General features: G+C 39.8%; 48 protein-coding genes (2 of these 48 only partly in view). 34 read left to right on the top strand and 14 right to left on the bottom strand.

Translation table 11 applies throughout. The features are described from left to right. Positions 1-83, top strand: the 3' end of a protein-coding gene (locus tag JG479_RS13045; protein ID WP_200219459.1) for an efflux RND transporter permease subunit. Its footprint begins 3055 nt before the window's first position; the window shows 83 of its 3138 coding nt (coding positions 3056-3138); the start codon falls outside the window, past its left edge; it ends in the stop codon at positions 81-83. 77 nt (positions 84-160) lie between these two features. Here the strand turns inward: JG479_RS13045 and JG479_RS13040 are convergent, their stop codons facing one another. Next, a complete protein-coding gene (locus JG479_RS13040; RefSeq protein WP_200219458.1) occupies positions 161-1396 on the bottom strand; it encodes a TMEM143 family protein in 1236 nt (411 codons plus the stop codon). Between the two features lie 194 nt (positions 1397-1590). On the opposite strand from JG479_RS13040, the gene JG479_RS13035 reads away from it, so the two are divergent. The 4 genes from JG479_RS13035 to JG479_RS13020 all read left to right on the top strand — a co-directional run bounded on the left by JG479_RS13035 (position 1591) and on the right by JG479_RS13020 (position 7475). Next, entirely contained in the window at positions 1591-2175 is a 585-nt protein-coding gene (locus JG479_RS13035; protein WP_149603152.1) for a YqaA family protein, read from the top strand. Positions 2176-2272: 97 nt separating this feature from the next. Continuing rightward, entirely contained in the window at positions 2273-3178 is a 906-nt protein-coding gene (locus JG479_RS13030) for a GGDEF domain-containing protein (protein WP_193225935.1), read from the top strand. 163 nt (positions 3179-3341) lie between these two features. Continuing rightward, on the top strand, positions 3342-4703 hold the full coding sequence (locus JG479_RS13025) for a hypothetical protein (protein ID WP_182737247.1): 1362 nt from the start codon (positions 3342-3344) through the stop codon (positions 4701-4703). Between the two features lie 126 nt (positions 4704-4829). Beyond that, positions 4830-7475, top strand: a complete 2646-nt coding sequence (locus JG479_RS13020; RefSeq protein WP_200219457.1) for a DUF2339 domain-containing protein — start codon at positions 4830-4832, stop codon at positions 7473-7475. Between the two features lie 117 nt (positions 7476-7592). Here the strand turns inward: JG479_RS13020 and JG479_RS13015 are convergent, their stop codons facing one another. Beyond that, positions 7593-11033, bottom strand: coding sequence for a PAS domain-containing hybrid sensor histidine kinase/response regulator (locus tag JG479_RS13015; RefSeq protein WP_200219456.1), 3441 nt, complete (start codon positions 11031-11033; stop codon positions 7593-7595). Positions 11034-11447: 414 nt separating this feature from the next. Between JG479_RS13015 and JG479_RS13010 the strand changes: the two genes are divergently transcribed. The 12 genes from JG479_RS13010 (at position 11448) to JG479_RS12955 (ending at position 25549) form a co-directional block, all read left to right on the top strand. Then, positions 11448-11711 carry a DUF4212 domain-containing protein gene (locus JG479_RS13010; RefSeq protein ID WP_002961535.1) on the top strand — a complete coding sequence of 88 codons (264 nt, stop codon included), beginning with the start codon at positions 11448-11450 and terminating at the stop codon, positions 11709-11711. Positions 11712-11721: 10 nt separating this feature from the next. Beyond that, positions 11722-13446, top strand: coding sequence for a sodium:solute symporter family protein (locus tag JG479_RS13005; RefSeq protein WP_002961534.1), 1725 nt, complete (start codon positions 11722-11724; stop codon positions 13444-13446). Between the two features lie 123 nt (positions 13447-13569). Continuing rightward, the gene (locus JG479_RS13000; protein WP_200219455.1) at positions 13570-15408 is read left to right on the top strand and encodes a DUF294 nucleotidyltransferase-like domain-containing protein; all 1839 of its coding nucleotides are present in this window, start codon (positions 13570-13572) and stop codon (positions 15406-15408) included. Between the two features lie 15 nt (positions 15409-15423). Continuing rightward, positions 15424-16047: a 3'-5' exonuclease gene (locus tag JG479_RS12995; protein ID WP_200219454.1), complete on the top strand. Its 624-nt coding sequence runs from the start codon at positions 15424-15426 to the stop codon at positions 16045-16047. 138 nt (positions 16048-16185) lie between these two features. Further along, positions 16186-16920, top strand: a complete 735-nt coding sequence (locus tag JG479_RS12990) for an SIMPL domain-containing protein (protein ID WP_200219453.1) — start codon at positions 16186-16188, stop codon at positions 16918-16920. Between the two features lie 79 nt (positions 16921-16999). Beyond that, complete coding sequence (locus JG479_RS12985) at positions 17000-17662, top strand: peroxiredoxin-like family protein (protein ID WP_200219452.1); 663 nt, start codon at positions 17000-17002, stop codon at positions 17660-17662. A gap of 178 nt (positions 17663-17840) precedes the next feature. Continuing rightward, positions 17841-18857, top strand: a complete 1017-nt coding sequence (gene epd / locus JG479_RS12980; protein WP_200219451.1) for an erythrose-4-phosphate dehydrogenase — start codon at positions 17841-17843, stop codon at positions 18855-18857. Between the two features lie 64 nt (positions 18858-18921). Further along, entirely contained in the window at positions 18922-20097 is a 1176-nt protein-coding gene (locus JG479_RS12975; protein WP_002961525.1) for a phosphoglycerate kinase, read from the top strand. A gap of 201 nt (positions 20098-20298) precedes the next feature. After that, positions 20299-21363 (top strand): class II fructose-bisphosphate aldolase, encoded by a 1065-nt coding sequence (gene fba, locus JG479_RS12970; protein ID WP_002961523.1) that lies wholly within the window; start codon positions 20299-20301, stop codon positions 21361-21363. Positions 21364-22402: 1039 nt separating this feature from the next. Then, a complete protein-coding gene (phoB, locus tag JG479_RS12965; protein WP_006791869.1) occupies positions 22403-23092 on the top strand; it encodes a phosphate regulon transcriptional regulator PhoB in 690 nt (229 codons plus the stop codon). Positions 23093-23157: 65 nt separating this feature from the next. Further along, on the top strand, positions 23158-24465 hold the full coding sequence (gene phoR, locus JG479_RS12960; RefSeq protein ID WP_138489571.1) for a phosphate regulon sensor histidine kinase PhoR: 1308 nt from the start codon (positions 23158-23160) through the stop codon (positions 24463-24465). Between the two features lie 115 nt (positions 24466-24580). Further along, positions 24581-25549 (top strand): PstS family phosphate ABC transporter substrate-binding protein, encoded by a 969-nt coding sequence (locus tag JG479_RS12955; protein WP_002962686.1) that lies wholly within the window; start codon positions 24581-24583, stop codon positions 25547-25549. A 232-nt stretch (positions 25550-25781) separates the two neighbouring features. Here JG479_RS12955 and JG479_RS12950 read toward each other — a convergent pair whose 3' ends face one another. From JG479_RS12950 to sfsA, 8 genes are all read right to left on the bottom strand, one after another. Next, positions 25782-26018, bottom strand: a complete 237-nt coding sequence (locus JG479_RS12950; protein WP_002962684.1) for a hypothetical protein — start codon at positions 26016-26018, stop codon at positions 25782-25784. 33 nt (positions 26019-26051) lie between these two features. After that, positions 26052-26900, bottom strand: coding sequence for a pantoate--beta-alanine ligase (gene panC, locus JG479_RS12945; RefSeq protein WP_024597167.1), 849 nt, complete (start codon positions 26898-26900; stop codon positions 26052-26054). After that, positions 26900-27694, bottom strand: coding sequence for a 3-methyl-2-oxobutanoate hydroxymethyltransferase (gene panB, locus JG479_RS12940; RefSeq protein WP_002962679.1), 795 nt, complete (start codon positions 27692-27694; stop codon positions 26900-26902). Before panB ends, panC begins: the two co-directional genes overlap by 1 nt. Before the next feature lie 30 nt (positions 27695-27724). Continuing rightward, a complete protein-coding gene (folK, locus tag JG479_RS12935) occupies positions 27725-28210 on the bottom strand; it encodes a 2-amino-4-hydroxy-6-hydroxymethyldihydropteridine diphosphokinase (RefSeq protein ID WP_002962677.1) in 486 nt (161 codons plus the stop codon). 4 nt (positions 28211-28214) lie between these two features. Further along, on the bottom strand, positions 28215-29696 hold the full coding sequence (gene pcnB, locus JG479_RS12930) for a polynucleotide adenylyltransferase PcnB (RefSeq protein WP_002962675.1): 1482 nt from the start codon (positions 29694-29696) through the stop codon (positions 28215-28217). A 78-nt stretch (positions 29697-29774) separates the two neighbouring features. Continuing rightward, positions 29775-30719 (bottom strand): tRNA glutamyl-Q(34) synthetase GluQRS, encoded by a 945-nt coding sequence (gene gluQRS / locus JG479_RS12925; protein ID WP_138489569.1) that lies wholly within the window; start codon positions 30717-30719, stop codon positions 29775-29777. A gap of 20 nt (positions 30720-30739) precedes the next feature. After that, entirely contained in the window at positions 30740-31183 is a 444-nt protein-coding gene (gene dksA, locus JG479_RS12920; RefSeq protein ID WP_002962671.1) for an RNA polymerase-binding protein DksA, read from the bottom strand. A 307-nt stretch (positions 31184-31490) separates the two neighbouring features. Beyond that, positions 31491-32210, bottom strand: coding sequence for a DNA/RNA nuclease SfsA (gene sfsA, locus JG479_RS12915; RefSeq protein ID WP_149603140.1), 720 nt, complete (start codon positions 32208-32210; stop codon positions 31491-31493). A gap of 123 nt (positions 32211-32333) precedes the next feature. On the opposite strand from sfsA, the gene pepB reads away from it, so the two are divergent. Together pepB and JG479_RS12905 are read left to right on the top strand one after the other, a co-directional pair. Then, a complete protein-coding gene (pepB, locus tag JG479_RS12910) occupies positions 32334-33629 on the top strand; it encodes an aminopeptidase PepB (RefSeq protein ID WP_002962668.1) in 1296 nt (431 codons plus the stop codon). 183 nt (positions 33630-33812) lie between these two features. Then, entirely contained in the window at positions 33813-34379 is a 567-nt protein-coding gene (locus tag JG479_RS12905) for a phosphoribosyltransferase (RefSeq protein WP_002962666.1), read from the top strand. A 65-nt stretch (positions 34380-34444) separates the two neighbouring features. Here JG479_RS12905 and JG479_RS12900 read toward each other — a convergent pair whose 3' ends face one another. Then, on the bottom strand, positions 34445-35101 hold the full coding sequence (locus tag JG479_RS12900; protein ID WP_002962665.1) for a Crp/Fnr family transcriptional regulator: 657 nt from the start codon (positions 35099-35101) through the stop codon (positions 34445-34447). Positions 35102-35388: 287 nt separating this feature from the next. Between JG479_RS12900 and JG479_RS12895 the strand changes: the two genes are divergently transcribed. Continuing rightward, positions 35389-35625 (top strand): YgjV family protein, encoded by a 237-nt coding sequence (locus JG479_RS12895; protein ID WP_002962663.1) that lies wholly within the window; start codon positions 35389-35391, stop codon positions 35623-35625. Positions 35626-35980: 355 nt separating this feature from the next. Here JG479_RS12895 and rdgC read toward each other — a convergent pair whose 3' ends face one another. Together rdgC and JG479_RS12885 are read right to left on the bottom strand one after the other, a co-directional pair. After that, positions 35981-36898, bottom strand: coding sequence for a recombination-associated protein RdgC (gene rdgC, locus JG479_RS12890; protein ID WP_002962662.1), 918 nt, complete (start codon positions 36896-36898; stop codon positions 35981-35983). A gap of 462 nt (positions 36899-37360) precedes the next feature. After that, positions 37361-39130 carry a sensor histidine kinase gene (locus tag JG479_RS12885; protein WP_039490417.1) on the bottom strand — a complete coding sequence of 590 codons (1770 nt, stop codon included), beginning with the start codon at positions 39128-39130 and terminating at the stop codon, positions 37361-37363. A 355-nt stretch (positions 39131-39485) separates the two neighbouring features. Between JG479_RS12885 and JG479_RS12880 the strand changes: the two genes are divergently transcribed. The 14 genes from JG479_RS12880 (at position 39486) to JG479_RS12815 (ending at position 55813) form a co-directional block, all read left to right on the top strand. Then, positions 39486-39854 (top strand): response regulator, encoded by a 369-nt coding sequence (locus JG479_RS12880; protein WP_024596295.1) that lies wholly within the window; start codon positions 39486-39488, stop codon positions 39852-39854. Between the two features lie 228 nt (positions 39855-40082). Beyond that, complete coding sequence (gene thrA / locus JG479_RS12875; RefSeq protein ID WP_138489567.1) at positions 40083-42500, top strand: bifunctional aspartate kinase/homoserine dehydrogenase I; 2418 nt, start codon at positions 40083-40085, stop codon at positions 42498-42500. 9 nt (positions 42501-42509) lie between these two features. After that, positions 42510-43445: a homoserine kinase gene (thrB, locus tag JG479_RS12870; RefSeq protein ID WP_138489566.1), complete on the top strand. Its 936-nt coding sequence runs from the start codon at positions 42510-42512 to the stop codon at positions 43443-43445. Positions 43446-43456: 11 nt separating this feature from the next. Then, positions 43457-44740: a threonine synthase gene (thrC, locus tag JG479_RS12865; RefSeq protein WP_197121361.1), complete on the top strand. Its 1284-nt coding sequence runs from the start codon at positions 43457-43459 to the stop codon at positions 44738-44740. A gap of 269 nt (positions 44741-45009) precedes the next feature. Then, complete coding sequence (gene glyA, locus JG479_RS12860) at positions 45010-46266, top strand: serine hydroxymethyltransferase (RefSeq protein WP_002961763.1); 1257 nt, start codon at positions 45010-45012, stop codon at positions 46264-46266. 367 nt (positions 46267-46633) lie between these two features. Then, the gene (gene nrdR / locus JG479_RS12855) at positions 46634-47083 is read left to right on the top strand and encodes a transcriptional regulator NrdR (protein WP_002961761.1); all 450 of its coding nucleotides are present in this window, start codon (positions 46634-46636) and stop codon (positions 47081-47083) included. A 166-nt stretch (positions 47084-47249) separates the two neighbouring features. Beyond that, positions 47250-48383, top strand: a complete 1134-nt coding sequence (gene ribD, locus JG479_RS12850) for a bifunctional diaminohydroxyphosphoribosylaminopyrimidine deaminase/5-amino-6-(5-phosphoribosylamino)uracil reductase RibD (RefSeq protein ID WP_200219450.1) — start codon at positions 47250-47252, stop codon at positions 48381-48383. A gap of 16 nt (positions 48384-48399) precedes the next feature. After that, positions 48400-49053 carry a riboflavin synthase gene (locus tag JG479_RS12845; RefSeq protein ID WP_002961757.1) on the top strand — a complete coding sequence of 218 codons (654 nt, stop codon included), beginning with the start codon at positions 48400-48402 and terminating at the stop codon, positions 49051-49053. A gap of 29 nt (positions 49054-49082) precedes the next feature. Next, entirely contained in the window at positions 49083-50195 is a 1113-nt protein-coding gene (gene ribBA, locus JG479_RS12840; protein ID WP_200219449.1) for a bifunctional 3,4-dihydroxy-2-butanone-4-phosphate synthase/GTP cyclohydrolase II, read from the top strand. A gap of 100 nt (positions 50196-50295) precedes the next feature. Then, a complete protein-coding gene (ribH, locus tag JG479_RS12835; RefSeq protein ID WP_200219448.1) occupies positions 50296-50760 on the top strand; it encodes a 6,7-dimethyl-8-ribityllumazine synthase in 465 nt (154 codons plus the stop codon). A gap of 15 nt (positions 50761-50775) precedes the next feature. Beyond that, the gene (nusB, locus tag JG479_RS12830; RefSeq protein ID WP_002961751.1) at positions 50776-51186 is read left to right on the top strand and encodes a transcription antitermination factor NusB; all 411 of its coding nucleotides are present in this window, start codon (positions 50776-50778) and stop codon (positions 51184-51186) included. 46 nt (positions 51187-51232) lie between these two features. Continuing rightward, a complete protein-coding gene (gene thiL / locus JG479_RS12825) occupies positions 51233-52207 on the top strand; it encodes a thiamine-phosphate kinase (RefSeq protein ID WP_039490428.1) in 975 nt (324 codons plus the stop codon). After that, the gene (locus JG479_RS12820; protein ID WP_002961747.1) at positions 52204-52689 is read left to right on the top strand and encodes a phosphatidylglycerophosphatase A family protein; all 486 of its coding nucleotides are present in this window, start codon (positions 52204-52206) and stop codon (positions 52687-52689) included. Before thiL ends, JG479_RS12820 begins: the two co-directional genes overlap by 4 nt. Positions 52690-52726: 37 nt before the next feature. Continuing rightward, complete coding sequence (locus tag JG479_RS12815) at positions 52727-55813, top strand: ligand-binding sensor domain-containing diguanylate cyclase (RefSeq protein WP_002961745.1); 3087 nt, start codon at positions 52727-52729, stop codon at positions 55811-55813. Between the two features lie 74 nt (positions 55814-55887). On the opposite strand, the gene dxs is transcribed toward JG479_RS12815, so the two are convergent. Next, positions 55888-57671, bottom strand: partial view of a 1-deoxy-D-xylulose-5-phosphate synthase gene (gene dxs / locus JG479_RS12810; protein ID WP_200219447.1) — the 3' portion only. 79 nt of this gene lie beyond the right edge of the window; 1784 of the gene's 1863 nt are visible here — the last part of the coding sequence; the start codon falls outside the window, past its right edge — the gene reads right to left on this strand; its stop codon occupies positions 55888-55890.

Below are 57671 nucleotides of genomic sequence, written 5' to 3'. Positions count from 1 at the left end.
CATCAACCTTACTTACGCTATTAATATTACCGGCACTTTATAAATTAGTGCATACAAAGTTTAATAGGCATCAAGCAGCTTAGCCAGTTGAAGTTCAATACATAACGTAAAAAGCAGCTGAAATTTCAGCTGCTTTTTGTTGTTAAGTAAACTTTGCAGGTTAATTATATTGAAACAAGTTATCCCAGCGCTCATCCAAAATAGTTTTTGCGTGTTCCAAATTTATTGCGCTATACACATCATTAGTGCACGTTACTAAACGCATCCGGGTGAGCTTTTCAAGCGCATCGCTAATTTCAAAGTCGAGTTCGCATTTATACTTTGTTTTAAACCACGCCTCTATTTGCTCATCAAGCATTTGTGCGCTTAAGCCATTTTTAGATTTTAGTAAAAACGTATAGGCCAGTAGGGCTTCTTTTATATCTTCTTCTTCGGCGGCGTCTATAAGGGTATGAAAAACACCCGCGTTGTTATCAAGGTTTTTAAAGTAAAGGTTATCGCTTAGCGCTTTCATAAATTTAATTTTACGGTTTTTAAATTTACTCCATTCTTTAAAAATAAAACTGCCAAAAACCCCCATGCCAATAGCAAAGGTAATAAAGTGTTGTTGCGTCATTTCGACAGCTTCACTTCTAAAGCCACCCCAAAAAGCAAACAGAGCAAGCAATAATAAAATTGATGCACCAAGCTTAGTTATAAGTACCACCGCACCGCCAATTAAAGCCGATGAGCCAATAATTGCTTTATCAATAGGGCGCATGCGTACTTCACTGTTAGGAAATAGCATTTCGAGATCTGCTTTTGGCACATTTTGAAACAGCTTAACTATGGTCGAACTTGGCTCAAACCCTAAAGGCATTTTATTTTTAGCTTTAAAATAAGCGCTGTCTTTAAAGCGAATAAACACGGCTACTCGGTCGTAATTAGTAAAGTGCAGCGGCTTTTTACGAAGGCCCCAAAAGCTGGTTATGGTTTCGGTCAGTTGCGACTCGCCACGGCGATAAAAAACCACTTCTTCAAAGTCATCAAATTCAACTTCAAGGCGCACTTTAAATAGTGACTCTTCATTTAATGCATCTTGTAAGTCTTCATTGGTGATCACTTCAAAGTTAGCTGCATTAAGTACCTTAGCAAAATCTTTAGCAAAATCTCGTTGGCACTGCGCTTTTTGATCCTCCGATACTGGAGCTAATGATCGCGTGTCACTATTGGGATCAAAGGGGGCGTAGTTGTTTTTAAGTGATTCAAGTGTTGAGTGGTAATCGTAATGAATAAGGCTTGCTAGTAAATCACAAAATTGTTTAAACGATGTTTTTTGTGTACTGCTTTTAAGCTCTTCGCTACACATATCGACAATATCTTGTTTTCTAAAAGGAATAAAACGCGCACTTTGCATAAGTTTTTAACTGCTTTGGTAGGTATTTAACTGCATTGACACATAATAAAATATTCTTATGGATATTACTAATTTGTTAATGCAGTAGGACCTGATAAATTTACTACACTGTTTTCAGCGTGTATTAACCTAAATATGTAATTATTAGCTCATTGAATAATCTTGTTCTTACTGATAAGTGAAAAGGATTTACTATGGCCATTCAAAAAAAGCTAAAAGAAAAAACGCGTAATTTTATTGACTCTAAGCATATGCTTAGCGGTATTACAGTGGCGTCGTTTTTAGAGTCAACCATAGTTCCTATTCCACTTGAAGCAGTGCTTGTGCCTCTTATGCAGGCTCGTCGAGAAAAGCTATGGCTTATAGCATTAATGGCGACCTTGGGCTGCATAGTGGGTGCATTGTTTGGTTATGCATTGGGTTACTATTTATTTGATGCGGTAGGCGATTGGATTATTAATACACTTTCGAGCCCTGAGCAATTTGAAAACGTTAAACAAAAAATGCAAGATCAAGGTTTTTGGTTTGTAATAACACTGGGCATTGTGCCCATTCCGTTTCAAATAGCGATGCTCGCAGCGGGCGCGACTAAGTACTCTATTTGGCTATTTTTATTGGCCTCAGGTATTGCGCGTTCTATTCGTTACTTTGGCCTGGCTATTATTGTTTATTATGCCGGTAATGAAGCTGAGCGAATTATTAGTAAACATAAAACGAAGGCAATGGTTGGTTTAACTATTTTAGTGTTGGGATTGTGGGGACTTAGTACCGTAGTTTAAGTTTAAATTTGGGGGGATTACGGTTTTCATCTTCGTGATGGTTTTTATTATTGTGCTATAGTTTTCAAATGAAGTACTGAAAAACCTAGCAATTAATATGATTGAAACAGTAAAACTTACCGTTAAACTTTCTAACTTTTATAAAATGCCTTTGATCAATAAAGTTTTAAGTTTAGCTTTATTGATCTATATTGCTATTTTTTCAGCCTACTCCCTAACTAACTTTCCTCCCTTACAAGTTCAAAACAATGTGTACGGTTTTACTACCGATTTTATTAATTTAATTGTCATTATATTTCTGTTTTGGATGGTTCAATGCTCTGAGCTATCTAAAAAAGCATATATTTTTTCTAGTTTTGGTTTATTACTATGGAGCATTGGCACCACGGCAGATGTGCTTGATGAGTTAGTTGTGCAACCTTATTGGATAAGTATTTATTTTGAGGACTTATGCAGAACCAGCGGCATGCTTTTAACTTCCTATGGTTTATTTAAAACTATGCGCTTTGTACAAAGTATTAATAACCGATTAGCGCGTGAGCTCATTATTGACGATTTAACCAAGGTACATAATAGACGTTATTTTTATCAGCACGCTAAAGATGCTCAGCACTCACCTTACGTTATTTTAATTATCGATATAGACCACTTTAAAGCAATTAATGATGAGTTTGGTCATGATGTTGGTGATGTAATGCTTAAAGAACTAGCAACTAAATACGACAATGCTTTTACGCACCAAAACAAATTTGCTCGCCTCGGTGGTGAAGAATTTGGTGGCTACTTGCCTACAAATAATATGACGCAAGCGTGTGATTTTTCGCAGCAATTAATTGACCTTGCGCACACCATAAATATTCAAAACTCTCGTCACCTAACAGTAAGTATAGGTGTTGCAATGCAAACGCCTAATGAGCCTTTAGATAAAGTAATGAAGCGCGCTGATCAAGCTTTATATTTAGCTAAGAAGAGTGGCCGAGATCGTTTTGAAATTGCCCCGTAAGCGTTTTAATTATATAAAAACACGTCCTTATTGTTTGCACATTTACTACACTTTTTAACGTTTTCGTAAGGAAATGTCAGTGAGGGTAATGCTTTGTAAATCATGAAATTAAAATAGAATGTTTGGGTCATAATGGAGATATTAATAATAAGGAATAACCTTAATGACCAACTCCCTTTTAAAAGCTGCATTACCCTTAAGTCTAATTACTATTTTGTCGGGCTGTGGCTCTGACGATAGCTCAAGCTCTACAGGTTACATCCAATTGTATAACGGCTCTTACAATAGCCCATACACACGTTTGTTTGTTGAAGAAACAGAGCGCTCAGGCGCTGATTTTGCTGATGTAACTACTCGCCATAACTACAGCACAGACACTTATGATGTAAGTTTTGAGTATCTAGATGCTAACGACAGCTATATAACAATTAGCGATCAAGAAATTTCTATTAAGGGTGACAAAACACAGTTAGTAGTAATGAGTGGTAACTTTGATGAGCCTACATTTACAGAGCTTAGCGTACCTATCTCAAGCGATACGGGTGAGTTTAACTTAGGGTTTTACAATATTGCAGGGGAGGATACTAACTACGATATTTACTTAGCAACTGATGATGGTGTATTTGAAAGCGCGACACTTTTTTCATCGGCTCAATATTTAAGTGAGTTAGATCTGCAAAGCGTTGATGAAGGTTATTACACTATTTACATAACAGAAGCGGGCAGCAGTGATGTTGTGTACGAGTCGTCATCTGTTTATTTATACGATGAAGCAAGTTATGTAGCAATGATCCGCCCAAGTTATGCAACAGAAGAAGGCGGTATTACGCTTGATGTAGTAACCGATAATAACTACGTTACTGAGCTTAAACACCAATCTGCCCTAGGGCAATTACGTTTTATAAATACGGTTGATGACTACTCGCCAGTAAGCTTTTCTGCTACACGCGGTACAACTGTAAATACAACAAATACAGTCGCTAGTGACTCTTATACCGATTATGTTGAACTTTCGCCTAATAGTTACAGCGTAGCGATGTACGATGAAGAAGGTACAAAACTAGCTGATAACTTTTTAATGACGCTAGAGCGCGAGCAAAGTGCGGTGGGTATTTTCTATAACGACGTTGATAACGGTTTACGTATGATGAGCGTTGAAGAAAATCTAACACCAAGCAGTTACAGCCACACGGTATCGGTTGTAAACCTAATTGAAAGCTACGCAGGGCAGTCGGTTTCAGATGTAGATGTGTACTTTACACTTAACGGCGAAACGGTAGACGACACCAGTAACGTAGTCGATGGCCTAGATAAGTATGACCAAGAAGAGCAGGTTGTAGATAACGAAATTTACACGGTTTATGTTGTTTACGAAGACAACGGCCAGCAAATTGTGCTTATTCAACAAAGCGATATGGACTTTACACAAGAGGGTAACTACATATTGATTTTAGAGCATGATGAAACAACAAGCTCAGGTTATAAAATGACCCTAGAGCGCACTATTACCGATAGTGTTGAATAAATCTAAACATATTAAGTAGCATAAAGCCTAAGCACTTTAAGTACTTAGGCTTTTTTATTGAACAAAATTTACCTACTCATTAATAATTAGGTACACTCAGGGCATAATAATTAATAAGAGTGTGCCATGGATGATTTAGTTGGGTTAGCCGTCATAGTAATACTGGTTGTAGTTGCCGGTGCTATTTGCGGCTTAATAGCGCTAGTGCAGTTAAATGGATTAAAACAAGAAGTTGCTGTTTTAAGGGCCAAAATAACACATCTACAAACACATAAATCGATATCGCAAAGTGAACCTCAAAGTGAAGCATCTACGGCTCAGGCAGCGCTTTCAAGATCAGAGCCAATTGCTCATAAAGCACAGCCAAACTTAACGTCCCAAAACGCGTCGCCACCTGTAATAAATCAGCTATCAGCGCCTCCTAAAAAAGCCAAACCAGCTGCAGCATCAGCCACAGAATTACTATTTAATAAATTACGCGCAGGGTTTGAAGAGAACTGGATGACCTGGATAGGCGCAATAGCGCTTGCGTTTGGGGGCATATTTTTAGCTAAATACAGCCTAGAAGCGGGATTACTATCACCTGTAATGAGGCTGAGTTTAGGTGGCTTATTTGGGCTTAGCTTAATTGCAGCCGCAGCTTATTTACACCATAAACGCATTGTATTTGAAGGCTTTAATAATTACATACCCGCAGCGCTTGCAAGTGGTGGGTTTATTACTTGTTTTGCTTTAACGCTTTTAGCTTACAGTAGCTACGATATGCTTAGCCCTACCGTGGCATTTTTTGCACTGGCAGTTATTGCAATTAGCGCAAGTGCTATGGCGCTTAGGTTAGGCCCATTATTGGCTGTATTGGGTATTATTGGCGCTTATAGCGTACCAATATGGGTTAATACAGGCAGCGGTAACTTGTTTGCGTTATTTATGTATGTTGGTTTTGTAAGTTTGTCGGCTGCGTTAGTTGCACATAAAGTGCAGCGAGCTTGGTTGTGGTATTTACTATGGGCTGGGCACATTGGCTGGTATTTAGTTGGTTTTACGCTACTTAAAGTTGATACCGTTTGGTTAATGGGGGCATTTGCTTTACTTAGTATTGTAGGGTTAATTGCTATACCGCGCTTAGGTCTAAAACTGAATGTTATTGAACATCGCCCGCACAGTTTAAAACGCTTAATTAAAGTGCTTCCAGATCATGCATTATTACTCGCTTTTATAGCGCCCTTAATATTTACCATGTTAATAAGTCACTTTGATATGCAGTGGCAAACAATCGGCGTGTTAAGTATTGTATTGGTGTTGTTTTTAGTCCTTAAAAATAGCCGTTGGGATATTTGGCAGGGCGTAACGTTAGTTATTTCAACGCTATTAGTATTAGGCGCTCAGCGCACGCATCTTTCGCCAAATCTATTTGATGACGCACTCTTTATATTCAAAAATGAATACGGTTTGGGTTTATTACTCGGATTGTTACTTACCGCTTTTGGGCTTTATTACGGTAAAAAACAGATTAAGCGTTTAGCGTTTCATATTACGGGAGCATTTAGTGTATTTGTAATGATAGCTACTTTATATACGCTTATTCCTAATTCTGCGTTAAGTACAGCGTATCCGCTTTGGGCCGTTGTATTGTTTATAGTGGCAGCTATTTTAATAAAGCTCGCGCAGCATAATACAACGCTATTTCAGCGTTTTACTTATTGGGTAGGCGCTAATGCCAATATTACGTTAGCAATTACCATGCTACTAAGTGACAGCGGCCTAACCATTGCTCTTGCTGTACAAGTATTACTTATAAGCGTACTTATTAAACGTTATAGCGTGCCTATGCCGCATTGGCCTATAAAAGCCTTGGTTGCTGCGTTATTACTGCGCTTAACGCTTGCGCCTTGGACACCAAGCTACGATGCGTTAACGGTATTTGGCTTGCATTGGAGTATTGTGGTTTATCCGATATGTATTACGTTATTTTTTGCCGCAGCTAAGTGCTTTGACTCATCAAAACTTAAAATATGGCTCGAAGGTGCAGCTCTTCATTGTTTAGCGCTTTTTATTACTACCGAAACAAGTTATCAGTTAGTAGGGCATTATCCGCAATTTGATTCACTTAACTTTTACGAACAAATACTCCTTACCTGTAACTGGCTGGCATTAGGGTGTGTGTATTTACACAGAGCAAAACTTGCCGGTACTTTAGCTAAGTTATATAAAGTGGCGGGTTTTTCACTTGCGGGGTTAGCAGGGCTTTTTGCTATTAAAACACTACTTGACGATAACCCATTATTTGAATCACTTTACATAGGTGAGCTGCCAATATTTAACTGGTTATTACTATTGTGGTTAGTACCTGCAGGATTAACGCTTTGGCTGGCCAAGCTTGTAAAACCAATAAATGCTAAAGCTACGCCATTTATATTGGCCGTTGCGGGTGGCTTTATATTATTGGCAATAAACAGCTTTATTCGCCAATACTGGCAAGGTCCTTACATATACTTATCAAAAGGCGCAAGTAATGCAGAGCTTTATAGCTACTCTGTTATTTGGTTAGTATTGGGTGCGGGTACTGTTATTTTTGGTCATTTAAAAAATCAATTATTAATACAAAAAATAGGCTTAGGCTTACTAGCTGCCGTTATTGTTAAAGTGTTTTTAATTGATATGGCTAACTTGGAAGGCTTACTTAAAGCGCTTTCGTTTATTGGATTAGGGCTTTCGTTGGTCGGGTTAAGTTGGTTGTTCCAAAAGCTTAGAAGCCGAGTAAATCAAGTTTAACTTTATGAATACTTTATAAAGCAAAGCCCAGTGAAGATACTGGGCTTTTTGTTTTACGCTATTACTTGATAGCTTTTAACTAGAATACTTTTAACTAGATAACTTTTAACTAGATCACTATGTACTGTGATTAAGCAGTGCCTTTAGTTTGCCCGGTTTAATTGGCTTACTTAAATAATGAATATTAGCGGCTTTGGTTTCTTGTTTAAGCTCGGTGTCGCGCACGGCGGTAATTAAAATAGCAGGGACTTGGCTTTGCCAAATTTCGCGCAGGGTTTTAATTAGCGTTATGCCATCGCAGTCGCTACCTAATTGATAGTCCATTAAAATAACATCGGGTGCACCGTTTTCTTTAGCATGCGCCAGTACATTATCTACGTTATCAAAAAGGGTGTAATTAGCTTGCCACTTTTTAAGTAAGCTTGCCATTGCTGCTAAATTTTCAGGGTCGTCGTCTACGGCAACAATATTAATTGCGGCACGGTTTTCTATTAAGCTGTTTGTAGTACTTTTTTGTTGTACAAATTGCTCTTCGCCATAAGGTACTTCAATGCTAAAGCGGCTACCTTTATTTGGCTCAGAATGCACATCAAGCGGCAAACTTAATAAGTCAGCCATACGTTTTACCACACCTAGGCCTAAGCCTACGCCTTTGTTATCGCCCGACTCAACACGGTAAAAGTCGTTAAATATTTTAGCTTGCTCTACTTCGCTAATACCTGGGCCTGTATCCCATACTTCTATTCGTAAATTGTGCTTTCGGTTCCTACAGGCAATTAATACACGGCCATTATCGGTGTATTTAACTGCATTAGAGACCAAGTTTTGAATAATTCGGCGCAAATAGGTTATATCGCTGTGCACAATTTGTTGGCTAGAACGCACACTAAGCTTAAGGCCTTTATCACTTGATAAAATAGCGTATTCACTTTGCAATGGCGCTAAAATATCTTCAATATAAAAGTGGCGAGGGGTTGGGGTCATAGCGCCTTGTTCTAGCTTGGCTATTTCAAGTAGCGCCGACATTAAATGCACGGTTGAATCGAGACTGTCGCCTAGTTTTTCAAAGCTGTTTTGGTTAGTGCTGTCGAGCTGTTTTTCGTCAATGGCGGCAAGGTATAAACGTGCTGCATTTAACGGCTGTAAAATGTCGTGGCTTGCCAGCGCTAAAAAACGCGTTTTACTGTCGTTGGCTTGCTCTGCTTCTCGTTTAGCTAAAGTAAGTGCTTGCTCGGTTTGTACACGGCTATCTATTTGAGCTTGTAAGTCTTTATTAATAGTTTGCACTTCTTGAGTACGTGCCTCTATGCGGTTTTCAAGATCCATGTTTACTTCTTCAAGCGCATTTTGCGTACTTATGTGGTTTGTAATATCCGAAAAGCTGGTAACAAATCCGCCATCGGGCAGCGGATTACCAATCATTTCGTATACTTGGCCATTACGACGGTGGCGAATAAAATGATGCGAGCTGCCATATTTTAAATGCTGTACACGTTTTTCTACTTGGCGTTCTATTTCACCGGGGCCACATTCACCACGGTTAGCGTTGTATCTAATAATGTCTTCTATGGGTTGGCCTACTTCTAAAAAGCCTTCAGGGTAGCCAAACATTTCATTGTAGCGTTTGTTCCATGCAACGAGTTTTAAATCTTTATCAACAACTGAAATACCGTGGCTCAAATTTTCGAGTGAGGTAAATAACAGATTTTGATTAAATTGCAGCGCTTGTGTGGTTTCGTCAAAAAAGTTTACTACTTCTTCAAACGCCATACGCTTACCTGACGATACCGTATGTATTAACGCTTGCGCTGATGATGCGCCAAGCACGCCTGTTAACGCGCGTTCGCAGTAGGCTATAAATTCAGGCTCTGGGTGTGCGTTGTTATCGCTTAAATGATGGGCGAGTGCGTAATGGGCCAGTACTTGTTGACTGCGCTGAATACCTAGAAATGTTTGCAGTAGTATTTTAAAGTCGTAAACGGTGGCTTTTACGTCTTTATTTAAGCGCCTTGATAAAATAGCCTGATCTTTAGGGTTAACAAAAGCAGCGGCCTGTATTTTATCAATTAAGCGCTCCTCAGCCCCAAGTGAAAAACTAATATAACAACCAATATTGGCAAACAAAGCTATCAAGGTTCCACGCGTTATAAGCGTTTGTTGCAGCTCGCTATCAAGGGTTGTGCCGGCATCGAGTATTGGCAGCATTAAAAATAGTATCCAACAAATAAAGCCTGCTACCAAACCCGCATACACCCCATAAGCATGACCTTTTCGCCAATATAAACCACCCACAATAGAGGGCAGCAATTGGGTAACAAGTGAAAACGCCACCAAGCCCATACTGGCCAGTGCGCTACTATGGCCAAACCATTGCTGATAGAAATAGGCCAAAATTAATATGCCTGCAATAGCAAAGCGCCTTACAAGTAATATACGAGACTTATAACTGCTGGTAATTAAGTTACGTTTAAACTTTCTACGCAGCATTAACGGCAGTACCACATCGTTTGAAATCATCGTGCTTAATGTAAGCGTTGCTACCACTATCATTGCGGTGGCGGCCGATAGTCCACCTATAAATACAAAGGTGGTTAAAAAAGCGTTGTCGTTAATTAGCGGTAGGGCAAGTACAAAGCTGTCGGGTGAATAGCCGCTGCCAATTTCAGGATGAATGGCCGCAGTCGCAATAGGTAAAATCATTGCGGCTGTTAGTAGTAAATACAGCGGGAAAGCCCAGCGAGCGGTAAGTAAGTGGCGTTTGTTTTGGTTGTCGACCACGGTTACATGAAACTGGCGAGGCAAACATATAATAGCCGCTGCAGCCATTAAAGACTGGCCAATAAAGTTAAAGCTAAAAAAGTTAAAATCGCTCCAGTGACCCCAAATAGACTCAGTTACTTTGTTCGTGGTGGCTTCGGGTAAATTAAAAAGTGTAAATACTGCAAGCCCCGCAACGGCAATAAGAGCAATAAGTTTGATCATAGATTCAAATGCAACAGCGAGCATTAAGCCAGAGCGATATTCAGTTACATCAACTTTGCGAGTACCAAAAAATATAGCAAATAACGCCATAATTAGTGTGGCAGAAAGCGCGAGCATATCGCCGGATATTTTATTACTGTTTTGCAAAAGTAAAAAGCTTGTACTAAGCGCTTTTAATTGCAGTGCAATGTAGGGAATGGTTGCCAGTAATGCGATTACAGTAACCATTATTGCTGTAGTTTGACGTTTGCCGTAACGAGCTGAAATAAAGTCAGCAATAGTCGTTATATTTTGTTTTTTACTTACCAGTACCAGCTTACGTAAAAATCCTTGGCCAAATAAAAACAGCAACGCAGGGCCTAATAATATTGGCAAGTAACTCCAACTGCTGGTGGCGGCTGTTCCCACCGAACCGTAATAAGTCCAAGAGGTACAGTAAATCCCGAGTGAGAGTGAATACACAAATGGGTGATGGCTAATACGCTTTGCCAAAGGGGTTGTTTTATCGCCCCAATTGGCAAGCCAAAACAGCACACCTATATAACTTAAAGCAACAATAATGAGTACGGCAGTCATGTTGTTATTAAACCTTATTATTTTAAATAGTCCCTCATCCCTATGAGGGATTAACACAATACCAGAACTGGGGTTAAGTGTGAGGGTTGAATTTAAAATAAAACTTTTATTTTATTTATATCTTATTGAATATTAACAGTAAAAATAAAACACCCTTGAGCATTAGACTAATGTCGCATTAATGACCAACTTATCAATTTAATCATAAAGCCAGCTTACAAAAACAGCCTAAGCAATTGAAATAATATAAAAATATATAAAACACGCTTGAATGATAAATACAGTTTACGTAAACGTTAACAGGCTGTTACGACTATGGTCTCAATTCAATATGTAACCAGCGTTGCTAAATTGGTAAGCGAAGATAAAAAACCACTCATCGCGATATTGCGGTGCTTAAAGGGGAAAACAAAAATGGCTTTTAAAGATGAAGAACAAGCAAAAGCTTATTGGGCAGAAAACATTTCGCTGTTATTTAAACTGTTAGCAGTGTGGTTTGTCGTGTCTTTTGGCTTTGGCATATTACTGGTTGATGTACTTAATGAAGTACGTTTTTTTGGGTTTAAACTTGGCTTCTGGTTCGCCCAGCAAGGCGCGATTTATACCTTTGTTGCTTTGATTTTTGTGTACGTTTTCAAAATGAATACGTTAGATAAAAAATACGGCGTAGACGAATAGGAGCTAAGCAATGGATGTTCAAACACTCACGTTTTTAATTGTTGGTTTAAGCTTTGCGCTTTATATCGGCATAGCAATATGGGCCCGAGCGGGTTCAACCAAAGAGTTTTATGTAGCGGGCGGCGGCGTACCTCCTCTTGCTAATGGTATGGCAACAGCTGCCGATTGGATGAGCGCCGCGTCGTTTATTTCAATGGCGGGTATTATTTCGTTTGCAGGTTACGATGGCAGTGTTTACTTAATGGGGTGGACAGGTGGTTATGTACTATTAGCCATGTGTTTAGCGCCTTACTTACGTAAATTCGGCAAGTTTACTGTGCCAGACTTTATTGGCGACCGTTACTATTCACGTACCGCGCGTTTAGTTGCTATTTTTTGTGCCATATTCATTTGTTTCACTTATATAGCAGGGCAAATGCGTGGCGTAGGCGTGGTATTTTCACGCTTTTTAGAAGTAGAAATTGAAACCGGTGTTTACATTGGTATGGTGATTGTATTCTTTTATGCGGTACTTGGCGGCATGAAAGGCATTACCTACACACAAGTAGCGCAGTATTGTGTACTTGTATTTGCCTACCTTGTACCAGCCATTTTTATCTCGATGATGATGACGGGTCATTTCTTCCCGCAAACCGGTTTTGGTGCCACATTAATTGGCAGCGATGGCGTGTACGTACTTGATAAACTAGATGGCTTAAGTGCTGAACTTGGTTTTGCGCAATATACCGAAGGCTCTAAGAGCATGATTGACGTGTTCGCTATTACTGGTGCGTTAATGGTAGGTACTGCTGGTTTACCACATGTAATTGTACGCTTTTTCACTGTACCTCGCGTAAAAGACACGCGTATTTCTGCAGCATGGACACTTGTGTTCATCGCCATTGTTTATACTACAGCACCTGCGGTTGCAGCCTTTGCTCGCGTAAACATGGTTGATACTATTAATGGTAAAGACGGTAGCGGTACAGCTTACGCAGAAGCACCAGGATGGATTAAAAACTGGGAACGCACAGGTTTAATTACATTTGATGATAAAAACGGCGATGGCAAAATGTTCTACACGGCGGGTAAAATCACCGATCCGAACAGTGCTAACGAAGTAAATGTAGACCGCGACATTATGGTATTAGCAAATCCAGAAATTGCTAATTTACCAGCATGGGTAATCGCACTTGTAGCTGCCGGTGGTATTGCCGCTGCACTGTCTACAACAGCAGGTTTACTACTGGTTATTTCGACCTCCGTTTCGCACGATTTACTCAAGCGAACCCTCAAGCCCGATATTACCGACAAGCAAGAGTTACTTGCAGCGAGGTTGGCAGCCATGGTCGCTATTGTTATCTCCGCGTACTTTGGTATTAACCCGCCTGGATTTGTGGCATCGGTAGTGGCATTTGCCTTCGGCTTGGCGGCAGCGAGTTTCTTCCCAGCAATTATTATGGGTATATTCTCTAAAACAATGAACCGAGAGGGCGCAATTGCAGGCATGGTAACGGGTATTGGCTTTACCGCTGCGTATATCATCTTCTTCAAGTTTGTAAGCCCAGAGCTAAACAATCCTGAACATTGGTTTTTAGGTATTTCGCCTGAAGGTATTGGCTTAATTGGTATGATTATTAACTTTGTAGTAGCCGCAGTTGTTCTTAAATTTACTCAAGCTACACCTATTGAAATTCAAGAAATGGTAGAAGGTATTCGTAACCCTAAAGGGTCAGCTGAAGCGCACGATCACTAGGCAACATTTACAGATATAGTAAAAAAACATAAAGCACCCAAAGCCCGACTTTAGTCGGGCTTTTTATTTGTTTAATAAATAAGTACATTAGATTGGTACATCACCATTTAAAGAGCGAATACAATGAGTGTAGAACAACAAGAAATAGCCCAATACGTTTGTTTGCAAGCGCCTTTTAGTATGCTTGATAGCAGCGCATACGAATATTTTGTAAATCATCTTGATATTATTTACCTTACCCGCGAAAACCAAACTCAGTGGTTACAAAGTGAAAACCCTAAACTATTTTTAATTCGCTCTGGTTTGTACGACCTAGTTGATGGCAAGGGCGATGTTGTTACGCGCTTAGCGCAAGGTGACTATTTTGGTTTTCCGTCGCTGTTAACCGGTGAGGCAATTCAAAATAGGTTAGAAGTACAAAAAGAGGGCATAGTGTATATGCTCTCTCAAACGCATTTTGATTTTTTACGCAGAGAATATAAATCGTTTGAGCAATACTTTGTACGCGCTCATGCTAACCGGTTGTTGTCATCGCATTATAAAAGTAAAAACGATAGCTGGTCGGAACGTAAAATATCAGAGCTGATGACGCGCACAGCAATTACGCTTACGCCCGATGCAAGTATTAGGCAAAGCGCTAAAAAAATGAAAGAGCATGGCGTCTCGTCAATAATGATAACGCAGCACGCGCACTTAGTAGGGGTTGTGACCGACCGCGATTTACGCAACCGAGTACTTGCCGACGAGGTAGATCCACAAGACGCAGTAAGCAGTATTATGACCGCCAAACCTAAGTTTATATTTGAAAATAACCGGGTGTTTTCAGCGCTGCACTTAATGCTTAAATACAATATTCACCATTTGCCTGTGCTTGACGAAAACCATAACCCGATAGGGATGATAACCAGCACCGATTTACTGCGCCAACAAAAAAGTGACCCCGTACAGCTTATAGGGCGCATATATAAAGCGCACACTGTTACTGATTTAAAACGCTACGCTAAAGAAATTCCCGAACTTTTGCGTAGTTTTTCGTACAACATTGACGACATATCGTTAATTGGTAAATTACTCAGTGGTTTAACCGATGCGCTTACATCGCGCCTGATTCACTTATTTCAAGAAGAGCATGGCGCAGCGCCAACCAGCTTTAGTTTTATTTGCTTTGGTTCGCAAGCGCGCGAAGAACAAACCCTGCATTCAGATCAAGACAACGGCTTATTACTCCCTAACGACTTAACCACCGAACAACACGCTTACTTTAAAAGTATGGGGGAGTTTGTATGCGAGAATTTAGTTGAGTGCGGCATTAGGCGTTGCCCAGGTAATATTATGGCAAGCAGTGATGAGTGCCGTATGAGCGTAAACGACTGGAGCGAGCGCTTTTTTAAATGGATAAAAAGCCCCACACCCAATGCAATGCTTAACTGTAAGATATTTTTTGACCTGCGATTTATTGAAGGTTCAAACGCTTTATACACGGCTTTTTGCGAGCAACTAATTCGTATATCGCGTAACGACTTATTCTATGCCGCAATGGCAACCGACATAAGCAGCAACAGCGTGCCAATTGGTTTATTTAATAAATTTAAAACCGAAAAAACAGATCAAAATAATAAATACATAGATTTAAAAAAACGCGGTGTTGTAATTATAAATGACATAGTGCGGTTATACGCTTTAAAAGCGGGTATTAGGCGCGCCAACACGCAAGAACGATTAGACGCACTATTAAAACATAAACTGATCAGCAAAGAAGATATATACAACCTAAAAGACTGTTGGCGGTTCTTAACGCAGCTTCGCTTGAGTACACAAATAAACGAAGAAGGCTTACCGAGTAATTGTATTAATCCTAATAAATTAAACTCACTAGAGCGCCATCAGCTAAAAGAAGCGTTTTACCTTGTTAAACAAGCGCAGCAAGCCGCCGCGTTTAAGTTTGCTCGTGGCAGTTTATAATGATGGATTACTAACATGGTAAAAAAGTTGCTCACTCGGTATTTAAAGCGCCGTAAATTACTAGGCAAAAATGCCTTACAACAACGTTATTTGGTGATTGATTTAGAGCTCACTGGCCTTGATGCAAAACAGCACGAAATTGTATCGGTAGCGTGGGTGATAATAGATAACCAATGTATAAAAATGAGCGAGTCGCAGCACCTTATAAATAAAGACGTAAAAAGCCTTGAGCAAAGTCCTGTTTTTCATGGGATTAGCGACGATGCTATAGCAAAGGGGCTAAGCCTAAACAGTATATTAATACAATTAAGTAACCATTTTAGCGACTGTATTTTAGTGTTTCATAACGCCATGCTCGATTGGGGCTTTTTAAAAATAGCCTTAAAAAATGCCAATATAACAACGCGGCCTAAACTGATACTCGATACCCTTCACATCGAGAAAAAGCGCTTACTCCATCATTCAACTGAAATAAAACAAGATGATTTAACCCTTAGTGCTTGCCGCACACGTTATGAGTTACCAAGCTATCATTGCCATCACGCACTGACCGATGCACAAGCCACTGCCGAGTTACTGCTAGCCCAGTACCATCAAATAAGCCGTGGCAAAGAGTTAAAAGTAGGCGAGTTGATGTAGGTTGGCTGTAGGCGGGGCTTTATGCCGCGCGAGATAAACTCCCGCCTACAATAAAGAGCAGTTTACTTTTATTGTTATCCGTATAACTATAGGTACAGTTACGTAATCATTATCTAACTAATCACTTCAAGGACGATCATGAAACTCATCACTACTATTTTCTTAACCTTATTCCCACTCATCACTTTTGCTAATTCAAGCTTACCTGCTAATCGTCATATTGCAGTGCAGGGTATTGCAGAGGTATTAGCAAAGCCCGATATGGCTAAGATTTCTTTTGAAGTAATAAGCTTTAAAGACAAATCACTTGATGCTAAACGTGATGTTGATGATCGAGTAAATTTGTTACTTAAAGGATTAAGCAAGTACGGTGTTAAGGAGACGGATGTTTCTGCTACAAGCCTGTTAACTCATAATGATGACGATATGTTTAATGTCGAGAGCGGTACAGCAATTAATGCAGGATATGTAGCAACAAGAACACTTAAAGTAACATTAAGAAATATTGAAAAATTGAATGATTTTATCGATTTTGCACTAAGTGTAAAAATTAATGAAGTGACGAATATTGAGCTTATGTCTTCAAAAGCCGCGCAGTTAGAAGCTGAAGCAACACAAGGCGCAATAGATAACGCTATAGTTAAAGGGGGTAAGCTTGCTAAAGCATTTGGCGCAGAGCTTGGAAAAATTTACAGCATTAATTCAAATTCTAACCGTTCAAGTTATGGTTATGGCGCAGATAATTTTGAGAGAATAGTTGTAACCGGTTCTAAAGTTACTAGAAATCTATTTGAGCAAGGTAGATACCTGCAAGAAACTATTACATTTAAATCATCAATAAACGTGGTGTTTGATTTAGAAGTAAATGATTAAGTTGAAATTTTCATTTCAAATACATTTTCATAATGTAAGCTGGCTTTAAGTTTTTGATTAATTTGAAGGTAGCCATATTATGAGCGATGAAAATAACACGTTAAAAGCACAAACTGAGGCAAAAATAGCAGCAGGGCGTAAAGGTAATCCTGATTTTATGAAAGGTGTTGATGAAACGATTGCACAAGCAAAAGCGTTTCAAGAGGGTGCAAATGCACTTAATTTAGCTCAAAGTGCCCCACGCTTTGAGCTGCCGAATCAACATGGTCAATCGGTGCAGTTAACTGAGTTACTTGCTAAAGGGCCTGTGGTTGTTACTTTTTATCGTGGAAGTTGGTGTCCGTACTGTAATTTACAGCTCAAAGCGCTTCAAGCACGTTTACCTGAAATTCACGCATTAGGCGCACAATTGGTGGCTATTAGCCCGCAAGTACCCGATGGCTCAATGAGCGAAAGCGATATAAGTAAAATGGATTTTTTAGTGCTGTCGGACCAAAATGCCGATGTAGCAGCAAGCTACGGAGTAGCATGGCAAGTACCCACATTTTTACTAGAGCATATGCGAGTAGACCGAGGCCTAGATTTAGAGTCGGTTAACAATGGCAATAGTAGTGTTTTACCGATCCCTGCCACCTTTGTTTTAGATAAACAAGGTAAAGTGACCTGGCGGTATGTTGATGTTGATTATCGTACTCGTTCTGAGCCAGAAGATATAATTAACGCTTTGAAAAATTTAGTATAAAAAACTTAATTTTAAAAGTCAGAGCCATCGAAGAGCTTGCAATGCCTAAGCTCTTCAACGTTAATTTAAAGTTTCTAATGCTTCCCTCTTATAATCAGATGCAAGGTCGATTACAATACAGACACCTAAAAGGCGTATTGCCTTTATCTGCACGCTAAAAGAGTGGATTTTATATTTCATGGCAATCAAACTTGCAATTAATGGTTTTGGTCGTATTGGTCGAAATATTGTCCGCGCGTTATACGAGTCTGGTTTGAGCGACGATATAAAAATTGTTGCGATTAACGAACTTGCTGATCCTGAAGCTATTGCTCATTTATTAAAATACGACACATCCCACGGTCGTTTTTCTTTTCCTGTAAAACTTGGTGAAGACACCATTAGTATTGCAGGCGATACCATTGCACTTTTTTGTGAAGAAAACCCAATTGAATTACCTTGGCAAACGCTCGATGTAGACGTTGTACTTGAATGTACGGGTGTTTATCACTCGCGTGAACATGCGCAGTTACATATTACCGCAGGCGCTAAAAAGGTGTTGTTTTCGCATCCGGCCGATAACGATGTTGATGCTACGATTGTGTATGGCATTAACGACGATGAGCTTAAAAGCGAGCACACAATTGTCTCTAACGGCTCGTGTACAACTAACTGTGTTGTGCCAGTTATTAAAGTATTAGATGATGCATTTGGTATTGAGTCGGGCGCTATTACAACGATTCATGCGTCGATGAACGATCAACAAGTGATTGATGGTTATCATCATGATTTACGCCGTACTCGCGCTGCAAGCCAATCAATTATTCCAGTTGATACAAAGCTCGCCCGTGGTATAGACCGTATTTTACCTAAATTTAAAGGCCGTTTTGAAGCCATAGCCGTACGTGTACCGACTATAAATGTCACGGCAATGGATTTAAGTGTAACGGTTAATACCGATGTAGATTTAAATGCAGTAAATAATGCACTTAAAGCACAAGCAAAAGACCGCTTAGAAGGTATTTTAAGTTATACCGAAGAGCCGCTTGTGTCGGTTGATTTTAATCACGACCCACATTCTTGTATTATTGATGGCACACAAACACGTGTTAGTCACAAACGACTGATAAAGTTATTAGTATGGTGTGATAACGAATGGGGTTTTGCTAATCGTATGCTCGACACAGCGCGTGCTATGATGGCAGTGAATAAGTAATTTATTAATATAATAATTTTAAACGTATTTTTCAGGTTCAGTATCGTTAACTAAGGAGATGTTCATGTCGGTCATAAAAATGGCAGATTTAGATTTAAACGGCAAACGCGTATTAATTCGTGAAGATTTAAATGTACCAGTTAAAGCAGGTAAAGTGACGTCAGATGCGCGTATTCGTGCAGCACTACCTACTATTAAACTAGCCCTTGAGAAAGGCGCTAAAGTAATGGTTATGTCACACCTTGGCCGTCCTACGGAAGGGGAATACGATGAAGCGTTTTCGCTTGCACCTGTAGCTGATTACTTAAACGATGCCCTAGAGCAAACTGTACGTTTAGAAAAAGATTACTTAAACGGTGTTGATATTGCTGATAACGAAGTGGTTGTTTTTGAAAATGTGCGCTTTAACAAAGGCGAGAAGAAAAACGACGAAGCGCTATCTAAGCAACTAGCAGCACTGTGTGATGTATATGTAATGGATGCATTTGGTACGGCTCACCGTGCACAAGCGTCTACCCATGGCGTTGGCTTATTTGCTGATGTGGCATGTGCAGGTCCATTGTTATCGGCTGAGCTTGAAGCGTTAGGAAAAGCACTTGATAATCCAGCGCGTCCATTAGTCGCGATTGTTGGTGGTTCTAAAGTATCTACTAAGCTAACCGTTTTAGATTCACTTTCTAAAATTGTTGACCAATTAGTTACCGGCGGCGGTATTGCAAATACCTTTATTGCTGCATCAGGTAGCCCAGTTGGTAAGTCGCTTTACGAACCTGATTTAATGGATGAAGCGAATCGTTTATGTGCAGCAGCGATTGCTAATAATGGTGAAATTCCGGTACCGACTGACGTAGTGGTTGGTAATGAGTTTTCTGAATCTGCTGTAGCTACGCTTAAAGATGTAAGCGAAGTAACAAGCAATGATATGATTTTTGATATTGGCCCTGATACAGCGAGCAAGCTTGCAAAAATTATTGCAAATGCAGGCACTGTTGTATGGAATGGCCCTGTTGGCGTGTTCGAGTTTGACCAGTTTGGTAATGGTACTCGTGCTATTGCACAAGCAATTGCTAACTCAAATGCGTTTTCAATCGCCGGTGGTGGTGATACCTTAGCCGCAATTGATAAATACGGCATTGCCGATAAAGTTTCTTATATTTCTACTGGTGGTGGTGCGTTCTTAGAGTTTTTAGAAGGCAAAAAACTTCCAGCAGTTGAAATGCTAGAGTCGCGCGCTAAGTAATTTTAGTAGCGTAAGGTGAGGGGGTAATAGCCCTCACCGACAATTAATTATTAAATACCTCTCACCCTAATTTAATAGTTAATTTAGACGGAATATTACTGCAAAGCAGTGGTTTTTCGTGGCGTTGTAGTAACGCCAAACTAACACATCCGTTCAAACTAGATGGTAGGGAACTACTGTCGATAAATTGGAGAATACCCAATGGCTTTAATCAGTATGCGACAACTATTAGATCATGCAGCAGAGCATGGTTACGGCGTACCTGCTTTTAACGTTAATAACCAAGAGCAAATGCGCGCAATAATGGAAGCGGCTGACAAAACAAACAGCCCAGTAATTGTTCAAGGATCAGCTGGCGCTCGTGCTTACGCTGGTGCTCCATTTATTCGTCATATGATTTTAGCAGCCGTTGAAGAATGGCCACATATCCCAGTTGTAATGCACCAAGATCACGGCACATCGCCAGGTGTATGTCAGCGTTCAATTCAGCTTGGTTTTTCATCAGTAATGATGGATGGCTCATTAATGAGCGACGGCAAAACCCCTTCAAGCTACGAATACAATGTAGAAGTAACGCGCGAAACAGTTGCTATGGCGCATGCCTGTGGTGTATCTGTTGAAGGCGAGCTAGGTGTACTTGGTTCACTTGAAACAGGTGAAGCTGGCGAAGAAGATGGCGTTGGTGCAGAAGGGTTATTAACAACTGATCAAATGCTAACAGACCCTGAAGAAGCGGCTGATTTTGTAAATAAAACACACGTTGATGCACTTGCAATTGCTTGCGGTACTTCACACGGTGCTTATAAATTTACTCGCCCACCAACAGATGACATTTTAGCGATTGATCGCATTAAAGCGATTCATGCTCGTATTCCTAACACGCACTTAGTGATGCATGGTTCATCTTCAGTTCCACAAGAGTGGTTAGAAATTATTAATCAGTACGGTGGCGAAATTCCAGAAACTTATGGTGTGCCAGTTGAGCAGATTGTTGAAGGCATTAAGTTTGGTGTTCGTAAGGTAAATATTGATACCGATTTACGTTTAGCATCTACCGGTGCAATTCGTCGTCATATGGCGCTTAACCCATCTAACTTCGATCCACGTAAATACCTAGCTGAAGCTACAAAAGCAATGACAGAGATTTGCGTTGCACGCTATAACTCGTTTGGTACTTCTGGTCAGGCTAGTAAAATTAAGCCAATTTCACTCGATGAAATGCACCTTAAATACTTAAGCGGCGAGCTAGACCCTAAAATTAGATAATAGATCAATTTATAATTGATCATTATTAGGGCCTGTTTATCTTTCGAGGTTGAATTTGCAGCAGTATGTTTGGTATTTAGGCAAGGCAGAGCCTATGCAGTGTGGTTATTTCCCATAAATAGGCGATAACGTGGAATAAATGCCAAACATGCGCTGCCCGAAGGGTTCTGCCTAGGGGCAATTTACTCTTTGTTGCCTACATGGATGTAGGTAAGGGGCGTGAGCAGGACGCGGAAGCTTTGCTCGGTTTTTACTTAGCCCGCTAGGTTACAAACCTCACGCCGCGATTAAATCGCCCCTAGATTGAACAAATTTTAATCCTGAAAGGTCAACAGGCCCTAAGCCAGTAACTTTGTTGCTGGCTTTTTTAATGTCAGCTCTTTTTATATTACAGATTACGGTTTTTTGATCAGATCACTGCATTACCAACGCGGAATTTTGGGATCACGCATTTACTAACACAGCCTTTTTCGGATCATTACTTTACTAAGCCAAATACACTTTAATGCTATTTTGGGCTCTGAGATAATTTGATCGTTATTTATTTGTACAAACAATCAACAACTTATTGCTTTGACTAGGTACAACTCTGATCTGAGGGGGGATCGGCTTGGTAAAAATCTGATCCTTTATTTGGGGCTTAGTAAAATTTAGATCTATTTTTGAACGTATTGTTTGTTACACAGACGGGTTTGTTGATTTTAAAAGGGCTTTAAAGCTACTTTTAAACGATCGATCTGTAAAAATGTCTTGGTTAGTAAAACAATGATCCCAGCTAGTTTAATATTGTTTAGTGGTTTAAATAGCGATACAAAAAAGATAATTTCAAAAAGTTAGCTATTACATAAATTTATCGTAAATCTCTTTTTATTACGTTAAATATTAAAAAGGTTTTAAAAATATGACGTTAATGAGGTTTTTTGTCACTAATTTGTGTTTTTTTTACCACCATTTTAATTTACACGTTACACTTTCATAAAAATGTCATACTTAGTCATAATAATGAAAACTAATTCGATAGCGTAAGAGATAAATTGGAATGTCACGTAAAGTACTAGTCGTAGATGACGAAGCTCCTATCAGGGAGATGTTGGTTTTTGTTTTAGAGCAAAATGGATTTCAAGCAATTGAAGCAGAAGATTACGACTCTGCTATTGCAGCTATGGTTGAACCTTACCCAGATATGGTTTTACTTGATTGGATGTTACCTGGTGGAAGCGGTATTCAAATTGCTAAAAAGTTTAAGCAAAACGAACACACCCGCCAAATCCCAATTATTATGCTTACAGCTCGCGGCGAAGAAGAAGACAAAGTACGCGGCCTTGAAGTAGGTGCAGATGATTACGTCACCAAGCCGTTTTCTCCTAAAGAGCTTATGGCACGTATTAAAGCGGTTATTCGCCGTGTATCGCCAACCTCATTAGAAGAAGCTATTGAAGTACATGGCCTGCGTTTAGACCCTATTTCGCATCGTGTTACCTCAGAAGGTAACGAGCTTGATATGGGGCCAACCGAATTTAGATTACTGCACTTTTTTATGACTCACCCAGAGCGTGTTTATAGCCGTGAACAACTGCTTGATCATGTGTGGGGAACTAACGTTTACGTAGAAGATCGCACGGTTGATGTGCACATTCGTCGCCTGCGTAAAGCAATTGGCCCACTTGGACATGACCGTTTGGTGCAAACAGTACGTGGCGCTGGGTATCGTTTTTCAAGTAAGCTGTGATCAGCTTAAAGCTTAGCTAATGTGTAAAATACGCATGTATTACTACTCTAAGGTAAAGTGAGTGTATGTATCGAGTTGTTAATAAACAGGCGTTAGTTAAACGCCTGTTTATCTATTTTTTACCCTTACTATTAATTGGTGTGCTGGTTGGCGCGCCATTTTTGCTTTTATTTTTAGGATCTTTTTCTCTCCTTATTTGGCACTACCATCAACTTTATCGTTTGAGCGATTGGCTACTTAATCAACGCAGCTTTAATCCGCCAGAGGGTGAGGGGGCATGGGAGCAAGTGTTTGAAGGTATTTATCATCTCCAGCACCGTAATCGTAAAAAACGTAATGAGCTTGCAGATTTAATTCGTCGCTTTCGCGATGGGGCTGAAGCGGTACCTGATGCGGTAGTGGTATTACAAAACGATTTAAGTATTGTGTGGTGTAATCAATTAGCCCTTAAAGTGCTTGGTTTGCAGTGGCCTACGGATCATGGTCAGCGCCTTGATAATTTAATTCGCGAACCTAAGTTTGCTAAATACATGCACAAAGGCGAATTTGACGATGCGCTTGAGCTGGATAACGGTCACAGTATTGAGCAGGTGCTTGAGTTTAGGGTAATGCCATATGCAAGTACGCAACTTATGGTTGTGGTACGTGATGTAACGCGCTTAAAACAGCTAGAACAGATGCGTAAAGACTTTGTAGCCAATGTGTCGCATGAACTACGTACACCGCTTACAGTGGTTACAGGGTATCTTGAGATGATGGATGGCGACATGATGCCGCCGCCAGCAATGTGGAACAAAGCGCAAAATACTATGCTTGAACAATGCAAGCGCATGGATAGCTTAGTCAGCCAATTACTATCGCTTTCGCGTATTGAAGGTGCTCGTCGCCAAGACAATGATAAAGCTATAAATGTACCGCAATTACTTGGTTATATTCACACTGAAGCAAACTCAATTAATCAAGACAAAGGCCACGAACTTATTTTTGATATTGATAAAACCCTTGATATTAAAGGCTCTGAGGATGAACTGCGTAGTGCGTTTTCTAATTTAGTATTCAACGCGATTCATTACACAAAACCAGGCGGTAAAGTAGAAGTATGCTGGCAGCGCAAAAACAATAAAGCGTGTTTTAGTGTTACCGATAATGGTGATGGTATTGCGCCTGAGCATATTAACCGATTAACTGAACGTTTTTATCGTGTTGATAAAGCTCGCAGTAGAACAACAGGTGGCTCAGGCTTAGGGCTCGCTATAACAAAACATGTGTTAACTCGCCATGATAGTAAATTAAATATTCGTAGTGAAGTTAACAAAGGATCGTGTTTTTCTTTTGATTTTTCAATAGATAAGATAGTTTCGCTGACTAAATAATTAAGTTAATAGGTCAAGTCATAAAAGTGTCATTTAAGAGTAATGTAACTGTCATGTACTCACTTTAGAGTGGGCAGCAGTTAGAAAATGGAACGAACAAACCGGAGAACTCTACATGAAATTTAAAAACTTAGTTGCCGCAATGGGTGTGGCTGTTACAACTTTCGTATCTGCACAAGCAGTTGCTCTAGATCAAAATATTCCTGAGTATCAAAAAATTAGTGGTGTTTCAGGCAACTTTTCATCAGTAGGTTCTGACACTTTAGCCAACATGATGACGTTTTGGGCTGAAGAGTACAAACGTATTTACCCAAATGTAAATATTCAGATTCAAGCAGCAGGTTCTTCTACTGCTCCACCGGCACTTACCGAAGGTACAGCTAACCTAGGTCCAATGAGCCGTAAAATGAAATCTAAAGAAATCGAAGCGTTCGAAAAACGTTACGGTTACAAGCCAACAGAAGTTCGCGTTGCTATTGATGCACTTGCTGTATTTGTACATAAAGATAACCCAATTGAAGGTCTTCGTATTGACCAAGTAGATGCTATATTTTCATCTACTCGTAAATGTGGCGCACCAGAGCAAGTTAACCGTTGGAGCGATGTTGGTCTAACAGGTGATTGGGCAGCTAAAGATGTGCAACTTTACGGACGCAACTCAGTATCAGGTACGTATGGTTACTTTAAAAAGAAAGCACTTTGTAAAGGTGATTTCCGTAATAACGTAAATGAGCAACCGGGTTCTGCATCAGTAGTACAGTCAATTTCATCTTCATTAAATGCAATTGGTTACTCAGGTATAGGTTATAAAACATCGGGCGTACGTACAGTACCGTTAGCTAAAAAAGGCGATAACTTTGTTGATGCAACACTTGATAACGTTGCACAAGGCAAATATCCATTATCTCGCTTTTTATACCTTTATGTGAATAAGCACCCAAACAAGCCGTTGTCTCCAATGGAAGCGCAATTCTTAAAAATGGTACTTTCAAAAGATGGTCAGCAAATTGTAGAAAAAGATGGTTATGTACCACTTTCTGCAAAGCTAGTAGAAACAGAACTTAAGAAGCTTGGTTTGAACTAATACCAATTGCATTAAATTAGTGAGTTATTATAGCGATAAGAAAATAGCGCAATAACAAGGCTAAAATTATGATACATAGTTGTTCTATATAAATAATTTTTAACGTAGTTAGTGAGTTATTTAATACGCTAGAATGGTCATGTTTTTAATAAAATTGGTATGATAAACTATAAGCACAAAAAACCGCTCATTGAGCGGTTTTTTTGTGCCTAAAACTAAAAACTTTAAGGAATTAAATATTACCTAATTTTTCGGCTTGTGCTTTACATTGATTATAGCTCTCAACACATTTTCCAGAGCATACTTGTTGCTTTAAGCCCTCAGCAGTTGTTTGCTGTTCACAACTACTTTCACACTGGTAGTTTTGTTGAGCACACTGATTCATTTCAGGGTTTTCAACTTGGTTTTGACAACCTGCTAATAGTGCAAAAGTAAGGGCGACTACGCTTGTTTTTATTAAAGAGTGCATGCTTCTTATCCTTAAAATGGAGTCGCAATAATATTAAATTTCGACTTGGATATTGTCGATCAATCTAACACCACCAAAATAGGCTGCGGCTAAAATAACAAATTGAGTATCTTCGATTGTAGCAGTTTTTAATGTATCTCGTTGAGCAATCTCAAAATAGTCTGGTTTTAGGCCTGCTTTCTCTAAACTTTGTTTAGCTAAGCTTTCAAGTTTTACGAAGTCTTTCTCGCCACTTTTAAGTTGCTCAGCGCACGTATTAAGGGCCTTAAATAATACGGTTGCAGTCGCTTTTTGATCATCTGATAAGTAACCATTACGTGAGCTCATAGCAAGGCCAGAAACTTCTCGCATTGTAGGTACACCAATAACTTCAACCGGAATTGATAAGTCGCGTGCCATAGTTTTGATTACTTGCAGTTGCTGAAAATCTTTTTCACCAAAGCAGGCGTAATCTGGTTGCACTAAGTTAAATAACTTAGTCACGATTGTTGCAACACCTCTAAAGTGACCTGGACGTGAGCCGCCGCAATAGCCTAATGAAATGTCAGGCACATCTACAAAACTTTGTGCACCCAGTCCATTAGGATAGATTGTTTCTACACTTGGGGTAAATACAATATCAGTGCCTAGTTCAGCAAGGCCTTGTTTGTCTTCGTTTAGCGTACGAGGATAGTTATCTAAATCTTCGTTAGCACCAAATTGCATTGGGTTTACAAAAATACTTACAACGACTTTGTCGGCCAAGTTTTTTGCTTTTTCTACTAACGAAAAATGCCCACGGTGCAAGTTGCCCATTGTTGGCACAAGCGCCACGCTAAGACCTGCTTGGCGCCATGCTTTAATTTGACTACGTAACGATCTGATTTCAGTTATTGATTGCATTATTTAAACTCATGTTCAGCGCTTGGAAATGCGCCACTTTTAACATCTGTACAATACTTTTGAACGGCTGCAGGCATATTGCCTGTTTCGAGCAAAAAGTTTTTAGAAAATTTAGGAATGTAACCTGCCGAAATACCAACCAGGTCATGCATTACCAGTATTTGGCCGTCAGTTAAGCTGCCTGCACCAATACCAATAGTTGGGATACTTAGAGCGTCTGTAATGCGTTTTGCCAGGGCACTTGGAATACACTCAAGTACTAATAATTGCGCGCCAGCAGCTTCAAGTGCTTTCGCATCATCAATCATTTTTTGTGCTTTATCTTCTTCGCGACCTTGTATTTTAAAGCCACCAAATACATGAACTGACTGTGGTGTAAGGCCTAAATGCCCGCAAACTGGGATACCTTGTTGAGTGAGTGCTTTAATGCTCTCGTAAAGCCACTCTCCGCCTTCAAGTTTAATCATGTTTGCGCCAGCGCGCATAAGCTCAGCTGCATTTTTACAGGTATCACTAACGCTTGAGTAGGTCATAAAAGGTAAGTCAGCAATTACAAATAATTCGCGGCTACCAGCGCGTACACAGCGGGTATGATATGCAATATCTTGATTTGTTACGCCAAGGGTGTCATCGCCGCCTTGTAGTACCATGCCCAATGAGTCGCCCACTAAAATAACTTCAACGCCGTTATCATGAAATAACTTTGCAAAACTAGCGTCGTAGGCTGTTAATGCAGTAATTTTGTTATTTTCTGCTTTCATTTTATTTAAAGTAGAAACGGTTATTTTAGACATAATATCCTCGCAGGCAAAAGCCTAGGTTAATTACAGAGGTAATTGTTGTAAGTCGTTGAGCGGTAAGTTATTTGCAATGGTTTTTAATGCAATGCCGCTAGGTAAAATAAGTTCAGGTGCAAGCTCTAATAGTGGGTAAACCACAAACTCGCGATCACTCAAACCATAATGAGGCACGGTTAAGCGCGCCGTATTTATGATTTGATCATCAAATAATAGGGTATCGATATCAAGTGTGCGTGGACCCCAACGCTCAGCTTTTCTTACTCGACCATGCTCAAGCTCAATGCTTTGTGTTAAATCAAGTAATTGCTCTGGATCAAGGGTCGTTTTAATACAGGCTACGGCATTGATATAGTCTGGTTGATCTTGTGGGCCCATAGGCTTACTTGCATAGTAATGCGAAACGTTTACAAATTCACAATTAGGCAGCTTTTTAAGCGCAATTATCGCGTTATCAAGCTGCTCTTTTGGTGAGTTTAGGTTGGCACCTAAACCCAAATAAACACAATGCATGTTATTACTCAGTTGGCTTTTTAGTAGGACGACGGCGCTTTCGCGGCTTAGGACCACCTTGATGGCCTAAGCTTTTAACCATCTCTTTTTGGCCGTTTATATCTTTACTTAAGTATTGTGTCCACCACTGAGCAAGCTCTGTATGCTGAGTTTCGCCTGCATCTACGCGTAATAATAAAAAGTCGTAAGCGGCTTTAAAGCGAGGCTGTTGCGTTAGCCTGTATGCACGTTGGCCAGCACGTTTATCTAAGCGGTGCTGTATATGCCAAATATCGCGAGCACCTAAAGTAAAGCGCTTAGGAACAGCTATATGCTGTGAATTATCGCTTAGTACTTTATTCATTGCTTGTGCGAAAGCATCGTATTCAGATAATTGCTCTTGGCTTTGAATTTTTTTAGTGCGCTCAAGCAGTGGGAACCAAAGTAGGGCTGCAAAAATAAACGCCGGTGTTACTTTTTTATCGGCATTAATACGCTTGTCGGTATTTTGAAACATTTGCTGAATAAGCGTGTGCTCTAAGCCACTTGGGTTTTTATCTAAAATTTTATCAAGTTCAGGAAAAAGTGAGCGGAATAAGCCGTATTTACGCAGCATTAAAAAGTTAGCTTCGGCCTTGCCGTTTAAAAACAGTTTAAGAATTTCTTCAAATAAACGAGCTGGCGGAATGTTATCAAGCAAGCTTGCAAGCTCGCTAATTGGCTTTTCACTTTTAGGCGCAATGCTCATATCAAGCTTAGTGGCAAAACGGACTGCACGTAACATACGAACAGGGTCTTCGCGGTAACGCGTTTCAGGATCGCCAATAAGCTCGATTTGTTTAGCTTTAATTGCCGCTAAGCCGTTAGCGTAGTCGTGAATACTAAAATCTTTAATTGAGTAATAAAGTGCGTTGATTGAAAAGTCGCGGCGCTCTGCATCTTCTTCAATACTGCCAAATACGTTATCACGTAGTAATTGACCTTCATTGCTTGATTGGCTTATTTGATTTTTGTCTTCTTGCGCTTCGTGGTGGCCACGCATTGTTGCCACTTCGATAATTTCACGGCCAAATACAATGTGTGCTAGACGAAAGCGACGACCTATCAGGCGACAGTTTCTAAATAGTTTTTTTACCTGATCTGGAGTTGCATTAGTAACTACGTCAAAATCTTTTGGCTGTTGGCCTAACAATATATCGCGAATACAACCACCAACAAGGTAGGCATCGTAGCCACCGTCTTTTAAGCGGTATAATACTTTGATTGCATTTGGGCTAAATTGTTTGCGAGAAATACCATGCTCACCACGAGTGACAACAATAGGTTCACTGCTTACAGAAGCGCTTTCGGCACTGGTATTCGGGCCGATTATTTGTCGGCAAAATTGAAAAAGCTTGGAAATAATAGTCTGTCTCCTAGAAGGTGTGATTGACTCTGCATCGCAATCAAAAGTTACAGCAAATAGGGCGGTTATAACCCAGTACAAGCTGTTTGACGTAATTAGCATATATTTAGGCGGCTATCATATACCAGCAGGGTTTAAAAATTAAGTTGATGTGTTGAAATTAAGCCGTTTTTAGCTATTTTATTTACTTAAATGTGTAAATTGGACTTTCTGGCTATGTGGATGTTGAGAAATTTGTATTTCGGATACTTGGGGGACCTGTTTTAAGCTAAAGTTTTTAATTCCCCAATCGATTAATTGTTCTATATTTAAGTCGCTTAAATCAGCTATAACAGGTAGCCCTAAAAATTCAAAAGCGCTAAGTAAAGCAGGCTTTGGATTTTGCTTACAAATGGCGGGGGCATAATTTTGTTTAGATAGTTTAAAACCGGGCTTGGCAACCGCTAAAGGTAAATGAGCAAATTCAGGTACGGGGCTGTCGAGTTGTTTAAACAAACTAATTTGCCGAGCTGTTGGTTCAATTAAATCTGCGCCTCTTACAATTCGATTAATCCTTTGATCGATATCATCGACGACCACAACAAGTTGATATGCAAATAAACCGTCACTGCGTTTAATTAAGTAATCTTCGTGGGATAATGCACTATTTACCGATATATCACCTTGAATTAAATCACTAAATTGGGTCGTTGGATGTTGCTGAACTAAACGAAGTGCGCCGGATTGAGTATGATGATTAAGTGCTTTGCAATGCCCCTGATAAATACCGCCAATGGCTTTTATTTGCTTTCGAGTACAGGTGCAACCATAAACAAGGTTTTGCTCTAAAAGTGAGTGGGTAATATCTTGATATAAAGACAGACGCTGCGTTTGATATACAACAGGTTCATCCCAGTAAAGGGCGTAGGCTTGTAAGGTATTTAGAATATCGGAGTCGGCGTTTTTAACCACGCGCGTAGTGTCAATGTCTTCTATACGAACTAACCATTTTCCTTGATTAGCTTTTGCATCTAGGTAGCTACCCACAGCCGCTACAAGTGAGCCAAAATGTAATGGCCCAGAAGGAGACGGTGCAAAACGACCGCGATATTTACGCATAGGCGCAGTAACGGCTGTAGGGGACATAACTAACTAATAAGTTTTAATTAGCCGCGTCCAGATTGCTTTTCTTTGATTTCTGCAAGTGTTTTACAGTCTACGCATAAATCGGCAGTAGGACGTGCTTCTAAGCGACGTATGCCAATTTCGATGCCACAAGACTCACAAAAGCCAAAATCATCTTCTTTAATCAAATTAATTGTTTTTTCAATTTTTTTGATTAATTTACGTTCGCGGTCACGAGTACGAAGTTCTAAAGAGAATTCTTCTTCTTGTGCAGCGCGGTCAACTGGGTCAGGAAAGTTAGCAGCTTCGTCTTGCATGTGCGATTTAGTACGATCAACTTCGTTACGTAAATCGTTACGCCAAGTCTCTAAAATTGCTCTAAAATGAGCACGTTGTGCATCATTCATGTACTCTTCGCCTGGTTTTTCTTGGTATGGTTCTAAACCGGCTTGAGCCAATAAACCATGTTTCTTTTGGTCTGGCATAACTCTCTCCTAAATCCTTAATTTAATGCCTCAGCATTAGCCGGCGGTATAAATAACAGAATCTTATACCCTAGGCAAATTTATTTTTAATTAATCGAATTAGCTTCAACCATGCTTACTGAGTAAAAAGTGTATTAATAGTTTATTTACACTTTTAATTAATTCACATATTCGCTTTCTAAAACTTGCCTTGTTATATGGGCAAAAGCTTTAAAAACAAGTTAATTTTTATAATTCACTTTTTACCACTTTCTATAATTAGAGTGCTTTGTAAATTACGCTTAGTTCAATCTCTTGGTTTATTACACTATTCTATAAATGCTATTTTTTTATGAAGTAAGACTCCATTAGCTGAAATTTTGGCTTTATATGCTAATACTTCAACACCGGCTATTATTGCTTGGTTTAATAACGTGGCGTATTTTTTATCAATATGCGCAGCTGCACTTACGGTATTTATTCCTTCATGCAAAACAGCGAACAGTAATACTGCTCGGTGGCCTTGTTCGATCATTTCTATTAGTTCGCGAATATGCTTTTGTCCACGCAGTGTTTGCGCATCAGGAAAGTAGCCTTGCCCGCTTTGTGGTGCATCTTCGCTTAATAATGTGACTGATTTAACTTCTACATAGCAATCGGGCTTATTTTCGTCTGTGAGTAAAAAGTCGATACGACTGTTTTCGCTGCCGTACTTAACTTCGCTTTGCAATTGACTGTAGTCGAGTAGCTCGCTTATCACATTATTGTTTATTGCTTCTTCTACTACTTTATTAGCCACCGCTGTATTTACACAAATAAGCTGCGATAAGTTATTTTGCGTAAGTTCTAATGAATGCGGGTATTTTCGTTTTGCGTTATCGCTTGTTGAATAAAAAGCAGTAAAGCCTGGCTCAGCGCATCCCGTCATTTTACCTGTATTTGCACAGTGGGCGGTAAATTCGCTGCCATCACTTAATTGTAAATCAGCTAAAAAGCGTTTGTAGCGCTTTAATAATATGGCTGGTTGCAGCGCTGGCGTGTACTTCATAATAACTTCCAAAGCGTAAACACTGCTCAGCAGTGTGATTTATGTTATTTATCTCAAGCTGTTGGGAACTTAAGCGCTCTATAGTAAACTCGGTGGCACATTTAAGTGCAAGGGAATTCTAACATGAGTGAAAAATTTGTTGTTCAACTAAGCGAACAAGCAGCAGCGAGTCATTGGGGCGATAATGCGTCATTGTCTTTTAACGAGCGTGGTGCAACTGTTCATTTATCTGAGCAAGACACATTAAAAAATGTTCAAAAAGCAGGCCGTACTATTGCAAGCCAAGGCGTTAAAAATGTTGAATTAGCAGGTGATACTTGGTGTACAGAAAGCCAGTGGGCTTTTTACCAAGGCTTTGTAACACCAAAATCATTAAACGGTGTTGAGTTTGTTGATAACGCACAATCAGATATTAAAGAACTTGCTCACTTAAAAACGTCAGCAATTTGGGCACGTGAAATGGTTAACGGTACTGCCGATGACATTTACCCAGAAAGCCTAGCTGAAAAAGCAGCTGAGTTTATTCAATCATTAGCGCCTGAACACGTAAGTTACCAAATTATTAAAGGTGATGCGTTACTAGAACAACAGTGGATTGGTATTCATGCAGTTGGTCGCGGTAGTGTTCGCCCACCAGTATTGCTTGAGCTTGATTACAACCCAACAGGCGACGAAAATGCACCAGTAAGTGCTGCGCTTGTAGGTAAAGGTATTACGTTTGACTCAGGTGGTTACTCAATTAAATCAAGCGAAGGTATGCTTGGTATGAAGTGCGACATGGGCGGCGCTGCAACAGTAACAGCAGGTTTAGCATTGGCTATTAACCGTGGTATTGAAAAACGTATTAAGCTGTTTTTATGTTGTGCTGAGAACTTAATTTCGGGTCATGCATACAAATTAGGTGACATTCTTACTTATAAAAATGGCACAACAGTTGAAATTGTAAACACGGATGCTGAAGGTCGCTTAGTACTTGCTGATGGCTTAATGGCAGCAGGAGAGACTGGCGCTCCACTTATCATTGATGCAGCAACACTAACTGGAGCAGCGCTTGTTGCTGTTGGCCAAGAGTACAATGCATTATTTGCACTTGATAAAGAACTTGCACGTGAAGTTGAAAGTTTTGCATCTCAAGAAATGGAAGCTGCTTGGCCACTGCCTCTTGAAAAATGGCATCAACAAAACTGCCCATCTCCATATGCTGATACGGCAAATAGCCGTGCACAAAAGGGGGGCGGTTACGGCGGTGCATCGAATGCTGCAGGCTTTTTATCACGCTTTGTGCCAAACGATGGCAAAGGCTGGGTGCACATAGATTTAGCTGCTGCTTTTAACATGGGCAGTACAAGCCAATGGGCAGCGGGCGCAACAACTCAAGGTATGCGTACGGTTGCTCGTACCCTACAAGAAAAAGCATAATATTTACTAAATTATGCTTTTTACACTAAAAATAGGCACCCTCGGGTGCCTATTTTTTAATTTACAGGCAAGCAATTTTATTTCATTTGCGGTAAAATCCGTCGCCAATACCTGTTTGAGTTTAATTTTTGCTTAACTCTAAGCTGCGCTCAAATCTTATATCCACCACTGGGGTTTCTAATTATGTCAGATAAGTGCTACATCACAGCTCAACAGCTGCTTGAAGATTCGTTCCGCGTAGCGGCACAAGTATACCAAGATGGCTTTCGTCCTGATTTTATTATTGGTATTTGGCGAGGTGGTGCACCGATCGGTATTGCTGTTCAAGAATATTACGATTATAAAGGCATTGAGACTGACCACATTGCAGTACGTACATCGTCTTATTACGGTATTGGTAAACAATCTAAAGAAATTAAAGTCCACGGTTTGCATTACATTGTTGAGAACGCAAATGCTGGCGACTCATTATTAATTGTTGATGATGTATTTGACTCTGGTCGTAGCATTGTTGCATTAAAAGAAAAGCTTTCAGAGCTTATGCGCTTAAACTTGCCACGTGATATTCGTATTGCATGTCCGTACTACAAGCCAAAAAACTCAAAAGTAGACACTGTTCCAGATTATTATATTCATGAGTCTGAAGAGTGGTTAGTGTTCCCGCATGAACTATCGGGTTTAACACCGGATGAAATTATTGCAGGTAAATCTGATCTTGTGAAAATTCATGACATTTTGCTAGAGAAGTAATCAGTAATTTGTATAAATAAAAAAAGGCCGTTAAGGCCTTTTTTTATGGGTAAATTTTAAATAATTTAAAGTTGAGCAAAGCTATCTACGTATTCACTTAGCTTTGGTATATCGACTGCTTGTAAGCCATCGTTACTTCTAAGTACCAAGCCTTTTTCGACAAGTTCTGTAACAACACGTCTGTAAGCTCGCTCAGTGGTAGCAAAGCGTTCGGCTTCAGCATTTACAGTTGGATAGGCTCTAAGTAGCGTAGGGTTGTTGTTCTCGGCTCTTAGTAAGCAATCTTTGGCTATGTTGTAGCTCAGTGGTAGTAGTAGCTTATCTAAATTGATTTTTTGGTTTTCCTGAAATTTAGCCGCAATAGTTTGTGCGGTGTATAAACTCAGTTCTGGTTTTTCAAGCAGCAGAGCACGCCAATGTCTTAATTCAATAAGATTATAAGTTACATCGCTAAAGCACGTTACCGTATAAATACACGGATTATTATTTAGCGCTTCTATTTCACCAATAAGGGTGTTGTTACAATCCAATTGTCCTAACAGCAGGCGTCGTCCATTACCTACGTCGTAACTAAACGACACAGTGCCACTGCGTACAAGCACAAGCTTGCTTAAAGGCTGATCTTGATGGATCAGAACTTCTTTTTTTGATTGTTGATAGCTACTACCGGCAAAGGTTAAAAGCTGATCAACAAGGTAACTAGAAAAATGGTATTGAAACATCAATGTGCTCTTCGGACATTTGTCCTATTTATTACATCTTAATGACGTTAGCATTAAGACACTAAGAATTTACGCTAACTTGCTACTAATATTATTAGCTTTGCTAATAGTATTATTTTACCTTCATTTCCCGTGTAATGATTTAAGAATTTGCTGGTATTTTCCGGCAAACTTTTTCAGGTTTTTAAGCAAGTTAGCTTTTTTATTTTGTTGTAACTTTGCAATACTTATAAGTGCCATAAGTTAGCAGTACATGTAATGCTAACCTAAAGGCTAGGAGAGAACAATTGAGTTGGGAATATTTAGGCTATATTGCATCAGCTTTATTGGTTGCATCGTTAACAATGACAGATGTAGTAAAACTGCGTTGGTACAACATGTTTGGTTGTATTGTATTTACTGCATACGGTGTTGCCATTGGCGCAGTACCTGTTATTTTTACCAACGGCTTATTGTCGCTTGTAAATTTATACCACATTATAAAAATATATCGCCAACCTAAAGTTGAAGACGCTAAAAGCTAAAATAAGTTATCTGCACAAATAAGTTAATGATTTCAATTAAAATCAAAATTTCAGTTTTTGTGCAGTCCAGCTTGAAGTGAATACAGATAATCTCATATCACTCTACATAACGTTCCTTTGAACCTTGCTGTAATCTCTTACTTGAGAGATGATTACCTTAGGTTTTAATACGCCGAACGTTAGCTAAATTCTGTTCGCGGATAACAAATATATAAATAAGCGCTTCTAAAAATTCCATTAAAAAATCCGATAGCAGTAAACTGCTATCGGATTTTTTATCTGTTAAACCAACCTACTTATATATGAATCTATTTAATGCTTCAAAGCGCTTAAATATTTATGTAGGTTGTGGTATTTACGCTTTTTCTAAATCTTCAACGTCACCTAAGCCAGCAGTTAGTTCTTCAAGTAATTGCTTTATTTCCTCAGAAGCTAAAATAAAGTCAGCATCAAGTTTTAAAGCCATATCTTCTTTAGGAATATCTGCGTTCTCTTCTTTTAGAGTTTCAGAGTAGCTTAAACGCTTGATAGAGCCATCGTTTTGCAGCATAAACTTGAGGCGTTCTTGCCAATCAAGTGCCAGTTTAGTTACGCGTTTACCACTTTCTAAGTGCGATTTAACCTCATCACATGCCAGATCATGGCCTTTTAGTTTTACTTGTGCACCGCTGTCGTCAGCTTCTTCAAGCTCAGCGTCAGAGCCAATAGCAAAGCCTTCTGGTGTACTAAAGTTAGTTAACCAATCAGTTAAGAATACATCTAGGTCGTAGTTAGCAAACGCAGGTACAACTGGGAGCGTTCCTAACGATTTACGAAGTAGTGCCAGTAGCTCTTCAGCTTTATTAAAGCTGCCACTATTTACAACCACCCAGCCATTTTCTTGGTCAATAAAGGCAAATTGTAAGCTCGACTTTTTAAATGCCTGGGGTAGAAGAGTATGAAGAATGTTTTCTTTTAATTCGTCTTTTTCTTTCTTTTTAACAGGGCGGTTTTCTTCGGCTTCTATCTGATCAATTTTCTCAGCAACTAGTTCGTTTATAACAGAAGCTGGGAGTACTTTTTCTTCACGTTTTGCGCAAACTAAAATACTTTTTTGAGAAAAATGCGATAGTGTTTCGCCATGCTTTCCAAACGCTTTCGTCCAACCAAATGTTGCAAGCTCTTGACCAGTACATGGGCGAAATAAATCTTGCTCTAATGCTTTATCAAAATCTTCTTGGGTGTATGAAACGTCTTGCTTAAAGCGGTAACAAATAAGGTTACTAAACCACATAGGGGAATTGATCCATTTGAAAAATTTGTCCAATCATAGCAATAAAAACAGCATCTCGAAATGACTGATTTGTTACTAGGGCGTGTTGAACTTTATGGATTGAAATTTGTTCAATCCAAGGAAGATTAAATCGCAGCGCGAGGTTTGTAACCTAGTGGGCTCGGTAACTGCTCCTGCGTTACCCTACAGGCTTACATCCATGTAAGAATAAGTAAAAACCGAGCAAAGCTTCCGCGTCCTGCTCACGCCCCTTACCTACATCCATGTAGGCAACAAAGAGTTAATCGTCCCTAGATCGAGCTCAAAGGGCAGCGCATGTTTGGTATTTATGCTGCGTTATCAAATATTTATGGGGAATAACCACACTACATAGGCTCTGCCTTGCCTAAAAACCAAACATGTTGCTGAAAATTCAACCACCAAAGATCAACACGCCCTAATAATTTAATGCATATACTTTTTTTATTCATATTTATCAAAAATAGGCATTGGCTTAGCCATGTTCTTTGGAAATTGAATATAGTAACGCAGACCTTTGCCTGGTTCACTCGTTGCATCAATAGATCCACTAAGAGTTTGTTTAACTAAATTAAACATTATATGGGTACCTAATCCGCTTCCGCCCTCATCGCGTTTAGTCGTAAAGAATGGGTCAAACAATTTTTTCAATTGCTCACTGGTAACTCCGTTACCGTCATCTTTGTAATCAATCGTTAAGTTAGTGTCATCTGCGCTTATTTTGATATCCATCACACCGTTGCTTTTACCTTCAAAGCCATGAATGAGTGAATTCATAATTAAGTTAGTAAAAATTTGGCTGATGGCGCCTGCCGGTAAATTTAAAACTAAATCATCAGGGCATTCTAATTTTATTGTATGGGATGTCTTTTTTAGTTTTGGATGCAGTGAGCGTATTACTTCGTTAGTGTAATCTTTAAAGTTAATAGTTCTTACAGCTTCACTGGCCTGATCGACCGCTATTTGCTTAAAGCTAGCAATAAGCTCTGAGGCTCTATCTAAGTTAGTGGTTAACAAGCTTGTACTTTGTTTTGCTTCGTTAATAAATTCTTCTAGTGCTTTTGGTGAAAGTGTTTTTTCACTGTAAGCAATTTCGAGTTTATTCAAGCGTTCTTGCAAAAACGATATTGCCGTTACACCTATACCAATAGGGGTGTTTATATCATGTGTAATACCCGCCACAAGTCCGCCTAGTGCGGCCATCTTCTCTGTGCCCAATAAACGTTCCTGTGCAAGGCTTAACTCTTCTATATAACGCTGAGATTCAGTTTGTTTTGTAATTAGCTCTTGCTCTGTGCTGCGGCGTAAATCTATTTCTTCAGTGAGCACAATTTTTTGCTTTTCAAGTTCGTATTTTTGCTGTTGTAATTCCATCATTGCTTGGCTTAAGTTTGATGTTTTACGGGCTACGTCTTGCTCTAGTTGTATGTTGTGATGATCGAGCTTTTCGTTACTAATAATGAGTTCTTTTTGGGTGTGCTCAAGCTCTTTTCTGTACTGAACCACTTTATCTATTAGTTTGTTAAACGACTGCTCCATTACTTTTAGTTCGTTATGCTCCTCTGTTTCTATTTCTATGTGCTGTCCTTCTAGCTCATCTAATTCTAGGTTTTCTAGTTGCTCAGTAAGCTCAGCTAAGGGATCTGTAAGAAGCTTTCTAAATGCCATTAAAAATAAAATGATTAAAAAGGTGGTTTTAATCATCGCATTACCAATCAAAAAGTAGATTGATACCATAATTCGGCTGAAAACAACTTCTCGGCTAGAGAACAAGGTAACGTCGCCCACTTGGGTAGCACGGCCAGAAAATTCAAAAATAAGTGGAAAGGTGTAACCAAACAGACCGGATTTCGCGTCTTCTAAAATAGCTTCTTCTTGTACTAACTGTTGGTTATATAGCTTATGTATGTCGAGCGAGCGCCCTAACTGTGAAATAATTTCGCCGCTGTCATCTCGAACAATAATCCCTTCAATCATGGGAATGGCGAGTAAACCTTCTGCTGTTGTAATTGTTTGCTTGGTATTAAGCTCCCAAATTGCACGTGTTAAGCTACGACTAAAGGTTTTTTGTAATGTACTTAATTCATCACGTATATAGTCTTTAGTATTGAGATATTCAGCAAGCACCTGTCCGCAAGTCACTACGAAGGTAAGCAAAAAATAAACGGATAAAACGCTTGTCAGTAGCTTCTTAGAAAGGCTTTTTTGTAACATGAGTGACTTGTTCATCCTTTGTTATTTTTGTAACGTTACTATTGTAATTTAAAAGTTAGTCAATAAACCTCTAAAAATAAATAAAAAAGTTAAAATTTAATAAGATAAATCTAATTAAGTTGGTATGTAGTATTAATGTAATTAAACTCAGCTATGAATTAGTAAATTTGTTAGACGTTAAGTTTTGTAAGTTTGATTAGAATTTAGTTTCGTTAATCATATTTAAATGAGTTAATTCTATATTTATCATTGCATTGAATTATTAATGCGCTAAGTATTTAGATGCGTGTTAAAGTGTCCTGAGTGCAAAGAAAGATGGTCTTTTAATAACTTTGATGGTTGTGTAGTAGTAAACATGATGAAATTTTCTATATTAGTCTGTGATGATTCTGCTGTTGCTCGTAAACAAGTCGTGCGGTGTTTAAATGAGTGTATAGACGCAGATATACAACAAGCTATAAATGGAGCAAACGCCCTCGATCTTTTAAGAGCACAAAACTTTGATTTACTGTGCCTAGACCTCACCATGCCAGAGGTTGATGGTATACAAGTACTTGAAACTATAAAAACAGAAAAAATAGAGTGCTTTGTGTTGGTTATTTCTGCTGATATACAGGAAAAAATGAAGCAACGAGTCGCCCAACTTGGCGCAATTGATTTTATTGATAAACCTATTAACAAATCAAGCTTGAATGAAATATTGCATAAATTTGGCATTCATTAGGTTTTTTCATGTTAAAAAAGGCTGTTTTATCTTTTAATTTAGGGTTGACAGCATAGCCTTTGTTAAGGCAGTCTTAACATATGAAAACAATTAATCGCGTACTGACCATTATTATTACAACCATCATTCTTACTGGATAGTGGCATAGGTCGGTGCAACAAATTTAAAGGCCTGTGTTCACTTAGAACACAGGCCTTTTTTCGTTTTATGGGATGAGGAACATAAACAATGCGAGTTTTAAAATTTGGTGGGTCTTCACTTGCCGATTATGCATGCTTACAACAGGTAGCTCAGTTAGTTAAAGCACAATTAAAAGATGAAATGTTATTGGTGCTTTCTGCTCCAGGTGGAATGACCGATTCGCTAGTTGCACTTGCAAGTGCTGCAGAGCAAGGCTTAGATTTTTCGCAGCAATGGCAAGCATTAGCGAGTCGTTGTGAAGGCTTAAAAGCTGACGTTGAAAAAAGCGGCGTAGTAGTTACAAGCTGGCCAGACCTAGGCGAGCTTAAAAATAAATTAGATGGCGTGTCGCTTATACAGTGTTGCCCTGATCAAGTTCGCGCATTTGTAATTAGCTTTGGAGAGCGCGTTAGCGTTTCTTTAATGCAGGCTTTATTGAGCTCACAAGATGCAAGGTACTTAGAAGCAACAAGCTGTATTGCTTCAACTGGTGGCTACATTGATGCAGAAGCTGATTTAGTGGCAAGTAAAGCTCGCTTTCAAGCTGTGCTTAAAGAAAACCCTGCAACTATTTATATTATGCCTGGTTTTACGGCGAGTAATGATAAAGGTGAGCTTACAACGCTTGGCCGTAATGGTTCAGATTACTCAGCAGCTATTGCTGCGGCATGTTTAGAAGCTGAGATTTGCCAAATTTGGACTGACGTTGATGGCGTATATAGCGCTGATCCTCGTTATATTAAAAAAGCCACTAAAGTCGATTTTTTATCTTATAAAGAAGCGATGGAGCTTTCTTACTTTGGTGCAAAAGTACTTCACCCAAAAACAATTTTACCGTGTGCTAAAGCAGGCGTGCCATGTGAAATTAAAAATACGCATAACCCAGACGCACAAGGCTCATTAATTGGTAACGATTATTCATCTGATGAGCCCGTAAAAGCGCTTTCTAGCTTACAAGACCTTGCAATGTTAACTGTTTCAGGCCCAGGCATGAAAGGTAAAGTAGGCATGGCGTCTAAGGTATTTAACGCGCTTGCTCACGATAACGTATCAATTGTATTGATCACGCAATCATCATGTGAATTTAGTATTAGTTTTTGTGTGCACGAAACAGACCTAGCACTTGCACTAGATGCGCTACAAACTGCATTTGAGCTTGAATTACAAGCAGGGCTTATTGAGCCTGTACAAGTACAACGTAATTTAGCCATTGTTACTTTAGTGGGCGACAACATGCGCGCACACCGTGGCTTAGCGGCTAAGTTTTTTGCATCGCTTGCACAAGCGCAAGTAAATATTGTGGCAATTGCACAGGATTCTACAGAAAGTGCTATTTCTGCGGTAATTGATGGTGAGTTATGTAATGACGCTGTAAAAATATGCCATGAAAACTTTTTCACGCATGTGCCGTCAATTGATGTGTTTTTACTAGGTTGTGGCTTAGTAGGGCAAGAGCTTATTAATCAGCTTGAACGTCAGCAAGCTTGGCTTGAAAAGCGTAATATTAAACTTAACTTGTATGGTGTTGCTAACTCTCGTCAATTACACCTTGATAACGAAGGCATCGCTTTTAGTGATTGGCAGCAAAAATTGGCCTCATCTGAGCAAGCATTTGATTTAAAATTAGTAGAGCAATTTGTTAAGCAAAACCACTTAGTGAATCCGGTATTAGTAGATTGTACATCTTCAGATGCACTTGCCGCGCAGTATGTAGACTTTTTAAATGCAGGTTTTCATGTGGTTGCAGCTAATAAAAAAGCGACAACAAGCTCATACACGTATTACCAAGATTTAATAGCTGCTACGCAAAAGAATAATCGTAAATTTTTATACGAAACTAACGTTGGTGCAGGTTTACCAGTAATCGATAACTTGCAGTCATTATTTGGTGCCGGTGATGAGTTACTAGAGTTTAGCGGTATTTTATCAGGCTCACTTTCGTATATGTTTGGCGCACTTCAAGATGGTTTATCACTTTCTGAGGCAACTATTAAAGCCAAAGAAAGCGGTTTTACTGAGCCAGATCCTCGTGATGATTTATCGGGTACCGATGTAGCACGTAAGTTACTGATCATTGCTCGCGAAGCCGGTATGAAGTTGGAGCTAAGCGATATCGAAGTTGAGTCAGTATTACCACAAGGTTTTGCACAAGGTGATAGCGTTGATGAGTTTATGGCAAAACTACCAAGCCTAGATGCTGATTTTAATGACCGCATTCAAAGTGCTGCGAGCGAAGGAAAGGTACTTCGTTATGTAGGTACAATTAAAGAAGGTCACTGTAAAGTAGGTATTGAGGCTGTTGATGAAAAACATGCGCTTAATGTAATTCGCGATGGCGAAAACGCGCTTGCTATTTTAAGCCAATACTACCAGCCACGTCCGTTTGTAATTCGTGGTTATGGTGCCGGCTCTGAAGTAACAGCAGCGGGTGTATTTGCTGATATTTTAAAAACGCTATCGCGCTAGGAGCTCGTTATGATTGAAGTATATGCTCCGGCGTCTATTGGTAATTTTGCAGTAGGTTTTGATGCTCTTGGCGCAGCGCTTGCGCCAATTGATGGTAGTTTATTGGGCGATGTAGCTGTTGTAAGTGCAGCACCAAGTGACGAATTTATTTGTACTGGCGACTACGCTCACAAGTTACCAAGTGATGCGAATGAAAACTTAGCGTACCAGTGTTTAGTACATTTTAGAGCGCATGTTGCGCCTGATATGCCAAGCGTAAAGCTCGAGCTTAAAAAGAATTTACCAATTGGATCTGGACTTGGTTCTAGTGCATGCTCGGTCGTGGCTACCTTTGCTGCCCTTGATAAGTTTGCACAAACTAACTTAAGTCAGGTTGAGCTTATTGAGCTTATGGCTGACTTTGAAGCTGTAGTGAGCGGTGGTCGTCATTACGACAACATCACGCCATGCTATTTAGGTGGTTTGCAATTAACAGGTGATTTAATCCCTGATAAATCGATTGCACTGCCTGTTGATGAAAATTGGTACTACGTTGCTGCGTTCCCTGGTTTTTCACTCAACACTGCAAAAGCGCGCTCGGTTTTACCAAAAGAGTTGAGCATGCACGCAAGTGTTGAGTTTGCACAGCGTTTGTCGGCATTTAGTAGCTTACTGTTAACGAATCGTTTTGACGATGCGCTAAGCATAATGAAAGATGAAATAGCAGAACCTTACCGCGCACCGCTTATTGAAGGTTTTAGTGAAGCCAAAGCAAACTTACCAGCGCTGGGTGCTGAAATAGTGAGTATTTCGGGCGCAGGACCCACCTTGTTTAGTGTATGTAAAACACTTGAAGCTGCACAGCAATGCGCGCAGTGGTTAGAGGCAAATTACATTAACGAGCAAGGCTTTTGCCACATTTGTAAATTAGATAACGACGGCACGCGTCAATTAACAGTTTTATAGGATAGGTAGTCATGCAATTACATAATTTAAAAGATAGCTCACAAAAAGTGTCGTTCGTTGAAGCCGTAAAAACAGGTTTGGGTCGTAATCAAGGTGTGTTTTTCCCTGAATCCCTTGCCCCACTGTCCGATGTTGATGCTTTACTTGATATGGACTTTGTTACACGCAGTGGCAAAATATTATCTCACCTAATTGGTGATGAGCTGCCAAGCGACACTGTGGCACAAATGGTTGAAAATGCATTTAACTTTCCAGTTAAGCTGGTGGAAGTTGAAGAGAATACATACTGCTTAGAGTTGTTTCATGGTCCTACGCTTGCGTTTAAAGACTTTGGTGGTCGCTTTATGGCTGAGTGTTTAGCGCAATTTAATAAAGATGAAAAAGTAACTATTTTAACCGCAACATCGGGCGATACTGGTGCAGCCGTTGCACATGCTTTTTATAACAAGCCGAATATCGATGTTGTCATCTTATATCCTAAAGGCAAAATTTCACTTGCTCAGCAAAAGCTATTTACTACGTTAGGTAACAATATTCATTGTTACGCAGTTGATGGCAGTTTTGATGATTGCCAAGAGTTGGTTAAAAATGCCTTTTTAGATGAAGAAGTTAAATCAACACTTGGGCTTAATTCTGCTAATTCAATTAATATTAGCCGTTTAGTTGCTCAGGTTTGTTATTACTTTGAGGCCATTGCACAACTACCAAAAGAAAAACGCGCAACAGCGCATATATCAGTGCCAAGTGGCAACTTTGGTAATGTATGTGCTGCAATGATTGGTGCGGTTATTGGCTTACCTGTAGGTAAATTAAGTGCAACAACCAACCAAAATGATACTGTGCCGCGCTTTATGCTTGATAAAACCTGGACGCCAAACGCAACACTTGAGTCGCTTTCAAATGCAATGGATGTAAGTAAGCCAAACAACTGGCCGCGTGTGCAAACAATGTTAGATAATAACTGGTTTAGCTACGATAACTTTTATTCAACTAGCGTAAACGAGGAAGACACGCAATCGGTGATGAAAAAAATTCAACAAACGGGTTATGTTGCAGAGCCTCACACTGCTATTGCGTACCAAGGTCTTGTTGAAAATCGAGCGCCTGGTGCAGCGGGTATCTTTTTAGCCACAGCTCACCCTGCTAAGTTTAAAGAAAGCGTAGAGGGTATTTTAAATATTGAATTAGGTATGCCAAAACCACTTAGCGACGCACTAGCAAAACCATGCCTAGCAAGCGATATAAAGGCCGATTACGACGCATTACGTACAGAAATACTTGCTAAACTTGGCTAAGTTAATTAATTCAAAAAGGCGGTTAAGCCGCCTTTTTTTATAACTTTAGGCTTTTAAATCTAGTGAGTTGCATTTACTAATTAAATGTAGGAAATAGCATTCATTTAAAATCGTTATGGTTTTATAAGAAAATATCATCTTAAAAAGTCTGTGAAATAGTTTCAATCCCTGTTTAAATATCCTCAACTTAAGAGCGTAGGCAAAGAGTCGTTTAAAGCGTACAATAAAGCCTCTAAAAAACACCATACACGTTGCCCTAGGAGACCCCAATGTTAGAACGTAGCATGAATATTTCGGATTTTGATCCAGAGTTATTTGACGCGATAAACAAAGAAACTGCTCGCCAAGAAGAGCACATTGAACTAATCGCTTCAGAAAACTACTGTAGCCCACGCGTACTAGAAGCGCAGGGTTCACAGCTTACAAATAAATACGCAGAAGGTTACCCTGGCAAACGTTATTATGGCGGTTGTGAGCACGTTGATGTTGTTGAGCAATTAGCAATTGACCGTGCTAACGAGTTATTTGGTTCTGACTACGCAAACGTACAACCACATGCTGGTTCGCAAGCTAATGCTGCTGTTTTTCTAGCGCTATTAGAAGCAGGCGACACTGTACTTGGTATGAGCTTAGCTCATGGTGGTCACTTAACTCACGGATCACACGTAAGCTTCTCTGGTAAGCTTTACAATGCAATTCAATACGGACTAGATGAAACAACGGGCGAAATTGATTACGCACAGGTTGAAGCACTAGCACTTGAGCATAAACCAAAAATGATTATTGGTGGTTTCTCAGCGTACTCAGGTATTGTTGATTGGGCTAAATTCCGTGAAATTGCTGACAAAGTAGGTGCTTACCTGTTTGTTGATATGGCTCACGTTGCAGGTTTAATTGCGGCAGGCGTTTACCCAAGCCCAGTTCCTCATGCACATGTTGTAACTACAACTACACATAAAACACTTGCTGGTCCTCGTGGTGGTTTAATTATCTCTGCATGTGGCGACGAAGCAATCTATAAAAAGCTTAACAGCGCAGTTTTCCCTGGTGGCCAAGGTGGTCCTTTATGTCATGTTATTGCAGCAAAAGCAGTGGCATTTAAAGAAGCGCTTCAACCAGAATTTAAAGTATACCAAACACAAGTTGTTAAAAACGCAAAAGCAATGGTTGCTGTAATGCAAGAGCGCGGCTACAAAATTGTATCTGACAAAACTGAAAACCACTTATTCCTACTCGATTTAATCGATAAAGATATTACTGGTAAAGATGCAGATGCAGCCCTTGGTAACGCTAACATCACAGTTAACAAAAACTCAGTGCCAAACGATCCACGTTCTCCGTTTGTAACATCTGGTTTGCGTATTGGTTCTCCTGCAATCACTCGTCGTGGTTTCAAAGAAGAAGAATCAAAAGAGCTTGCTGGCTGGATTTGTGACGTACTAGATAATATCACTGATGAATCTGTACAGGCGCAAGTTAAAGAAAAAGTAAAAGCAATTTGTGCAAAATTACCTGTTTACGCTTAATTGCATAAGCAGCAGTAATTTAGATCACATAAGCTAGGGGCCTGTTTATCTTTCGAGGTTTAATTTGCAGTAGTATGTTTGGTTTTTAGGCAAGGCAGAGTCTATGTAGTGTGGCTACTCCACACAAATAGGCGATAACGCAGCATAAATGCCAAACATGCACTGCCCTCGGGTTCGTCCTAGGGGCGATTTACTCTTTTTGCTCGGTTTTTACTTAGCCCACTAGGTTACAAACCTCGCGCCGCGATTAAATCACCCCTAGATAGAACAAATTTAATCCTGAAAGGTCAACAGACCCTATTTTTTTGCTAAGATTAAAGGCCGCTAAATAGCGGCCTTTTTTGTTTTAAAACGGAAGTACCGAGCTATGCATTGTCCATTTTGTACCGCAAAAGATACTAAAGTTATTGACTCACGCCTTGTTGGTGGAGGCCATCAAGTTCGCAGGCGCCGTGAGTGCAACGACTGCCATGAGCGCTTTACTACATTTGAAGGCGCTGAACTGGTTATGCCTCGTGTTATTAAACAAGACGGCAGCCGCGAACCATTTAACGAAGATAAATTATTAAATGGCTTAAATCGCGCACTCGAAAAACGCCCAGTGAGCACAGAGCAAGTAGACGAAGTAGTGAATATAATAAAATCGCAGTTGCGTGCTACAGGCGAGCGAGAAATTTCAAGCCATTTGGTTGGTGAATGCATTATGGAAGCCCTCAAGAAGCTCGATAAAGTAGCGTACGTAAGATTTGCCTCTGTTTATCGCTCGTTTGAAGATATACGCGAATTTGGCGAAGAAATTGCCCGCTTAGGGGAGTAATACCAATTTTATTAAAAATATGATCATTCTATCGCATTAAATAGCGCACTCACTGCGTTAAAAATTATTCATATAGAACAACTATATGTCATAATTTTCGCCTTGTTATTGCGCTATTTTCTTAGCGCTATAATGGACCACTTATTTAACGCAATTGGTATAATAAATGCTTAACCAAATTACTTTTACTGAACATGATGAAATGTATATGGCACGCGCCATAGAGCTTGCCAAAAAAGGTCGGTTTACTACCACACCTAACCCTAATGTTGGCTGTGTTTTAGTTAAAAATAATCAAATAATTGGTGAGGGGTTCCATCAATTAGCTGGTCAAGGTCATGCAGAAGTAAATGCACTGGCTGTCGCTGGAAAAAATGCACAAGGTGCAACGGCTTATGTAACGCTTGAACCGTGTAGTCATTATGGCCGTACGCCACCGTGCGCCGAAGGCTTAAAAGCTGCCGGTGTGGTAAAAGTAATTGCTGCTATGGTTGATACAAATCCACAAGTTGCTGGCAAAGGCCTTAAAATACTGAGCGACGCGGGTATTGACGTTGCTTACGGGTTACTCGAATCACAAGCTCGCGCACTTAACGTTGGCTTTTTTAAGCGTATGGAGCAAGGCTTACCTTATGTGATTTGCAAAATGGCAGCGAGTATTGATGGTAAAACAGCGCTTAAAAATGGGCAAAGTAAGTGGATCACAAGTCCTGCTGCTCGACAAGACGTACAATTATACCGAGCGAAAAGCTGCGCTATTTTAACCGGTGCCGATACAGTGTTAGTCGATGATGCTAAACTTAATGTGCGACTAAGTGAGCTGCCTTGCACACTGCCTACTGATTTGCCGCTTCGCCAGCCCGTGCGTGTTATAATTGACTCTCAAAACCGTTTAACACCTGACCTTGCTTTATTTGAAATCCAAAGTGATGTAATAATATTTACGACTAGGGTTGATAAATCATTGCAATGGCCGCATTTTGTAAAGCATATTGAAGTCAGTGAAAGTAACGGTAAAGTTGATTTACAAGCCGTTTTAGAAAAACTTGGGCAACTGCAGTTTAATAATGTTTGGCTTGAAGCTGGCGCAACACTTGCTGGTAAAATGACAGAGCTTAATTTAGTTGACGAGTTTGTTTTTTATTTAGCGCCTAAACTAATGGGCCATGATGCAAAAAGTTTAGTTAATTTTCCTGAATTGACGAGTATGCAAAACACCGTTGATTTAACATTTAATGAATGTGCGCGCATTGGTGACGATTTACGTATCACCGCGTCAAAACTCATTAAAATCACTTAATAAAAAGAGTAGTGCTATGTTTACTGGGATAATAGAAGCCACAGGCAAAATTGCTTTATTACAAAAAAAACAAGGCGACTTAGCCATTCGTATCCAAAGTGCTGATCTTGATATGACAGACGTAAAGTTAGGTGACAGCATTGCAACTAATGGTGTTTGTTTAACTGTAGTTGATAAACATATTGATGGTTTTAGTGCGGATTTATCTAATGAGACGATTAGTTTGACCGGTTTTGCTCACTATGCTTTAGGACAAACGGTGAATCTTGAAAAAGCCATGCAACCTGTTTCTCGTTTAGGCGGTCATTTAGTGTCTGGCCATGTTGATGGTATCGCAACAATTACAAGTATTACAGCAAACGCCAGAGCAACAGAATATTGGCTTACAACTGACGAAAATTTAATGAAATACATTCCGTACAAAGGTTCGGTATGTATTGATGGTATAAGCCTGACAGTAAATGCTGTAGAGGGCAATAAATTCAAATTAACAATTGTCCCACACACGAGTGAGCAAACCACAATTGCTCATTTTAAAGTAGGTACCCAAGTTAATTTAGAAGTCGATCAAATTGCACGTTATTTAGAGCGCCTTATAAAGGGTGCAGAGCAACCAACGGGCTCTGATATTTCGATGAGCTTACTCGCTAAAGCGGGTTTTATTAAATAACGAAACTGACAACTTACACGAGCAAATTTATGAATTTACACAGTGCGCAAGAAATCATCGACGATATTAAAGCCGGTAAAATGGTTATTTTAATGGATGATGAAGATAGAGAAAATGAAGGCGATTTAATAATAGCTGCTGAGCATATTAGCGCAGAAGCGATTAATTTCATGGCTACCCATGGCCGTGGTTTAATTTGTTTAACCATGACGCAAGAGCGTTGCGAGCAACTTGATTTACCGTTAATGGTTAAAAACAATGGCGCAGCATTTTCGACTAACTTTACAATGTCGATAGAAGCATCAAAAGGTGTTACAACCGGTATTTCAGCAGCAGATAGAGCGCGTACAGTGCAAGCGGCTATAGCTAAAGGCGCAGTCCCAAGTGATATTGTTCAGCCTGGACATATTTTTCCTATTATGGCGCAACCTGGTGGCGTATTAACTCGCGCAGGACACACTGAAGCTGGCTGTGATTTAGCGCGTTTAGCTGGACTTGAAGCATCATCTGTTATTGTTGAAATACTTAATGCTGACGGCACTATGGCACGTCGCCCTGATTTAGAAGTTTTTGCGAAAAAGCACGATATTAAAATTGGCACCATTGCTGATTTAATCGAATACCGCAACTTAAACGAAACAACAATTGAGCAAGTAGCAAAATGTAAGTTACCAACTGTTCATGGTGAATTTGATTTAGTTACTTACAAAGACACAATTGACGGCCAATTACATTACGTATTGCTCAAAGGCCATATAAAAGATCAAGAGCCGACAAATGTACGTGTACATTTGCAAAGTACCTTTAACGATATTCTACTTTCAGACAGAAGTGCTGACCGTAGCTGGGGCCTTTCAGAAGCAATGGCTTATATCGCTAAAAATGAAGGTGCTTTAGTTATTTTAGGTAAGCAAGAAAGCACTGAAGAGTTAGAGGCAACTGTGAAAGCATTTGCAGCAGCTGATGCTGGCGAAAGCGTTACGCCACGTAAATTCAAAGGTACATCTCGTACTGTTGGCGTAGGTTCGCAAATACTTGCCGATCTTGGAATTAAACAAATGCGATTAATGAGTCGCCCTAAAAAGTACCATGCACTTTCGGGCTTTCATTTAGAAGTTGTTGATTACGTTGAGCCACAATAAGCATCACGCTTAAACTAGGCTATTATTTTATTTTTATGGTATGATGCGCAGCAATTTTTGCGCAATCGCAACCGCTTGAACTTATTTTTAGGGTTATCAAATGAAAATTATTGAAGGTAATAAGTACGCTCCAGGCAAAAAATTTGCCATTGTCATTTCTCGTTTTAATGACTTTATTGGTAGCAGCCTCCTTGCAGGTGCTATTGATGAGCTAAAACGCACAGGTGGCGTATCAGATGACGACATTACCGTTATTTATGTGCCAGGCGCGGTAGAATTACCTTTAGCGGCTAAACGCGTTGCGGCAAAAAAAGAGTATGATGCAATCATCGCATTAGGCGTAGTGATCAGAGGTGGTACACCACACTTTGACCTAGTTGCTGGCGAATCAAACAAAGGTCTTGCGCAAGTATCACTTGAGTATGATATCCCGGTTGCATTTGGCGTATTAACCACAGAAAGCATTGAACAAGCAATTGAGCGTGCTGGCACCAAAATGGGCAATAAAGGCGGCGAAGCTGCTTTAGGCGCGCTTGAAATGGTTAATGTGTTAGATAAAATTTAAGTTTAAGGAATTTTTGTGAAACCAGCAGCAAGACGTAAAGCACGTATCTTAGCACTCCAAGCCGTTTATTCTTGGCAAATAAGTGGCAATTTAATTGCCGATATCGAACAACAAATGTTGATCGAAACAGACGTTACTAAAATTGATGTTGAATACTTTAAAGATCTAGCGACGGGTGTTGCTGTAAATTACAAGCAACTAGACGAAGCTGTATCACCACATTTAACACGTCCGTTTGATGACTTAGATATGGTTGAGCGTGCAATTTTACGTTTAAGCAGCTATGAGCTTAAGTTCCGTGAAGACGTACCTTATAAAGTTGCTATTAACGAAGGTATTGAGCTGGCCAAAATTTTTGGCGCTGAAGACAGCCATAAATTTGTAAACGGTGTACTTGATAAAGCTGTTAAGCATTTACGCAAGTAAGTAAACCGTTAAAGAGGGGAGCCGGCATAGGCCGGCTTTTTTGTGTATGAAGGAATTTGAATTAATTAACCGCTACTTTAAAGGTCGCGGTATCACCCGTCGTGATGTAAACCTAGGTATAGGGGATGATTGCGCTTTAGTAACCGTTCCACAAAACTGCCAACTTGCCGTTACAACAGACACTCTTGTTGCTGGCGTACACTTTTTTGATGATATTTCCCCTCGTGCATTAGGTCACAGAGCGCTTGCTGTTAATTTAAGTGATTTAGCGGCCATGGGCGCGGAGCCAACTTGGGTTTCAGTTGCGTTAACTTTGCCAAGTATTGACCCACAGTGGATTGAAGAGTTTACTGATGGCATGCATGAAATTGCTGAATATTTTAATGTGCAGATTATAGGTGGCGATACAACTCAGGGCCCATTAACCATCACTATTTGTGCGAAAGGGACTGTACCCGAAGGTACTGCACTTCGTCGTAGTGGCGCAAAAGTGGGTGATTGGATTTATGTTACGGGTCCGCTAGGTGACGCTGGACTTGCAATTGAGTCTCGCAAACAAGGTATAAGTATTGATCCAGAACATTTAAAGTACGTAAATAAACGCTTTGACTTTCCAACTCCACGTGTTGCTGCAGGGCAGGTATTACGAGGCCTAGCATCATCGGCTATCGATGTGTCGGACGGCTTAATCGCTGATTTAAGTCATATACTAGATATGTCACAAGTAAGTGCAGTGGTGAATATTGAAAGTATTCCAACTTCAGATGCGATGCAAGCAAGCCTTGATTTTAATCAGCAGCTGCCATTTATTCTCAGTTACGGTGATGATTACGAATTAATTTTTACGGTCCCTGATAGCAATAAAAGTATGTTAGAAATAAAGCTACGCCAGTATGGTGTAGATGCAACATGCATTGGCCAAGTTAAAAGTGGCGATGGCCAAATTGAGCTTTTACACAACGGTGAAAAGTTTGATTTTGAACCGCAGGGTTTTGAGCACTTTGCAAAGGAGCTGGTTTGAACAATAACCGCAAGTTTAATTTAAAGCGTCCACATCAGTTTTTTGGTCTGGGCTTTGGGACAGGGCTTGCCCCTAAAGCGCCCGGTACATTTGGTACGTTTGCTGCCTTGCCATTCATTTTTATGACCATGTACTATCCGTTATGGCTGCAAATTGTATTTGCCGTTGTGATCAGTATATTTGGTATATGGGCGTGCGGTAAAACGGCTGATGATTTAGGCGTGCACGATCATCCTGCTATTGTATGGGATGAAGTGGCGGGTTATTACATCACTATGATTGGCGCAGCACTTAACTGGCAAACATTACTCGTAGGTTTTTTGTTATTTCGCTTTTTTGATATAGCAAAGCCCGGCCCAATCCGTATGCTAGACAAACGAGTACATGGCGGTTTAGGTATAATGGCCGACGATATACTTGCGGGTGTTTTTTCGCTTATATGTTTACAAGCGTTAATAAAAGTGGGTTTACTGCCCTTTTAATTTTTATATTTGATTTGTTTAACTAGGTGGCAGCAATATGATGCGATTTTTACTGGTTTGTGTACTTATGTTGTGCGCGACGCCAAGTTGGGCTTCAATTACTGATTACGTAGTTAAGCAATGGAATATAAAAGATGGCCTACCGTCGCAATCACTTAAAAGTGTTGTGCAAGATCAGCAAGGCTATATGTGGCTTGGTACGCAATTTGGTTTAAGCCGTTTTGATGGTACAACATTTACAAATTACAACACGCAAAATAGTCCATTCTTGCCTAGTAATGGTGTTAATAAGCTTTTAGTCGATTCTAGTGGTTTGTTATGGGTAGGCACTAAAAGTGGCTTGGTAGTTATTAACCCAGCCACATTTGCAGCACAAGAATTTAATATTAAAGGTCCAGTAAGGGATATTCTTGAGGACTCTAAAGGTAGCATATGGATTGCGGCCAACGGCTTATACTATGTAGATAGAGGGCAAGTTGATTTACGCACTGAAGTAAATGGTCCTCTACCTATTGTTAATGCTACTGTGATCACACAAATAGTTGGCTCTGTTAGCCAAATGGCACTCTCTCCTGAAGGCATTTGGCTGGTTAATGATCGTCATTTATTGCGCCTTACAAAAAACTCATCAGATTTTTCTAAACTACGTTTAGAGCTTACCGCAAAAATATCGCTACCAGAGCGCTTAGCGCAAACCATAGTGCACGATTTATCATTTTTAAATGGTAATTTGTATATAGCTTCTGAGCTAGGTGCATACTTTTTAGATTTAGATGACGAGCTAAGACCTTTTCCTTTACCTAATGCAAATAACTCAGCCGTTTATAAGTTTATGAGTGATACCGATGGTGGCTTGTGGGTATCGACCTATGGGCGCTTATTATTCAGAGATAAAACCGGTGAGTGGCAATGGGTAGAGCCTAGCCAACTTGATCAAAGTATATGGTTTGCTGATATTTTTAGAGATGATAAAAATAACGTTTGGTTAGCAAGCTTTAGTGAAGGCTTGTGGCTTGCTCATGAAGGACGAGTCGAAAGGCATTCAGCAGTTTCAAACATGACCGAATCTGTTATGGCTATTAGCCAAGCACCCGATGGTAAACTGTGGGTTGCGAATAAAAGCGGCATTGGTTATTTCGATTTAGATAAAAGTTTTATTAATTTAGTCCCAAGTAGTAAATATGGGTACGCGTCAGTACATGATCTACAATTTGATGGTGAGCGATTATATATAGCCACAGGGCGCGGCTTATTTGTTTTTGAAAACAAGACACTTTACACCGTCCCAGGTCGAGCACTTCGCGATAATCCGGTATTTGCAATAAGTCGCTCTAGTAAAGGCGGCTTTTGGATTGGTACCGGACGCGGTTTATATCGATTAAATTATGCTGGTTTAACGCCTTTTGCCTATAACGCTTTTTTAGGTAGTAAGTTTATTACCTACGTATTAGATAAAACAAACTTTGGTGTGATTGGTACTAGTAAGGGCGCATATTACTTTACAGACCGTGGCATTGAAAAAATTGGCGACCAAACAACACTTGAAAGCGCATACGTAACTAGCGTGCTACATATAGATGGCGTGGGTATTTTAATCGGCTCTCTTAACGACGGGCTTTTTTACAGAAGTACGCAAGGGCAATGGCGTCAGCTCGATGCAGCTAATGGTTTACCGTATGGTTCTATATTTAGCCTAGAATATGATGAAAAGTTAAAGCATGTTTGGGTAAGCACCATGAAAGGTGTTTACAGAATGCCTGTAGAGCAATTTAAAACAGAAATAAAAAGCCTAAAAGTTGAAGAAGTAATTTCATCTTTTGACCGTCAACTCGATGGTAAAGCGAATCAATGTTGTAGCGGACTTGGGCATGATGCGGTAGCAGACACCGGAAATTCTATTTGGTACCCAAGCTTACAAGGTGTTGTTGAAATACCTAAAAATGTAGAGCTATTTGGTGTGCTTGCATTAAAGCCAACAATAGAGACAATAACAACGCCACTTCGTCATTTAACTACCGCTGCGCTTGGTAAAAAACCATCATTAGAAACAGACGAGCGTGATATAACGCTAACTTACACAGCTATTGATTACTATGCACCAAACAGCATTGAATTTAGATATAAACTAAGTGGCTTAGATAGTGACTGGCGCTATGCAAATACGCGACGTGAAGCTATTTATACTAACTTGCCTCCTGGCTCGTTTTTGTTTCAATTAGAAGCTAAGCGCCAAGGTGAAGACTGGGCTAAAGCGCAAGATGTAGAGTACGGTTTTGTAGTGCCTGAGCGCTTTGACGAAACAATTTACTTTAGGCTTTTAATTACCAGTGGTTTTATTTTGCTTTTTTATCTCATTTTTTGGGTGTTTAGAGCACAAGAGCGCAGAAAACAAGAAGCATTAGAGGGCTTAATCACTGAGCGTACCTTAGAGCTTCGCCAAGCTAATGATAAATTAGGCCAAGTGAATTCACAGCTTAAATTAGTGAGTCACTCAGATGAGCTAACAGGGCTACGTAGCCGCCGCTTTTTGTTTGATCAACTCCCTAAAGATATTGAGCACTTTCAACGTAATTCACAGTCGCTGCAGGCACAAGGTAAGTCACTGGTGCTGGTAATTATTAACTTTGATAACTTCAGCCGTATTAACGATGCGTATGGCCCAATTGCAGGTGATAGCTGCTTACAGCAAATGGCTGCATTGTTAAATTCGCGTACGCAGGGCTCTGACTATGTGGCACGTTGGAGTGGAGATGAGTTTTTATTATTATTACGTGACTTTAAATGCAATAAAATAGACAGCTATGCTTCAGAACTTTGTAAAGTAATAGCGGCTAATTCGTTCCAATTACCAAATGGAAAAACAACTAATATCACGGCATCAATTGGTTGGTCATTTTATCCATTACCTTTATTAGGCGGACAGGTAATTAGCTGGGAAACCTCTATTAACTTGGCAGATATAGCATTGCATCAAGTTAAAAAACGCGGTGGTGATGGTGTGGCTAATATTACGTTTGATGATCAGCTCGATGCATTTGAGTTTGAACAAAACTCTAATGTTGATCAACAGTTAGGTATTTTGCAAAGTAATGGCCTAGCTGATATTAAAGTGTGGATGCGCTGATGAGCAATATTTGACATTAAAAAAGGAGCCTAGGCTCCTTTTTTAATGTGCTCTACATTTAAATGTATAGGAAGTTAATTAATAAACGCCTTAATAGCGTTTAATATTCCTTGCTCGCCTAATCCCATTTCATCGTGCATTTCATCTTGCGTGCCGTGTTTAATAAACTCATCAGGAATACCTAAGTTAAGGATATTAATATCAGCTTTTTGCGTTGCCAAGTATTCGTTAATTGCAGAGCCGGCACCGCCAGCAATAGCATTATCTTCAAGGGTTACAATTACATCGTGGCTAGTTACAAGCTCATTTAAAAGTGCAGTATCAAGAGGTTTAATAAAACGCATGTTAACAAGCGTTGCATCTAATTCATTTGCAGCAAGCTGTGCATTATCAAGTAATGTACCAAATGATAAAATTGCAATTTTACTGCCTTTCTTAATTGTATCTGCCTTACCTATTTCAAGCAGTTGCATAGTGCTTTCGATGTCTGCAGTACCTGCGCTACCTCGAGGGTAACGAACTGCAACAGGGCAGTTTTCTTTATAACCGGTGTATAGCATTTGGCGGCATTCGTTGGTGTCGCTTGGTGCCATAATTACCATATTTGGAATACAGCGCATAAAGCTTAAATCGTACGCACCTTGGTGAGTTTCACCATCGGCTCCAACAATACCAGCGCGGTCAATGGCAAATAATACAGGTAAGTTTTGCAGTGCAACATCATGTATTAATTGGTCATACGCACGTTGTAAAAAGCTCGAGTAAATAGCAACAACAGGTTTTAAACCTTCACAAGCAAAACCAGCCGCTAAAGTAACAGCATGCTGCTCTGCAATGGCCACATCAAAGTATTGATCTGGAAACTCTTTAGAAAAACGTACCATGCCAGAGCCTTCGCGCATTGCTGGCGTAATAGCCATTAACTTGCTGTCTTGCTTTGCCATGTCGCATAACCAATCGCCAAAAACTTTTGAAAAAGTAGCAGCGCTAGGTTTAGATTTAGGCAGGCTAGTTGTGCTCGGATCGAATTTTGGTACACCATGGTAGCCAATAGGATCGGCTTCAGCCGGTTTATAGCCCTTACCTTTTTGCGTTTTTATATGTAAAAGCTGTGGGCCTTTTAAATTACGCATATTACGTAATGTATCTACAAGCATGTTTACATCGTGACCATCAATTGGGCCTATGTAATTTAGGCCTAATTCTTCAAAGAAGGTTCCCGGGATCATCATGCCCTTAATGTGCTCTTCCATTTTACTGGCAAGTTGTTTTACCGGAGGCACACCTGAGAGTAACTTTTTACTGCCTTCACGAATGTTAGTATAAAAGCTACCTGATAGAATTCGGGCAAAGTGATTTGTTAATGCGCCAACATTTTCAGAAATCGACATTTCGTTATCATTTAAAATAATAAGCATGTCTGATTTTACATCACCTAAATGATTCATCGCTTCAAATGCCATGCCTGCGGTGATAGCTCCGTCACCAATAATGGCTACAGATTTTCGACCTTTGCCTTCTTTTTGGGCGGCAATAGACATACCTAAGGCAGCTGAAATAGAGGTGCTTGAATGGCCTACGCTAAACGTATCGTATTGGCTTTCATCGCGAAAAGGAAAAGGGTGCAAACCGTCTTTTTGGCGAATAGTGTGCATTTGGTCGCGACGACCTGTAAGGATTTTATGTGGATAAGCTTGGTGACCCACATCCCAAACTAGGCGATCGTCTGGAGTGTTATAAACATAATGTAGCGCAACGGTTAGTTCAACCGTCCCTAAACCAGACGCTAGATGACCGCTACTTTGCGACACTGAGTTGAGTAAATAATCGCGCAGCTCATTGCTAAATGCAGGGAGTT

Origin of the sequence: Pseudoalteromonas sp. LC2018020214, from assembly GCF_016598755.1 — a bacterium.
In the GTDB taxonomy this organism is placed as follows: Bacteria; Pseudomonadota; Gammaproteobacteria; order Enterobacterales; family Alteromonadaceae; genus Pseudoalteromonas; species Pseudoalteromonas distincta.
This window is presented reverse-complemented; position numbering and strand designations above follow the sequence as displayed.

Bases quoted from the DNA above. Each gene is read 5' to 3' on its own strand.
- JG479_RS13040 (WP_200219458.1), bottom strand. From the start codon at position 1,396: ATGCAAAGTGCGCGTTTTATTCCTTTTAGAAAACAAGATATTGTCGAT.
- JG479_RS13035 (WP_149603152.1), top strand. From the start codon at position 1,591: ATGGCCATTCAAAAAAAGCTAAAAGAAAAAACGCGTAATTTTATTGAC.
- JG479_RS13030 (WP_193225935.1), top strand. From the start codon at position 2,273: ATGATTGAAACAGTAAAACTTACCGTTAAACTTTCTAACTTTTATAAA.
- JG479_RS13025 (WP_182737247.1), top strand. From the start codon at position 3,342: ATGACCAACTCCCTTTTAAAAGCTGCATTACCCTTAAGTCTAATTACT.
- JG479_RS13020 (WP_200219457.1), top strand. From the start codon at position 4,830: ATGGATGATTTAGTTGGGTTAGCCGTCATAGTAATACTGGTTGTAGTT.
- JG479_RS13015 (WP_200219456.1), bottom strand. From the start codon at position 11,033: ATGACTGCCGTACTCATTATTGTTGCTTTAAGTTATATAGGTGTGCTG.
- JG479_RS13010 (WP_002961535.1), top strand. From the start codon at position 11,448: ATGGCTTTTAAAGATGAAGAACAAGCAAAAGCTTATTGGGCAGAAAAC.
- JG479_RS13005 (WP_002961534.1), top strand. From the start codon at position 11,722: ATGGATGTTCAAACACTCACGTTTTTAATTGTTGGTTTAAGCTTTGCG.
- JG479_RS13000 (WP_200219455.1), top strand. From the start codon at position 13,570: ATGAGTGTAGAACAACAAGAAATAGCCCAATACGTTTGTTTGCAAGCG.
- JG479_RS12995 (WP_200219454.1), top strand. From the start codon at position 15,424: ATGGTAAAAAAGTTGCTCACTCGGTATTTAAAGCGCCGTAAATTACTA.
- JG479_RS12990 (WP_200219453.1), top strand. From the start codon at position 16,186: ATGAAACTCATCACTACTATTTTCTTAACCTTATTCCCACTCATCACT.
- JG479_RS12985 (WP_200219452.1), top strand. From the start codon at position 17,000: ATGAGCGATGAAAATAACACGTTAAAAGCACAAACTGAGGCAAAAATA.
- epd (WP_200219451.1), top strand. From the start codon at position 17,841: ATGGCAATCAAACTTGCAATTAATGGTTTTGGTCGTATTGGTCGAAAT.
- JG479_RS12975 (WP_002961525.1), top strand. From the start codon at position 18,922: ATGTCGGTCATAAAAATGGCAGATTTAGATTTAAACGGCAAACGCGTA.
- fba (WP_002961523.1), top strand. From the start codon at position 20,299: ATGGCTTTAATCAGTATGCGACAACTATTAGATCATGCAGCAGAGCAT.
- phoB (WP_006791869.1), top strand. From the start codon at position 22,403: ATGTCACGTAAAGTACTAGTCGTAGATGACGAAGCTCCTATCAGGGAG.
- phoR (WP_138489571.1), top strand. From the start codon at position 23,158: ATGTATCGAGTTGTTAATAAACAGGCGTTAGTTAAACGCCTGTTTATC.
- JG479_RS12955 (WP_002962686.1), top strand. From the start codon at position 24,581: ATGAAATTTAAAAACTTAGTTGCCGCAATGGGTGTGGCTGTTACAACT.
- JG479_RS12950 (WP_002962684.1), bottom strand. From the start codon at position 26,018: ATGCACTCTTTAATAAAAACAAGCGTAGTCGCCCTTACTTTTGCACTA.
- panC (WP_024597167.1), bottom strand. From the start codon at position 26,900: ATGCAATCAATAACTGAAATCAGATCGTTACGTAGTCAAATTAAAGCA.
- panB (WP_002962679.1), bottom strand. From the start codon at position 27,694: ATGTCTAAAATAACCGTTTCTACTTTAAATAAAATGAAAGCAGAAAAT.
- folK (WP_002962677.1), bottom strand. From the start codon at position 28,210: ATGCATTGTGTTTATTTGGGTTTAGGTGCCAACCTAAACTCACCAAAA.
- pcnB (WP_002962675.1), bottom strand. From the start codon at position 29,696: ATGCTAATTACGTCAAACAGCTTGTACTGGGTTATAACCGCCCTATTT.
- gluQRS (WP_138489569.1), bottom strand. From the start codon at position 30,719: ATGTCCCCTACAGCCGTTACTGCGCCTATGCGTAAATATCGCGGTCGT.
- dksA (WP_002962671.1), bottom strand. From the start codon at position 31,183: ATGCCAGACCAAAAGAAACATGGTTTATTGGCTCAAGCCGGTTTAGAA.
- sfsA (WP_149603140.1), bottom strand. From the start codon at position 32,210: ATGAAGTACACGCCAGCGCTGCAACCAGCCATATTATTAAAGCGCTAC.
- pepB (WP_002962668.1), top strand. From the start codon at position 32,334: ATGAGTGAAAAATTTGTTGTTCAACTAAGCGAACAAGCAGCAGCGAGT.
- JG479_RS12905 (WP_002962666.1), top strand. From the start codon at position 33,813: ATGTCAGATAAGTGCTACATCACAGCTCAACAGCTGCTTGAAGATTCG.
- JG479_RS12900 (WP_002962665.1), bottom strand. From the start codon at position 35,101: ATGTTTCAATACCATTTTTCTAGTTACCTTGTTGATCAGCTTTTAACC.
- rdgC (WP_002962662.1), bottom strand. From the start codon at position 36,898: ATGTGGTTTAGTAACCTTATTTGTTACCGCTTTAAGCAAGACGTTTCA.
- JG479_RS12885 (WP_039490417.1), bottom strand. From the start codon at position 39,130: ATGTTACAAAAAAGCCTTTCTAAGAAGCTACTGACAAGCGTTTTATCC.
- JG479_RS12880 (WP_024596295.1), top strand. From the start codon at position 39,486: ATGATGAAATTTTCTATATTAGTCTGTGATGATTCTGCTGTTGCTCGT.
- thrA (WP_138489567.1), top strand. From the start codon at position 40,083: ATGCGAGTTTTAAAATTTGGTGGGTCTTCACTTGCCGATTATGCATGC.
- thrB (WP_138489566.1), top strand. From the start codon at position 42,510: ATGATTGAAGTATATGCTCCGGCGTCTATTGGTAATTTTGCAGTAGGT.
- thrC (WP_197121361.1), top strand. From the start codon at position 43,457: ATGCAATTACATAATTTAAAAGATAGCTCACAAAAAGTGTCGTTCGTT.
- glyA (WP_002961763.1), top strand. From the start codon at position 45,010: ATGTTAGAACGTAGCATGAATATTTCGGATTTTGATCCAGAGTTATTT.
- nrdR (WP_002961761.1), top strand. From the start codon at position 46,634: ATGCATTGTCCATTTTGTACCGCAAAAGATACTAAAGTTATTGACTCA.
- ribD (WP_200219450.1), top strand. From the start codon at position 47,250: ATGCTTAACCAAATTACTTTTACTGAACATGATGAAATGTATATGGCA.
- JG479_RS12845 (WP_002961757.1), top strand. From the start codon at position 48,400: ATGTTTACTGGGATAATAGAAGCCACAGGCAAAATTGCTTTATTACAA.
- ribBA (WP_200219449.1), top strand. From the start codon at position 49,083: ATGAATTTACACAGTGCGCAAGAAATCATCGACGATATTAAAGCCGGT.
- ribH (WP_200219448.1), top strand. From the start codon at position 50,296: ATGAAAATTATTGAAGGTAATAAGTACGCTCCAGGCAAAAAATTTGCC.
- thiL (WP_039490428.1), top strand. From the start codon at position 51,233: ATGAAGGAATTTGAATTAATTAACCGCTACTTTAAAGGTCGCGGTATC.
- JG479_RS12815 (WP_002961745.1), top strand. From the start codon at position 52,727: ATGATGCGATTTTTACTGGTTTGTGTACTTATGTTGTGCGCGACGCCA.